53 protein-coding genes and 2 tRNA genes (1 of these 55 only partly in view) are annotated in these 56,640 nt (G+C 59.4%); 12 read left to right on the top strand and 43 right to left on the bottom strand.

The features are described 5' to 3' along the window. Positions 1 to 36 precede the first annotated feature (36 nt). Positions 37 to 372, top strand: a complete 336-nt coding sequence (locus tag BLU28_RS10350) for a pentapeptide repeat-containing protein (protein WP_077985771.1) — start codon at positions 37 to 39, stop codon at positions 370 to 372. A gap of 1 nt (position 373) precedes the next feature. Here BLU28_RS10350 and BLU28_RS10345 read toward each other — a convergent pair whose 3' ends face one another. From BLU28_RS10345 to BLU28_RS10330, 4 genes are all read right to left on the bottom strand, one after another. Further along, complete coding sequence (locus BLU28_RS10345; protein ID WP_175477690.1) at positions 374 to 1,351, bottom strand: esterase-like activity of phytase family protein; 978 nt, start codon at positions 1,349 to 1,351, stop codon at positions 374 to 376. A gap of 37 nt (positions 1,352 to 1,388) precedes the next feature. Then, a complete protein-coding gene (gene cobT / locus BLU28_RS10340) occupies positions 1,389 to 3,293 on the bottom strand; it encodes a cobaltochelatase subunit CobT (protein WP_022563024.1) in 1,905 nt (634 codons plus the stop codon). Between the two features lie 107 nt (positions 3,294 to 3,400). Next, positions 3,401 to 4,390, bottom strand: a complete 990-nt coding sequence (gene cobS, locus BLU28_RS10335) for a cobaltochelatase subunit CobS (protein ID WP_004445672.1) — start codon at positions 4,388 to 4,390, stop codon at positions 3,401 to 3,403. A 68-nt stretch (positions 4,391 to 4,458) separates the two neighbouring features. Continuing rightward, positions 4,459 to 5,094: a J domain-containing protein gene (locus BLU28_RS10330; RefSeq protein WP_004445673.1), complete on the bottom strand. Its 636-nt coding sequence runs from the start codon at positions 5,092 to 5,094 to the stop codon at positions 4,459 to 4,461. Positions 5,095 to 5,209: 115 nt separating this feature from the next. Here BLU28_RS10330 and BLU28_RS10325 point away from each other — a divergent pair, with 115 nt between their 5' ends. Beyond that, positions 5,210 to 5,491 (top strand): BolA family protein, encoded by a 282-nt coding sequence (locus BLU28_RS10325; RefSeq protein WP_006697148.1) that lies wholly within the window; start codon positions 5,210 to 5,212, stop codon positions 5,489 to 5,491. Between the two features lie 228 nt (positions 5,492 to 5,719). Here the strand turns inward: BLU28_RS10325 and aroB are convergent, their stop codons facing one another. Next, positions 5,720 to 6,853, bottom strand: coding sequence for a 3-dehydroquinate synthase (aroB, locus tag BLU28_RS10315; RefSeq protein WP_004445676.1), 1,134 nt, complete (start codon positions 6,851 to 6,853; stop codon positions 5,720 to 5,722). A gap of 5 nt (positions 6,854 to 6,858) precedes the next feature. Next, a complete protein-coding gene (locus BLU28_RS10310) occupies positions 6,859 to 7,440 on the bottom strand; it encodes a shikimate kinase (RefSeq protein WP_004445677.1) in 582 nt (193 codons plus the stop codon). A 188-nt stretch (positions 7,441 to 7,628) separates the two neighbouring features. On the opposite strand from BLU28_RS10310, the gene BLU28_RS10300 reads away from it, so the two are divergent. The 5 genes from BLU28_RS10300 to BLU28_RS10280 all read left to right on the top strand — a co-directional run bounded on the left by BLU28_RS10300 (position 7,629) and on the right by BLU28_RS10280 (position 11,533). Continuing rightward, complete coding sequence (locus BLU28_RS10300) at positions 7,629 to 7,802, top strand: hypothetical protein (RefSeq protein ID WP_034497628.1); 174 nt, start codon at positions 7,629 to 7,631, stop codon at positions 7,800 to 7,802. Beyond that, positions 7,799 to 8,785, top strand: coding sequence for a site-specific tyrosine recombinase XerD (gene xerD, locus BLU28_RS10295; protein WP_077985774.1), 987 nt, complete (start codon positions 7,799 to 7,801; stop codon positions 8,783 to 8,785). The genes BLU28_RS10300 and xerD overlap by 4 nt, the downstream gene beginning before the upstream one ends. Positions 8,786 to 8,847: 62 nt before the next feature. After that, the gene (locus BLU28_RS10290) at positions 8,848 to 9,801 is read left to right on the top strand and encodes an acetyl-CoA carboxylase carboxyltransferase subunit alpha (protein ID WP_004445681.1); all 954 of its coding nucleotides are present in this window, start codon (positions 8,848 to 8,850) and stop codon (positions 9,799 to 9,801) included. Between the two features lie 191 nt (positions 9,802 to 9,992). Continuing rightward, the gene (locus BLU28_RS10285; protein WP_006697153.1) at positions 9,993 to 11,288 is read left to right on the top strand and encodes a L,D-transpeptidase family protein; all 1,296 of its coding nucleotides are present in this window, start codon (positions 9,993 to 9,995) and stop codon (positions 11,286 to 11,288) included. Beyond that, a complete protein-coding gene (locus BLU28_RS10280; RefSeq protein WP_044459152.1) occupies positions 11,285 to 11,533 on the top strand; it encodes a sulfurtransferase TusA family protein in 249 nt (82 codons plus the stop codon). Before BLU28_RS10285 ends, BLU28_RS10280 begins: the two co-directional genes overlap by 4 nt. A 227-nt stretch (positions 11,534 to 11,760) precedes the next feature. On the opposite strand, the gene BLU28_RS10275 is transcribed toward BLU28_RS10280, so the two are convergent. Both BLU28_RS10275 and BLU28_RS10270 read right to left on the bottom strand, forming a co-directional pair. Further along, a complete protein-coding gene (locus tag BLU28_RS10275) occupies positions 11,761 to 12,879 on the bottom strand; it encodes a CobW family GTP-binding protein (protein ID WP_077985775.1) in 1,119 nt (372 codons plus the stop codon). A gap of 192 nt (positions 12,880 to 13,071) precedes the next feature. After that, on the bottom strand, positions 13,072 to 14,190 hold the full coding sequence (locus tag BLU28_RS10270) for a D-alanyl-D-alanine carboxypeptidase family protein (protein WP_175477680.1): 1,119 nt from the start codon (positions 14,188 to 14,190) through the stop codon (positions 13,072 to 13,074). A gap of 164 nt (positions 14,191 to 14,354) precedes the next feature. Here BLU28_RS10270 and BLU28_RS10265 point away from each other — a divergent pair, with 164 nt between their 5' ends. Together BLU28_RS10265 and BLU28_RS10255 are read left to right on the top strand one after the other, a co-directional pair. Continuing rightward, positions 14,355 to 15,518 carry a M20 aminoacylase family protein gene (locus BLU28_RS10265; protein ID WP_077985777.1) on the top strand — a complete coding sequence of 388 codons (1,164 nt, stop codon included), beginning with the start codon at positions 14,355 to 14,357 and terminating at the stop codon, positions 15,516 to 15,518. A gap of 679 nt (positions 15,519 to 16,197) precedes the next feature. Then, positions 16,198 to 16,497 (top strand): hypothetical protein, encoded by a 300-nt coding sequence (locus BLU28_RS10255; RefSeq protein ID WP_004445697.1) that lies wholly within the window; start codon positions 16,198 to 16,200, stop codon positions 16,495 to 16,497. 118 nt (positions 16,498 to 16,615) lie between these two features. Here BLU28_RS10255 and pbpC read toward each other — a convergent pair whose 3' ends face one another. From pbpC to BLU28_RS10225, 6 genes are all read right to left on the bottom strand, one after another. Further along, entirely contained in the window at positions 16,616 to 18,694 is a 2,079-nt protein-coding gene (gene pbpC, locus BLU28_RS10250; RefSeq protein WP_077985778.1) for a penicillin-binding protein 1C, read from the bottom strand. Next, the gene (locus BLU28_RS10245) at positions 18,691 to 24,147 is read right to left on the bottom strand and encodes an alpha-2-macroglobulin family protein (protein ID WP_077985779.1); all 5,457 of its coding nucleotides are present in this window, start codon (positions 24,145 to 24,147) and stop codon (positions 18,691 to 18,693) included. The genes pbpC and BLU28_RS10245 overlap by 4 nt, the downstream gene beginning before the upstream one ends. Positions 24,148 to 24,266: 119 nt before the next feature. After that, complete coding sequence (locus BLU28_RS10240) at positions 24,267 to 24,455, bottom strand: Trm112 family protein (protein WP_004445702.1); 189 nt, start codon at positions 24,453 to 24,455, stop codon at positions 24,267 to 24,269. Between the two features lie 10 nt (positions 24,456 to 24,465). Further along, complete coding sequence (locus tag BLU28_RS10235) at positions 24,466 to 25,137, bottom strand: LON peptidase substrate-binding domain-containing protein (protein ID WP_022563035.1); 672 nt, start codon at positions 25,135 to 25,137, stop codon at positions 24,466 to 24,468. Between the two features lie 67 nt (positions 25,138 to 25,204). Beyond that, on the bottom strand, positions 25,205 to 26,173 hold the full coding sequence (trxA, locus tag BLU28_RS10230) for a thioredoxin (protein WP_022563036.1): 969 nt from the start codon (positions 26,171 to 26,173) through the stop codon (positions 25,205 to 25,207). A gap of 53 nt (positions 26,174 to 26,226) precedes the next feature. Further along, entirely contained in the window at positions 26,227 to 26,736 is a 510-nt protein-coding gene (locus BLU28_RS10225) for a prolyl-tRNA synthetase associated domain-containing protein (protein WP_004445709.1), read from the bottom strand. Between the two features lie 254 nt (positions 26,737 to 26,990). Here BLU28_RS10225 and BLU28_RS10220 point away from each other — a divergent pair. Further along, positions 26,991 to 27,065: transfer RNA gene (locus tag BLU28_RS10220), tRNA-Gly, on the top strand. On the opposite strand, the gene BLU28_RS10215 is transcribed toward BLU28_RS10220, so the two are convergent. The 25 genes from BLU28_RS10215 to ruvC form a co-directional block, all read right to left on the bottom strand. Further along, entirely contained in the window at positions 27,044 to 27,550 is a 507-nt protein-coding gene (locus BLU28_RS10215; protein ID WP_139190398.1) for a hypothetical protein, read from the bottom strand. The two genes, BLU28_RS10220 and BLU28_RS10215, sit on opposite strands and share 22 nt — an antisense overlap. A gap of 49 nt (positions 27,551 to 27,599) precedes the next feature. Continuing rightward, positions 27,600 to 27,676: transfer RNA gene (locus BLU28_RS10210), tRNA-Met, on the bottom strand. Between the two features lie 135 nt (positions 27,677 to 27,811). After that, a complete protein-coding gene (gene mnmA / locus BLU28_RS10205) occupies positions 27,812 to 29,008 on the bottom strand; it encodes a tRNA 2-thiouridine(34) synthase MnmA (RefSeq protein ID WP_004445712.1) in 1,197 nt (398 codons plus the stop codon). A 205-nt stretch (positions 29,009 to 29,213) separates the two neighbouring features. Continuing rightward, positions 29,214 to 30,404 (bottom strand): OpgC family protein, encoded by a 1,191-nt coding sequence (locus BLU28_RS10200; protein WP_022563038.1) that lies wholly within the window; start codon positions 30,402 to 30,404, stop codon positions 29,214 to 29,216. 448 nt (positions 30,405 to 30,852) lie between these two features. Next, positions 30,853 to 31,926 carry a Tim44 domain-containing protein gene (locus BLU28_RS10195; RefSeq protein ID WP_092651294.1) on the bottom strand — a complete coding sequence of 358 codons (1,074 nt, stop codon included), beginning with the start codon at positions 31,924 to 31,926 and terminating at the stop codon, positions 30,853 to 30,855. A gap of 221 nt (positions 31,927 to 32,147) precedes the next feature. Continuing rightward, positions 32,148 to 33,743, bottom strand: a complete 1,596-nt coding sequence (gene serA, locus BLU28_RS10190; protein WP_003506257.1) for a phosphoglycerate dehydrogenase — start codon at positions 33,741 to 33,743, stop codon at positions 32,148 to 32,150. A gap of 83 nt (positions 33,744 to 33,826) precedes the next feature. Further along, complete coding sequence (locus tag BLU28_RS10185; protein ID WP_077985781.1) at positions 33,827 to 35,005, bottom strand: phosphoserine transaminase; 1,179 nt, start codon at positions 35,003 to 35,005, stop codon at positions 33,827 to 33,829. Positions 35,006 to 35,217: 212 nt separating this feature from the next. Next, complete coding sequence (locus BLU28_RS10180) at positions 35,218 to 36,057, bottom strand: outer membrane protein (protein WP_004445720.1); 840 nt, start codon at positions 36,055 to 36,057, stop codon at positions 35,218 to 35,220. Between the two features lie 186 nt (positions 36,058 to 36,243). Further along, the gene (gene glmM, locus BLU28_RS10175) at positions 36,244 to 37,596 is read right to left on the bottom strand and encodes a phosphoglucosamine mutase (RefSeq protein ID WP_004445721.1); all 1,353 of its coding nucleotides are present in this window, start codon (positions 37,594 to 37,596) and stop codon (positions 36,244 to 36,246) included. Positions 37,597 to 37,786: 190 nt separating this feature from the next. Continuing rightward, the gene (ftsH, locus tag BLU28_RS10170; protein ID WP_004445722.1) at positions 37,787 to 39,751 is read right to left on the bottom strand and encodes an ATP-dependent zinc metalloprotease FtsH; all 1,965 of its coding nucleotides are present in this window, start codon (positions 39,749 to 39,751) and stop codon (positions 37,787 to 37,789) included. A gap of 154 nt (positions 39,752 to 39,905) precedes the next feature. After that, positions 39,906 to 41,231: a tRNA lysidine(34) synthetase TilS gene (gene tilS, locus BLU28_RS10165; protein ID WP_077985782.1), complete on the bottom strand. Its 1,326-nt coding sequence runs from the start codon at positions 41,229 to 41,231 to the stop codon at positions 39,906 to 39,908. A gap of 31 nt (positions 41,232 to 41,262) precedes the next feature. Continuing rightward, the gene (gene ybgF / locus BLU28_RS10160) at positions 41,263 to 42,270 is read right to left on the bottom strand and encodes a tol-pal system protein YbgF (protein ID WP_004445726.1); all 1,008 of its coding nucleotides are present in this window, start codon (positions 42,268 to 42,270) and stop codon (positions 41,263 to 41,265) included. Positions 42,271 to 42,428: 158 nt separating this feature from the next. Beyond that, a complete protein-coding gene (gene pal, locus BLU28_RS10155; RefSeq protein WP_004445728.1) occupies positions 42,429 to 42,962 on the bottom strand; it encodes a peptidoglycan-associated lipoprotein Pal in 534 nt (177 codons plus the stop codon). Between the two features lie 209 nt (positions 42,963 to 43,171). Continuing rightward, positions 43,172 to 44,479 (bottom strand): Tol-Pal system beta propeller repeat protein TolB, encoded by a 1,308-nt coding sequence (tolB, locus tag BLU28_RS10150; RefSeq protein ID WP_004445729.1) that lies wholly within the window; start codon positions 44,477 to 44,479, stop codon positions 43,172 to 43,174. 20 nt (positions 44,480 to 44,499) lie between these two features. Beyond that, positions 44,500 to 45,669 carry a hypothetical protein gene (locus tag BLU28_RS10145; RefSeq protein ID WP_072493288.1) on the bottom strand — a complete coding sequence of 390 codons (1,170 nt, stop codon included), beginning with the start codon at positions 45,667 to 45,669 and terminating at the stop codon, positions 44,500 to 44,502. A 9-nt stretch (positions 45,670 to 45,678) separates the two neighbouring features. Next, on the bottom strand, positions 45,679 to 46,140 hold the full coding sequence (tolR, locus tag BLU28_RS10140) for a protein TolR (RefSeq protein ID WP_004445732.1): 462 nt from the start codon (positions 46,138 to 46,140) through the stop codon (positions 45,679 to 45,681). Between the two features lie 57 nt (positions 46,141 to 46,197). Continuing rightward, positions 46,198 to 46,917 (bottom strand): protein TolQ, encoded by a 720-nt coding sequence (tolQ, locus tag BLU28_RS10135; RefSeq protein WP_003523238.1) that lies wholly within the window; start codon positions 46,915 to 46,917, stop codon positions 46,198 to 46,200. 261 nt (positions 46,918 to 47,178) lie between these two features. Continuing rightward, complete coding sequence (gene ybgC, locus BLU28_RS10130) at positions 47,179 to 47,619, bottom strand: tol-pal system-associated acyl-CoA thioesterase (protein ID WP_004445735.1); 441 nt, start codon at positions 47,617 to 47,619, stop codon at positions 47,179 to 47,181. Continuing rightward, the gene (locus BLU28_RS10125; RefSeq protein ID WP_077985783.1) at positions 47,616 to 48,152 is read right to left on the bottom strand and encodes an NUDIX hydrolase; all 537 of its coding nucleotides are present in this window, start codon (positions 48,150 to 48,152) and stop codon (positions 47,616 to 47,618) included. Before BLU28_RS10125 ends, ybgC begins: the two co-directional genes overlap by 4 nt. Then, the gene (locus BLU28_RS10120) at positions 48,149 to 48,673 is read right to left on the bottom strand and encodes an NUDIX hydrolase (RefSeq protein ID WP_077985784.1); all 525 of its coding nucleotides are present in this window, start codon (positions 48,671 to 48,673) and stop codon (positions 48,149 to 48,151) included. The genes BLU28_RS10125 and BLU28_RS10120 overlap by 4 nt, the downstream gene beginning before the upstream one ends. After that, complete coding sequence (locus BLU28_RS10115; protein ID WP_077985785.1) at positions 48,670 to 49,251, bottom strand: DinB family protein; 582 nt, start codon at positions 49,249 to 49,251, stop codon at positions 48,670 to 48,672. Before BLU28_RS10115 ends, BLU28_RS10120 begins: the two co-directional genes overlap by 4 nt. A 33-nt stretch (positions 49,252 to 49,284) precedes the next feature. After that, the gene (locus BLU28_RS10110; protein ID WP_077985921.1) at positions 49,285 to 49,503 is read right to left on the bottom strand and encodes a hypervirulence associated TUDOR domain-containing protein; all 219 of its coding nucleotides are present in this window, start codon (positions 49,501 to 49,503) and stop codon (positions 49,285 to 49,287) included. A 52-nt stretch (positions 49,504 to 49,555) separates the two neighbouring features. After that, on the bottom strand, positions 49,556 to 50,596 hold the full coding sequence (ruvB, locus tag BLU28_RS10105; protein WP_004445743.1) for a Holliday junction branch migration DNA helicase RuvB: 1,041 nt from the start codon (positions 50,594 to 50,596) through the stop codon (positions 49,556 to 49,558). A 122-nt stretch (positions 50,597 to 50,718) separates the two neighbouring features. Then, entirely contained in the window at positions 50,719 to 51,336 is a 618-nt protein-coding gene (gene ruvA / locus BLU28_RS10100; RefSeq protein ID WP_004445745.1) for a Holliday junction branch migration protein RuvA, read from the bottom strand. A 29-nt stretch (positions 51,337 to 51,365) separates the two neighbouring features. Then, a complete protein-coding gene (gene ruvC, locus BLU28_RS10095) occupies positions 51,366 to 51,878 on the bottom strand; it encodes a crossover junction endodeoxyribonuclease RuvC (protein ID WP_004445748.1) in 513 nt (170 codons plus the stop codon). Positions 51,879 to 52,101: 223 nt separating this feature from the next. Between ruvC and BLU28_RS10090 the strand changes: the two genes are divergently transcribed. After that, positions 52,102 to 53,103 (top strand): LLM class flavin-dependent oxidoreductase, encoded by a 1,002-nt coding sequence (locus BLU28_RS10090; RefSeq protein WP_077985786.1) that lies wholly within the window; start codon positions 52,102 to 52,104, stop codon positions 53,101 to 53,103. A 55-nt stretch (positions 53,104 to 53,158) separates the two neighbouring features. On the opposite strand, the gene BLU28_RS10085 is transcribed toward BLU28_RS10090, so the two are convergent. Next, positions 53,159 to 53,905 carry a YebC/PmpR family DNA-binding transcriptional regulator gene (locus tag BLU28_RS10085; RefSeq protein ID WP_004445751.1) on the bottom strand — a complete coding sequence of 249 codons (747 nt, stop codon included), beginning with the start codon at positions 53,903 to 53,905 and terminating at the stop codon, positions 53,159 to 53,161. Positions 53,906 to 54,103: 198 nt separating this feature from the next. On the opposite strand from BLU28_RS10085, the gene BLU28_RS10080 reads away from it, so the two are divergent. Further along, entirely contained in the window at positions 54,104 to 54,607 is a 504-nt protein-coding gene (locus tag BLU28_RS10080; RefSeq protein ID WP_004445753.1) for a pyridoxamine 5'-phosphate oxidase family protein, read from the top strand. A 37-nt stretch (positions 54,608 to 54,644) separates the two neighbouring features. Here the strand turns inward: BLU28_RS10080 and BLU28_RS10075 are convergent, their stop codons facing one another. From BLU28_RS10075 to BLU28_RS10065, 3 genes are all read right to left on the bottom strand, one after another. Further along, positions 54,645 to 55,487, bottom strand: a complete 843-nt coding sequence (locus tag BLU28_RS10075) for an MBL fold metallo-hydrolase (protein ID WP_034497294.1) — start codon at positions 55,485 to 55,487, stop codon at positions 54,645 to 54,647. 112 nt (positions 55,488 to 55,599) lie between these two features. After that, positions 55,600 to 56,424: a TIGR00282 family metallophosphoesterase gene (locus tag BLU28_RS10070; protein ID WP_004445757.1), complete on the bottom strand. Its 825-nt coding sequence runs from the start codon at positions 56,422 to 56,424 to the stop codon at positions 55,600 to 55,602. Positions 56,425 to 56,496: 72 nt separating this feature from the next. Further along, positions 56,497 to 56,640: the 3' end of a 5-formyltetrahydrofolate cyclo-ligase gene (locus tag BLU28_RS10065; RefSeq protein ID WP_022563048.1), read on the bottom strand. The gene runs 474 nt beyond the window's last position; the window shows 144 of its 618 coding nt (coding positions 475–618); its start codon lies off the right edge, out of view; its stop codon occupies positions 56,497 to 56,499.

Below are 56,640 nucleotides of genomic sequence, written 5' to 3'. Positions count from 1 at the left end.
TATAACTTGTATTGCTTACTTCGGAGGCTTGCATATATGCGGATTCACAACGTTACTGATATTTTAGAGGCCGTCAGCGCCGCACTTTCAGGTTCCACTTTCAGCAATATCAATCTTTCGGGCGCAGTATTCAACGATACGAATCTCTCGGGTGCGAAATTCAACATGATCAATTTCTCCGGCGTGTCGTTTAATGACAGCAATATGTCCGGCTTGTCGATCAATGACGCCAATCTATCTGGCCTGCACCTGCGCAATGCGAATCTTGCAAGCGCCGAGATAACCGGCTGCCGAATGACAGGCATGAAGATCGACGGCATTCCGGTCGAGGATCTCCTGGCTGCCTACAAGGCAACCAAAGAGCAGGCCTGAGTCACTCGACCAGCTTGAACTCCAGCATCAGGTTGCGCTGGAGGAACGAATGATTATCGTCGGACACAATGATGAGGCGGGTGGAGCCATCCGGCCCCTTCGCCACATCCATGCCCTCCATATTGTCGATCTGGTAAGCCATGCCTGCCTCGAGCAGGATTTCGCCGTCCACGACGGCACCCGGCCGGATATCGGCGCCACGGAGGCGGCGGATGCGCATGCCCACGCCTTCAGCGAAATTGAAGCGGCGCTCAAGAAGTAGCAGGTCGCCATTGGGCAGGAACGCACCGTCCGTCACGTCGAATGACGGATGATGGGTAACGGCGAATGTGCCCTTGCGCGGACCTTCCAATATGGCGGCGAGAAGATTGCCGTCCGTATCGATACTTTTTTCAGCCACCACGACGAGAGCGCCCGCGAGCGGCGAATCGGCTGGCGAGACCGCGAGCGCCTCCATGCCGCCATTGTGGCGCAGCTCATTATTGGGAATGAGATGCGGCAGACGGCCAAGTGGCTTCGAGGTGGCAAAGCCCGGATCGGGATAGATATCGATCCTGTGGCGTTGCTCGTAACTGACGAAAACCCTGCCGCCGCGCAGCGCCAGCCCTTCCGCATCCATCTCCATCTTGCGCGGCGGTTCGCGACCGTTCATGTCCAGCATCGGGGTAATACGGACTTCAGCAAGACCAGACAGCGCCCCGACAGCGTCACGTGTGACCCTACCGGTCAGCCAGTGGCCGGTATCCAGCACCGCAACGAAGTCTTCTCCGTTGGGGCGGAACCGAATGGAGGAGATAGCGCCGAATAACTTTTCCGGCGCACTCATCACCATGCCGCCAATGAATTCCAGCTTGCCGAAACGTTTTTCGCTGGTGCCGACCTCGAAACCGGAGAGCTGACGGACGCTGACCGGCACATCGATGGCGGAAGCGCCAATGGAAACCGGACAAAGCGATACGGCCGCCAGAATGGCGGCCATCAAGAGCGTTTTGCGGGTGGAGGACGCCCCGCCCTGCTTATCCCGCACGACGGACCCTGCGGGACGAACCGGCAGCGCCGCTCGTATCTTCAAAGAGCGCCGCGAGCTGTTCGGTCATCGCGCCAGCCAGCTCGTCCGCATCCACAATGGTGACCGCGCGGCGGTAATAACGTGTCACGTCATGACCGATACCGATTGCCAGCAGCTCCACCGGCGAACGCGTTTCGATCTGCTCGATAACGGCGCGCAGGTGCCGCTCCAGATAGTTGCCCGGATTGACCGACAGGGTTGAATCGTCCACCGGCGCACCATCAGAGATCATCATCATGATCTTGCGCTGCTCGGGGCGGCCGATCAGGCGATTATGCGCCCACATCAGCGCCTCGCCGTCGATGTTTTCCTTGAGCAAGCCTTCGCGCATCATCAGGCCGAGATTGCGCCGTGCGCGCCGCCACGGCGCATCCGCCGACTTGTAGATGATATGGCGCAGATCGTTAAGGCGGCCCGGCGAAGCCGGCTTGCCGCTGGCGAGCCATTGCTCACGCGATTGCCCGCCCTTCCATGCCTTGGTGGTGAAGCCCAGAATTTCCACCTTTACACCGGAGCGCTCCAGGGTACGCGCCAGAATATCGGCGCAGGTGGCGGCAACCGTGATCGGACGGCCGCGCATCGAACCGGAATTGTCGATGACCAGCGAAACCACGGTATCGCGGAATTTGGTGTCGCGTTCCTTCTTGAAGGAGAGCGGCTGCATGGGATCGATGATGAGCCTGACGAGGCGGGCCGGATCGAGATAACCCTCTTCTAGATCGAAATCCCAGGAACGGTTCTGCTGCGCCATCAGGCGGCGCTGCAGACGGTTCGCCAAGCGCCCCACAGCGCCCTGCAGATGAGCAAGCTGCTTGTCGAGGAAGGCGCGCAGACGGTCAAGCTCGGCCTCGTCGCACAGTTCCTCGGCGTGGATTTCCTCGTCGAATTCCTGCGTGAAGATGCGGTAATCGACTTTCTCGTTGAAATCATCGAAAGGGCTGTTGGGACGGCGGGTCTCGCCAGGCGTTTCGGAATCCTCGTCGAGATCGTCGGACATTTCCTCGTCCGACATCTCGGCGCCGTCCATCTCGCCTTCTTCCATTTCCTCCTGCGAGGCCTCGTTCTCATCGGCGGGCGTCGCGTCGGAGCCGGCCTCTTCCTCGACCTGCTCTTCTTCGGTCTCGTTGGTGCGCGGCTGGTCCTCGTTGGATTCCGCTTCCTGGCTTTCCGGCTCGTTATCCTCGTCGCCAAAATCCTCCGCCATCTGCATGGAGGTCAGCATCTTGCGCACAAGACGCGAAAACGCCTTCTGGTCGCCGATCACCTTGGAAAGATCGTTCAGGTCGCCGGCAGCCTTGTCCTCTATGAAGTCGCGCCAGAGGTCGAGAACCTTGCCGGCACTTTCCGGCGGCTTTTCGCCTGTCAGCTTCTCGCGCACCAACAGCGAAACGGCTTCGGCAAGAGGAGCATCATCCTGTTTTGTAATACCGGCAAAATTCGCCTTGGCGTATTTTTCCGTGTTCATGGCATGGATATTGGAAGCCATGCCCGGCATCCGCAGCGCACCGATCGATTCAACGCGCGCCTGCTCTACCGCATCGAAGATCAACCGCGCTTCAGCGCCCTGCGGCGACATCACCGCATGGGTATCCGCATCGTGGCAGGCGAGACGCAGCGCCATGGAATCGCCGAGGCCGCGGGTTATCGCGATTTCCTGCGCGGTGGGTTTCTTGGAAATTTCCGGCAGGCGCATGCGCTCGCCGGCAAGACCCGGCCGTTCATTGGCGAAAACGACTTCGACTTCGGCATCGCCAGCGACGGATCGCACGCATCCGGCAATCGCCTGACGCAACGGTTCCGTATCGACCGCCGTACCCGGTTTCGCTCTGGAATTGTCGCCGCGCGCTGCCATTGTCTTTCCTGTCGATTGTCGACGCCTGCGGCCCACGCATCTCTGGATGCGCGATCCGCCGGCGTCCTCAAGTCATGGATGATCTTTTCCGGGCAAGCCGGGAACGATCAGGCGCTGAGAACGATGTTCGCAGCGCTTTCCTTCAGCTCGACGCCAAAGGCCCGCTGATACTGTTCGGCCACCAGCGTGCGCTCCAGCTCGTCACACTTGTTGAGGAAGGTCACGCGGAAGGCAAAGGCGAGATCGCCGAAGATTTCCGCATTTTCCGCCCAGGTGATGACGGTACGCGGGCTCATGACGGTGGAGAGATCGCCATTGATGAAAGCCGAACGGGTAAGATCCGCCACGCGCACCATCTTGGAGACGGTTTCGCGTCCCTTCGGATTGTCGAAGCTCTTCACCTTGGCGGCGATGATGTTCACTTCCTGCTCATGCGGCAGATAATTCAGCGTGGTGACGATGGACCAGCGGTCCATCTGCGCCTGGTTGATCTGCTGCGTGCCGTGGTAAAGGCCGGTCGTATCACCAAGGCCGATGGTGTTGGCGGTCGCGAAAATGCGGAAGGCCGGATGAGGACGGATAACGCGGCTCTGGTCGAGCAGGGTCAGGCGGCCAGACGATTCCAGCACGCGCTGGATCACGAACATCACATCCGGGCGACCGGCATCATATTCATCGAAGACAAGCGCGACATTGTGCTGGTAGGCCCAGGGCAGGATGCCGTCCTTGAATTCGGTAACCTGTTTGCCGTCTTTCAGGACGATGGCGTCCTTGCCGACGAGATCGATACGGCTGACATGGCTGTCGAGGTTGACGCGCACGCAGGGCCAGTTGAGACGGGCAGCCACCTGCTCGATATGGGTGGATTTACCCGTGCCGTGGAAGCCGGAGACCATGACACGTCGGTTGTGAGCAAAACCGGCAAGGATCGCGAGCGTCGTGTCGCGGTCGAAAAGATAGTCGGGATCGAGATCAGGCACATAGGCGTCGCCCTGGGAATAGGCGGGAACCCGCAGATCCGTATCAATGCCGAAAACCTCCCGCACGGACACCGTCGTGTCGGGCAGGTTGGAAATATCAAGGTCGATTTTGCTCATCACGTCTCCAAGGCGGGCGGCAGCCACCCGGCCACATCATCAATCAGGCGGTAAACACAGAAGTTGGCTTAGCAGAAACCTGACTGCTTTAACAATTGATATGCTTGAACAACAGCCCGAAAACGTTCTTCCGAACCACGATCGCCACCATTAGCATCAGGATGGTGCTTTTTGACAAGCTCCTTATAGCGCCTTTTTATGTCTTCCTGCTTTGCACTGGAAGAAAGTCCGAGCGTATCGAAGGCTTTTGCCTCCAGCGTCTTCAATTTTCGGTCCTGCTGCATGCGGGTGCCGCCTGCCTTCGAGCCACCCGCAAAACCGCCGGCAAAGCCGAAAGGATCACGGATACGGGCATTGCCGCTCGCCGTGCCGGAGCGCAGCGTGGAATGCAGCGGGCTGTCGCGGGCGGTCTTGTTGACGCCAACCGTCCAGGTGGGGCGATGCCCGGTGATCGCTTCCTTCTGGTAACGGGCGATCTCGCTGTCGGACAGGCCGGAAAAATAATTATAGCCTTTATTATATTCCTTCACGTGCTCAAAACAGAACAGGAAGAATTGCCCCTCAGCATTGCGGCCGACGGGTGCCCGGTGAATGCCCGGCTTGTCGCATCCGTCCCACTGGCAGGTTGGGGCCTGAACCTCAGGTTCCCGCTCCCTTTTCCGGCGCGTGCGGATGCGGTCGAAATATTTCGAATCCAGTTTCATGATGCCCTGATTATGGGGTGCGAAAAGCCGCACAACAAGAATTGACAAAGCGGAATGTTACAGGCTTTTAGGGAGCCCCCTTCAAAGACCGGCAAACAGAATTGGAGCCCTTCGAATGTCTCTGCGAGAGCGCATAGAAACCAAGCTTCGGGAAAGCTTTTCACCGGAGCGCCTGAGGGTCGTCGATGAAAGCCAGATGCATGCGGGCCACCAGCCGGATATCACAGGTACGGGCGAAACGCATATGCGTGTTCAGATAGTGTCGGAGAGCTTTTCCGGCAAGTCCCGCATCGAACGGCACCGGGCAATCAACGCGATTTTGAAGCCCGAACTCGATGCCGGGCTGCATGCTCTGGCGATAGAGGCAGCGGCACCGGGGGAAGCGGTGCGGTTTTAAGTAAAGGTTGTCATCAGAACCGAGAGCAAGCCCCCTTACCCGGCCCTTCGGGCTACCTTCTCACCGGCGGAGAGAAGAAACCGGGCGGCAACGCCCTTGCTCAACGCGCCAGCAACTTTTCCCCGTAGAGCATTGCCAAAACAGCTTGTTCTTTTCCCCGCCGGGGAGAAGTGCCGGAGCGGAGCGAGGCGATAAGGGGGCGCCCTCACCGTACCTCTCAGCGCCAGTTCACCCCGGATGCTTCTCCGACAGGAAGGACTGCACCTCGGATGCCGCAACGTCATCCGCCACGAAGGACTGGCCAATGCCGTGGGTGAGGATGAAGGTGAGCTTGCCGCCCTTGACTTTCTTGTCCTGCGCAATTGCCGTCATCAGCGTTTCGACGGGCGGCAATTCTCCAGGAATATCTTTCATCGTGGTCGGCAGGCCGACTGCCTTCAGGTGCGCTTCGACGCGCGCGGCATCGTCAGGACTTGCGAGGTTCAGGCGGGCAGAGAACTGGTGCGCCAGCACCATGCCGATGGCGACACCTTCACCATGCACCAGCCGCTTGCTGTCGTAATTGGTCGCCGCCTCCAGTGCGTGACCGAAGGTGTGGCCGAGATTCAGAAGGGCGCGTACGCCGTTTTCCTTTTCGTCGGCCACCACCACGTCTGCCTTGGCCTGGCAGCTGGTCGCAATCGCCTGGATGCGGGCAGGGCCGCCGGTGCGGATGTCGTCCCAGTTCTTTTCCAGCCAGAAGAAAAAATCCGGCTTGTCGATCAGGCCGTATTTCACCACTTCGGCGTAGCCGGCGCGGAATTCGCGCGGACTGAGCGTATCGAGCACCGCCGTATCCGCCAGCACCAGATCAGGCTGGTGGAAGACGCCAATGAGGTTCTTGCCGTGGCGGGTGTTGATGCCGGTCTTGCCGCCGACGGAGGAATCGACCTGCGCCAGAAGCGAGGTCGGTATCTGCACGAAACGTACGCCGCGGCGGACAATACCGGCTGCAAAACCGGCGAGATCGCCGATCACGCCGCCGCCAAGCGCGATTACCGCATCATTGCGCTCCACCCTTGCGGCTAGAACCGCATCGCAGACAGTGACGAGATGCTCGAAGCTCTTGGTCTTTTCACCGGCCGGCAGGGTCAGGGAAACAGCCTCGATGCCGTCCGTCTGCAGTCCGTCCATCAAGCCTTCAAGGTAGAGCGGCGCGACATGCTCATCAGTAATGATCGCCGCGCGCCGGCCCCTCAGCCGCGCCGAGATTTCGCCGCCAGCCCGGCCGATGAGGCCCGGCCCGATCAGAATGTCATAGGCGCGCTCACCGAGCGGCACATGGACGAGACGTTCATCGGCGTGGATTTCAGAAGGCGTCATGGGAATCAGTCTTTCTGTTCGATGCCGGCAATGGCGGCCAGCACTTCGGTCACGATGATTTCCTTGCGGACATCACGGGATTCGATGGTGAGATCTGCTTCCGAATAGATCGGATAGCGCTTCTCCATCAGGGCCGCCAGCGTGGCCCTGGGGTTTTCGGTCTTGAGAAGCGGGCGGTGATCACGCTTGTTCACCCTCTCCCACAACACCTCCAGATCCGCCTTCAGCCACAGCGAAATCCCACCACGGCTGATGTGCCGGCGCGTATTGTCGTTTATGAAGGCGCCGCCGCCAGTTGAGATGACCTTGGGCCCGCCGCGCAGCAGCCGCTTGATGACCCGCGTTTCCAGCGCCCGGAATTCTTCTTCACCATAGGTGGCAAAAAGTTCTGATATCGTCATGCGCGAAACCCGTTCGATTTCGACATCCGTATCGATGAAGGGAACCCTGAGCTGCTGGGCAACCATGCGGCCTATCGCCGACTTTCCGGCGCCCATCAGTCCGACAAAGACGATATTGCGCCGTCCGAGTTTTGCCCGCGCTTGCTCCCCGAGTGTGGCCGGGACGGATAAATTCGTTTCGCTCATAAATTTGAAAGCCCGTTTGGCATGGATATCTGCAAATGTTTACGAAGCGTCAAGCCAAATTGCTGACTGAATTGCGGTGAATCACAATGATCGCCGCATGCGGCGGTGACAGTGGCAGGCTTTTTCAGCTTGCCGCCGGTTTCGCCGCACCGCATATACGTTTCGATCGCCACCTTCACGGAGCCGCCATGCCCACCCTCTTCCGCTTCACGATGATACTGGCGACCATCGCGGGGCTGGTCTATGGCGGCATGGTGCTGCTCGTCATGGTCGTTCAGCCCCGCGACCGCGAAGTAACGGTGCGCATTCCCTCGGAAAGGCTGAACCCACCGGGGGCAGAACCGGCAAGGCGCACCCCATGAGCGGTCAACCGGCGGGGGGGCGCGACAGCGCGCGGCTGGAGAGTTTTCTGGAGATGATGAGCGCCGAGCGGGGTGCAGCCGCCAACACGCTCGCATCTTACGAGCGTGATCTGACGGATCTGCGCGAATTCCTTGGGAGCCGCGGCCAGTCTCTGACAGAAGCCGCCACATCGGACCTTTCCGCCTATCTGACCCATCTTTCCGCGCAAGGCTTCGCTGCGACCTCGCAGGCGAGACGCCTCTCATCCATGCGGCAGTTTTATCGCTTTCTTTATTCGGAAGGCCTGCGCAGTGACGACCCGACCGGCATCATCGATGCGCCCAAGAAGGGCGTTGCCCTGCCGAAAACGATGAGCGTCGCCGATGTAAACCGTCTCCTTGGGCTCGCGGCGCAGGAAGCGGCAACCGAGGGTCCCGGCCAGCTCGCGCGCATCCGCATGCATCTGCTGCTCGAGCTTCTTTATGCCACCGGCATGCGTGTCAGCGAACTCGTCTCGCTTCCCGTCAAAGTGCTGCGTCAGGAAGGACGTTTCCTGATGATCCGCGGCAAGGGTAACAAGGACCGGATGGTTCTTCTTTCCCGAACGGCGATCGAGGCCATGGAAAAATATGAAGCCGCCCGAAAGGCGCTTGCCTCAGAAAAAGGCAAGGCAGCGAAAAAGGCCGAAGCGACGGATAGCCCGTGGCTCTTCCCATCCAACAGCAAGGAAGGCTATCTGCCCCGTCAGGTCTTCGCCCGCGACCTCAAGGACATCGCCATTCGGGCCGGGCTGCACCCCTCGGCAGTGTCACCGCATGTGCTGCGCCACGCCTTCGCCAGCCACCTCTTGCAGAACGGTGCGGATTTGCGCGCGGTGCAGGAACTGCTCGGCCACTCCGACATTTCCACGACACAAATCTATACACATGTGCTGGAAGAACGCTTGCAAGAGCTGGTACAAACACATCACCCCCTTGCCAAACAGGGCAAAAACCTTGATTAGAGCGACCGGAACCGCCGGATAATCCGGTCAAACCTTGCGCAAAACGATCGGAAACGGATCTCATGCACAATTATCTCGACTTCGAAAAACCTATCTCGGACCTTGAGGGCAAGATCATCGAGCTGAAGAAGCTTGCCGATGAAGACGAGAGCATAGACACCTCGGAGGAGATCAACCGCCTGGAATCGCGCGTCAACGATGCGATGCAGGACATCTATTCCAAGCTGAACGCCTGGCAGAAAACGCAGGTCGCGCGTCATCCGCAGCGTCCGCATTTCGTTGATTACGCCAAGGCGCTGTTTACGGATTTCACGCCGCTTGCCGGCGACCGCAAGTTCTCCGAAGACGCCGCCATACAGGCCGGCCTTGCCCGTTTCAATGGTCAGCCAGTCGCCATCATCGGCCAGGAAAAGGGCAATGACACCAAGAGCCGCCTGAAGCACAATTTCGGCAGCCCGCGCCCGGAAGGTTACCGCAAGGCTATCCGCGTGCTGGAATTGGCCGACCGCTTCTCGCTGCCTGTCGTCACGCTTATCGATACCGCGGGCGCCTACCCCGGCGTCGGTGCGGAAGAGCGCGGTCAGGCTGAGGCCATCGCCCGCTCGACGGAAATGTGCCTGAACGTGAAGGTGCCGATCGTCTCCGTCGTCATCGGCGAAGGCGGCTCGGGCGGAGCCATCGCGATTGCCACCGGCAACCGCGTCTACATGCTGGAACATGCAATCTACTCTGTAATCTCGCCGGAAGGTGCGGCCTCCATTCTCTGGCGCGATTCGACCCGCGCCAAGGAAGCCGCGACCAACATGAAGATCACTTCGGAAGATCTGAAGTCGCTCGGCGTCATCGATGGTATCATTCCCGAGCCGATCGGTGGCGCGCATCGCGCGCCGGAAACCGTGATCAGCGCGACAGGCGACGTTATCGCCAAGGCGCTGGCCGATCTTTCCCAGCGCTCGGGCACGCAGCTTAGGGCCGAACGCCGCCAGAAGTTCCTGGATATCGGCCGTAATCTCTGAGGCGGCCTTAATTTCCGCCGCTATCGCCCCAACTCGGCCATAGTCCGGTCACATCAAAAGATGGATCGGCGGCCGCGGGGGCGGATCCGATTTGAGTTAAGAAGATGTAAACGGTTAATACCGTATTTAAATTGCACACGGAACGGTATAGAACTGCCGCCACTTCGTGCCGTCGTCTTTCGGATCAGATCATGCGTTTGACACATTTTGCACTTCTTGCCTGTACCGCGCTCGTTCTCGCCGGTTGTAACGATACACTCGAAACCGTCGAACGTGATGTGTCGCACATCAAGAACAAGGTTGATTACCCGCTGTCTCCGTCCATTCTGGCCGAGATCGACAAGAAGGGCATGGACCGCACGTCGCCGATCATGATCCGTATCTTCAAGGAAGAAGGTGCGCTGGAAATCTGGAAGGCCAAGCGCGATAACCGTTTCGACAAGATTGCCGAATATCAAATCTGCGCATGGTCGGGAAAACTCGGCCCCAAGGTCAAGGAAGGCGACCGGCAGGCGCCGGAAGGTTTCTACAACCTGACGCCAGCCCATCTCAATCCGAATTCGAAATATTACCTCGCCATCAATACCGGCTTCCCGAACCGCTACGATGCTGCCAATGGCCGCAACGGCACCAACCTGATGATCCATGGCGCCTGCTCATCATCAGGCTGTTACTCGATGACGGATGCGCAGATTCTTGAAATCTACGGTTTTGCCCGCGATGCCTTCAAGGGCGGCCAGAAGACAGTTCAGCTGCAGGCATTTCCTTTCCGCATGACGGCGGAAAACATGGCACGTCATCGCAAGAGCGAGCACCTCGAATTCTGGAAGATGCTGAAGGTCGGCTACGACAATTTCGAAGTCACCAAACGTCCGCCGGAAGTGAATGTCTGCGAGAAGAAATATGTCTTCAACCAGCAGGCGGAAGGTGGCAGCTTCAACGCGTCGGCCCAGTGCCCGCCCATGAGCACGCCGCCCGCACTCGTCAGCGCGCTTTCGAGCTATGAGAAGACTTACGATCTCGCCTATGAAAAGGCGATGAAGAAATATGAAGGCATGGCCTGGTACGACCCGAGCGAAGCCGAGCGCAAGGCGCTGGTGGCCGAAAAGCGCAAGGGCCGCGAACCCGCCTATGCCCCGACGGGCTCGGCGCTGAAGGCCGGCAAGCTGATGAAGGAAACGGAATATGCCGCGCTGATGGAGAAGAAGGCGCAGCAGGTGACATCGTCTTCGCCAGCGACCACCGCAACCGCCTCGGCGCTGCGTGGCCCTCGCCCTTCGGCTAACCAGCCGGCCACGGCGCCGCAATCGAACCCGGCACCAGCTGCCCCGACAATGGTTGCCTCGGCTACGCCTGCAGCAGGCCAGACTGGCGCTGCTGCCCAGAGCGTTCCGGTGCCAGCCATGAACCCGCTTGCCTATTCCGCAGCCCCGGCGCCGGAAGCACCGGAGAAGAAGCCATTCTGGAAGTTCTGGGCTAAGGAATGACCGCAACAAGCGATATCGTCTATGATTTGAGGGGGCTTAAATGCCCCCTTCCGGTTTTGAGAAGCCGCAAGAAACTCGCAACGCTGAAGACGGGGGATGTTCTCACCGTCGAGACGACCGATCCTTTGGCGGTGATCGATATTGCACATATGTGCAATGAGGATGGGCATCGTCTGGTGGAGACGACGGCGCTGGATAAGGGCCATCGGTTTCGGATTGTGAAGGGTGGGAAAACCGACGTTTGACGGTGTCGCCGGTGGTTCACCCCCCTCTGTCCTGCCGGACATCTCCCCCTCAAGGGGGGAGATCAGTCGCTGTGGCCGCTCGTTCCCTCGCCAGTATGCTCGCTGCGACCGTCGATGCGGAAATGAGTATTCGGAGCAGGCCCCTTGTCGATCTCCCCCCTTGAGGGGGAGATGTCCGGCAGGACAGAGGGGGGTAAGCCACACCCCGGCCGCCATTCCATACTACTTCAAAACTTCAACCCAGAAACCGCCAAAGGATTATCCGTCAGCGCCTGCCCGTCCGGGCGGTCAATACCCGGCGCGCTGGTGAAGGCAGCGAAGAGGTCCTTTACGAAAGCCTCCGGCAAATCCTTCGTAATCAGCACCATGCGCGTGCGCTGATCAGCGGGGTCCGGCCAGGCGGAAAGACGCTCCGGCGCGTGAAAAATCGTCTGCACGCCATGGAGCACCAACGGCCTGTCCGGATTGTCCGTGAGCTTCACGATGGCCTTCATGCGCAGAAGCTTTTCACCATGCGCCGAGCGCAGCAAATCCACAAACATGTCGATGGCCATTGGGCTTATCGGCTCGTCGTGTATGATCGAAAAGGAACGAATGGATGCATCGTGGCGGTTCACGTCGTGGTCATGGTGGTGGTGGTGATCATGTGCATGATCATGGTGGTGGTGATCGTGCAGCGCCTCTTCGCCTAACCAACGGCTGACATCGGCAGTTTTATTGCCGGCATCGTAAAGGCCGTTATTGAGAAGCCCCGCAGCACTCCAGTCGGTTTTGTCACCGTCCTCGATAATCGCGCGCGGATTGAGCGCCTCTAGGCGGGCAGTCAATGCCGCAATCGTGGCGTCATCGGCGAGCGCTCGTTTCGTCACGACAATACGATCGGCCACAGCCACCTGTTTCACAGCTTCCTGATGATTGTCGAGTGTGGAGAGGCCGTTCACGGCATCCACCACAGTGACCATGCCAACCAGCACGAAATTCTGCGCAATGACCGGGTTACCCATGACCGACTGCATGACGGGAGCGGGATCGGCAAGGCCGGTCGTTTCGATGACCACGCGCTTCACCGGCTTCAGCTTGCCGGTCTGGATACCGTCCATCAGTTCCGCCAGCGTGTCCACCAGTTCGCCGCGCACGGTGCAGCAAAGGCACCCTTCCGCCAGTTCTATAATGCCCTCGCCCGCGCTTTCGACCAGCATGTGATCGATGCTGACATCGCCGAATTCATTGATGATGATCGCTGCGTCGCTCATGTCAGGATCCTTGAGGAGCCGATTGAGCAGAGTCGATTTTCCGGCGCCGAGAAATCCGGTGATAATGGAAACCGGGATACGATCGCGAGACATGTCTGGCCTGTATGTTGATTGCCGCTTTGGGGAAGTCAGTTCAGGACGTAAAACCCGCAACGGCATGAAGCTAAAACAAATCGCCCGAGGCTGGAAGCCGCGAGCGCCACTGTAATATCATAACATGATCGATCTGCGAATAGCCAAATGGCAGGCGGCCGGGAGACCTCTCCCGGCACCTTCGCCTGTCCGTCAGAATGTGGGGCGCGGGATCGGGATCGGCACATTCGCCAATTGGCCCTTTGCGGCCGCGCCCTTGGGCGCATTAACCGCGACCGTCTCGCTGCCCGGTATAAGACCGGCAAAGGAATATTCCGGCGGGCGGGTCATTTCCTGCACATAGGGCGAATGGATGACCATGCGGCCGGCATCGTCGCGTCCCTCACTGCGGATTTTCGCCGCCTTCGGGTTGCATATTTCGGCGCTGATATCGTTGACCTCTGCGGTATCGCCATAAGGGGCAAGCGAGGCGAGCGAGACACCCTGACCGGAAGGAGACGTCAGGCCCATCTGCAGAAGATCGGCCGACTGGTCGGTTCGACCCGCGAGACTATCGGCACCCAGCACCACAGTGATGATCGAGCGGCCATTGCGCACGGCCGATGCCACCTGGTTGAACCCGGAAGCGCAGATAAAGCCGGTCTTCATGCCATCCGCGCCATCGAAGCGGCCAACCAGCATATTGAAATTGGCGTAATTCTTTTTGCCGGTGGTGACGCCCTCAAGCGAGAAATAATGCGCATATTCGGGAAATTCCCGCTTGATGATCAGCGCCAGCAGCGCGAGGTCGCGGGCCGTCGTGTACTGGCCCTTCCCCGGCAGACCATTGGGGTTCACGTAATGCGTGGAATTCATGCCGAGGCGCTGCGCCTGCGCATTCATCTGCGCCACGAAATTATCCGTGTTGCCGCCGATGGTCTCCGCAATCGCGACTGCAATATCGTTGGCGGACTTGATCAGCAGCAGCTTCAGCGCGCTGTCCATCGTCAGTTTCTGGCCGGGCTTGAAATACATCTTGGAGGCGGGCTGGTCGGCGGCCTTCTTGCTCATCACCACTTCGGTCTGCGGGCTGATCTTGCCAGCCTTCATCTGCGAAAAGGCGATATAGGCGGTCATCAGCTTGGTCAGCGAGGCCGGATACCATTTGCGGAAGGCTTCCTGGTGCGAGATCACCTTGCCGGTTTTGACATCGACCACCATTTTCGGATTGGCATTGGCCACCGGGGCCGCGGCGACGACACCGGAGGTAATGATGGCAATGGCTGCGGAAAGCCGGCGGGCGGCGTTTGGCGATTTGAAAGTCTGTGGCAAGGCTAGTCCTCGAATTCCCGTCTTCAGTCGGGGAATGGCAATATTCACCATATATGTCCTAGCAATGGCAAAGTACATTGATTACGTCAATTATGCGGCGCACTATCCACCACGGAGGATGGAGTTTTACGACACGCCGCACCGATGAACCCAGGAATGAACGAATGCCGATTTTGAACAGAGCCGCCGAACTCCAGCAGGAAGTCAGCGAATGGCGGCATCACCTGCATGAAAATCCAGAGATTTTGTATGATGTCGACAACACCGCGGCCTTCGTCGCGGAGAAGCTGAAATCTTTCGGCGTTGACGAAATCGTGACCGGTCTCGGCCGCACCGGCGTCGTCGGCATCATCAGGGGCAATCTTCCAGGCAATCGCACCATCGGCTTCCGCGCGGATATGGACGCGCTGCCCATAGTCGAGGAAACCGGCAAAGCCTGGGCATCGAAAACGCCCGGCGCCATGCACGCCTGCGGCCATGACGGCCACACCGCGATGCTTCTCGGCGCGGCGAAATACCTCACCGAGACCCGCAATTTCGCGGGCTCGATCGCTGTCATTTTCCAGCCAGCGGAAGAAGGCGGCGCCGGCGCGCTCGCCATGGTCGAAGACGGCCTGATGGAGCGTTTCGGCATCGACGAAGTTTACGGAATGCACAATATGCCGGGCATTCCGCTTGGCGCCTTCGCCATCCGCAAGGGCGGCATAATGGCCGCACCGGACAAGTTCTCAATCACGGTCAAGGGCCGAGGCGGCCATGCGGCCCAGCCGCATCGCACGATCGACCCCATCACCATCGGCGCGCAGATCGTTGGCAACCTGCAGATGATCGCCTCACGCAATGCCGATCCGATCCGCTCCGTTGTCGTCTCGGTCACGCGATTTCATGCGGGTTCCAGTCACAACATCATTCCCAACGAGGCGCTGATCGCCGGCACCGTGCGCAGCCTTGATGAGACGGTGCGCGATCTCGCCCAGGAACGCATCAAGCAGATGGCGGAAGGCATTGCGCTTGCCAATGGCGCAGAAGCCGAAGTCGTCTATGAGCGCTATTGCCCGGTGACCTTTAACCACGCCGCTGAAACCGACCACGCTATCCGTGTGGCCCGCGATGTGGTTGGCGAACCGAATGTAGACCCCGATGTCGATCCCTCCATGGCAGGAGAGGATTTCTCCTTCATGCTGAAGGAAAGGCCCGGCTGCTTCATCTTTATTGGCAATGGCGATTCGGCCGGGCTCCACAATCCTGGTTATGACTTCAACGACGAAGCCATCGCCTACGGCATCTCCTATTGGGTAAAACTTGCAGAACAGCGCCTGACGAGCTGATGTCAGGCCAACGCGAAGAAAGCGGAGGACGAGATCAACCGCGATGAAGAACGCGGTTGATCCGCCGGCTGGGTCAGGTTAAAGAGCAATTCAGTGTCCACGTAGCTCAGCAGGATAGAGCACAGGATTCCTAAGACAAATTGGGGGTTGCGCCCGGAAACGACGCAATCGATCTGCTCAAAGTCGGGGAAAGCTTCGCTGGTCTTCCAGCATGCCAATCCCGAGCCAAGCTCCGGAGAAATCCGGTGAAGGTGTAGAGACTGGATGGGCAGCACCTAAAGGCCTCACGGCCCATGGTGAAGGGACAGTCCAGACCACGAACGCCCTTCCCGACAAGGCAGGGCGGCGGCGAAAGCCGAAGCGGTATGAATCCTGGGGTCGGAGGTTCGAATCCTCTCGTGGACACCATTTCCTGAAAATTTTTTAAAATCAATGACATAATCGGCTAGCGACCAGCAGACAGCTGGTCCGGGCGCGAGAAGTGGAGCGTATTCTTTGCCAGCCTGGCCGCTCGCAATTGGCAAATATCAGATCGACCGACATAAAAGCGTTTCCCCCTAGAACACAGAAAGTTCAAAGCTTCGTAAGGGAACGTTGAAAGCCCGCAATCGCTTCCTATTTCCTATCAGTGACGACGAGGCGCCTGTCGAAGTGGGTCGCGCGAGACGAGGGAGATTTGATGATCGACGAATATGGTCCATATGTGCAGATGTCCACGCTTGGAGAACAGATGGCTGCCTGCTACCAGACGGATGCAAATCTCGCGCTGGAACCGCATCTGGCACATTACATGGACGAGGTGGAGGTGAATATAGCCGCCGACAGCTTCAACCATGTTGGCTTCCTGAACAGGATCAGCAGCCGGTTGCAGGTGACGCTGGCGGCAACGACCAATCAAAGACGCCGGGAGTTTCTGCAAGCGGTTGTGGCTTCGCTTCAGGAGCGGATCGACCGCCATTCGTTCGATGTGGCTCAATAGGATTGGACCGGTCATCTCCCCGCGGTTGACCGGCTTGCCGCACTTGGTTGACGAGACGGTCACAAGGCCTGTCTTACAGGAGCCCTCGGCGGCCGTTGTTGACTTGGACGCGCCGTCGTCATTCGACGAAAATCCGGACACTCGACGCACGGCCATCGGCGTCAATCACCGTGAGTGTGGAAAACCCCTGCCCTTCCGGGCGCCATTCACTGTTGCGACGGTGGGATGCATCCGGCAGAGGCAAACCGTTGGCGAGCCAGCGGAAGGGTGCACGCCCGCCCTGAAGCTTCAGCACCAGTGGCGAGATGCCCGACTGGCCGGAAAGCTCTACCCGCGCGCCCTCGGGCGGATAAACGATGCGCGGGGCGCTTTCACGTCTTGAAGCCGAAAGCAGGCCGTTTGCGGTCGTCGTGAAACGCCGCTGGTTTGCCGGAAGGTCGGCCACGCTCACGCGCGCGACGCCGGAGGGTGCTGCCGGCATTGGCGTGATGGCCACGCCCGATTTTTCAAAGGCCTCGAAGAGGATGGGAGCCGCCGTCGCATAACCGGCAATACCCGGCACGGCGCCGTTATCGGCGCGGCCGACCCAGACGCCGACCACGTGCCGCCCGTCATACCCTATCGACCAGGCGTCGCGGTAACCGTAGCTGGTGCCGGTCTTGTAGGCGATGCCGCGCTGTTTCATGCCGAGTGGCGGCAGTATGCCGGACAGGATGTCCGAAACGTTCCAGATTGCGGCATCGGAAAACAACCGGTCGCCTTCCAGTCGTTCCGGGGCGGAGCGGACGCCATCACCAAGGCGTACCGGACCATCGCCACCTGTCAGCCCGGCATAAAGCTGGACAAGATCGACAAGCGAAATACCGGCGCCTCCGAGAGCAATGGCGAGCCCGGGTGCTTCGTTGGCGGGCAACGCGAGTGTGACGCCAGACCGCCGGAACCGCACCATCAGCGCCGATGGGCTCACCGCGTCGAGCAATTTCACGGCGGGCACGTTGAGCGACAGTTGCAGCGCCTGCCTGATGCTGACATCGCCCTGATAATGCATGTCGAAATTGCGCGGCCGGTAACCGGAAAAATCAGCCGGGCGATCCTCGATGATGGTCTCCTGACCGATCAGGCCATCCTCAAAGGCGAGGCCATAAATGAATGGCTTGAGGGTCGATCCGGGCGAGCGCACCGCGCGGCTCATCTCCACGAAACCCCTCCTCGCGGTATCGAGATAATCCGCCGAGCCGACCTCCGCCAGAATATCCCCGCTCTCTGCATCGGCCATGACGATGGCGACGGATACCTTATCGCCGATTTTTCCTGCTGCATGGCGCGCCACGCCTTCCAGTTCCCGCTGGATCGACAGCTTCAGCGTCGAGCGTATTTCCGCAGCATTGGGGAATTTCGCACGCGCGGCAGCAGCCATGTGCGGTGCTAACGCCGGCAGGTCGCGCCGGCTGGTCGGAACGCCCGCAAGCGTCGCCCGTTCCGCTTCGCCCTCACCCACGACACGTTCGACGGCAAGCCTCTGCAAGACCCGTTCCCTTGCCTGTCTCGCCGCCTCGGGATACCTGTCCGGGCGACGCCTTTCTGGCAATTGCGGCAGGGCGACCAGAAGGGCAGCCTCGGCCGTGTCGAGCCTTCCCGGCTCCTTGCCGAACCAGGCGAGGCTGGCCGCGCGTATGCCTTCGAGATTGCCGCCATAGGGCGCGATATTCAGATAAAGATCGAGGATATCCGCCTTGCTGAGCCGCCGTTCGATTTGAATAGCCCGCAGGGCCTGAAGAAGCTTTGCCGAGAAGGAGCGGTCGGCGCGCGGCTCGACCAGCCGCGCCACCTGCATGGAAAGCGTCGAGGCGCCGGATACGATCCGGCCGTTGCTCACCAGTTGCCACGCGGAACGCAGCAAGGCCCAGGGATCGATACCGTGATGGTCGTAAAAGCGTTGGTCCTCATAGGCGACCAGCATCCGCAGGAACTGCGGATCGACCTCGGCCGCCGTGGTGTCGAGCCGCCAGCGGCCATCCGGTGTTGCGAAGGCACGCAGCAACTTGCCGTCGCGGTCCAACACCTCGAAGGATCGCTGCCGCGCTGCCTCGAGCGGCGGCGGGTAGGCCTTGTCCAGCGCATCGAGACCGAAGGCCGCACCGCCGATAAGCAATGCGGCCACAACGAAGCCGACGATGACAGCCTTTTTCCGTCTCATGGGGTCGCCGAACGCACCTCCATGCGGCCGGTTGCGGTGCGGGCGGCAAATTGCGGCCGGTACATATCCTCAACAGACGCCGCCGGATGATCATAAGTACCGGGAGTGACCGCGCGGACGACATAGGCCAGCGCAATTTCCGAACTGTCCCCTGCCGAGCGATCGAAGGCCGCCACAAAACGGTCGTAGCGGAATTCGGTATGCGCCGCCTCCGTTTCCGGCAACCAGTCGAAATTCGACAGTTCGGCCGAATTGACGAGGCTCGGATTGTCGATCTCGAAACCGGAAGGCAGTAGATCCGTCACCAGAATGCGCGACTGCCAGTTATTTTGCGGCACCACGTTCAGAACCACGACATAACGTTCGTTCTGTGTGACGTCGCTCGGGTTCACCTCTTCACCGTCCATGGAGTAATAGGTGCGGGTGATGGTGAAGCCTTCGCCGCCGGCAGCGAGCGGCTGAGCCGGCGGGGCCACCGTAGTGACGACGGCCGTGACCGGATCAGCCGAGGCATTGGCGATCTTCAGCGGTGCGGCCAGCAACTCGTCGCCGCTCATCCGCTTCCCGAAACCGCCGGTCTGCAGATCACCGTTCACATCGAGACGGATATCCTTGTCCTCGCCTTTCACGGCCCGGGCGGCCAGCAGCATCCATGCCTGCTCCTGTGTGCTGGTATAGGGCTTCTTTTCCCATTCCCTTGCCACGGCACCGGCAAGCTGCGGCACGACGGCCGGAACCGGACGGCTTTCCGCCGCCAGCGCCAGCGCCGCCGCACCGTCGCGAAGGGCGGAGCCGTAATCGGCGCGGGCGAAGCTGACATTGGTGGCGCGGCTGGCCATGTCGAGCGAAGCACCGAACACGGTCTTCGAACGGGTTTGGTCGCCGTAAAGCGAAAGGGCTGCGGCAACCTGCGCCTTGGCAAGCGGCGTCGGGAAATCGGCAAGCGCAGTATCGGCGTAATAACGCAGATCGTTGATCGCCGCCTTGCGGTTGCGCGCCAGCACATAAAGCGAATAGGCGATCTCGTTGCCGCGATCCTTGACATTGCTGTCATAGGACAGGCCGTTCTGCAGGTTGTTCAACGCCTGCACCATGGCCGCTTCGGGGACATCGTACTTCTGCTCGCGCGCGCGGGTCAGGAAGTCGGTAATATAGGCATCGAGCCACAGATCGCCGTAACCCGGCGACCAGAGGCCGAAGCTGCCGGAACTCGACTGGAAGGACAGCACGCGGTAGACCGCTTCCTGAACCCTCTTACGGGTGTCGGGATCTTCAGCCATGCCGCTGTCCTTTGTCAGTTCCGAGACGTAAAGCAGCGGCAGCGCGCGGCTCGTCGTCTGTTCGGCGCAGCCGTAAGGATATTTGTCCAGCATCATCACCAGCGCCGGGATATCGAAAGCGGGCGAGCGCGTGACATTAACGGCGACGGACGAGCCGAGGAGCATGCTGTCGGCCAGAAGATCACCATTGATCGTCAGGCTGCTGTTCGGCGCAATCTTGATTTCGCGCCGCGTCGTGACTGGAAGAACGGCCGGGCGCACCGGAACGTTCAGAACCTGCTCAAGCGAGACACCTGCCGCATTGGAGACCTTTATGGTGATCGCGCCATTGCCGGGCTGCTCGCCCGTCAGCGGAACGGTCAAAGACGACTTGCCGCCCTTTTGCAGCGCAAGTGTCTGCGACACTTCACCCTGATCGACCGTCAGAGCCGTATTGCTGGTCACATCCAGCCGGTAGTCGCCGGCGTCGCCATCCGTATTGGCGATATCGAGCCGCAATTGCGAGATATCGCCGGGGGCGAGGAATTTCGGCGCGCTGGCGGTTACCACGACGGGATCGCGAATGATGGCATCGGAAACCGCATGTCCCACGCCGGTCTTCGTCCAGGCAACCGCCATGATGCGGGCCGTCCCGTTGAACTGCGGAATATCGAAGCTCACAGTCGCCTTGCCGTTAGCGTCGAGTTCAACCGGACCGGCAAAGAAGGCCACAAGCTTTTCCGTGGGTGGGCTGCCCTGAAGGGCCGCCCCGCCGCCATCACCGCCGGTGCGCAGCCGGCCCGTGGCGCCAAGCGAGCCGTCAATCAGGCGGCCATAGAGGTCGCGGATTTCCAGTCCCAGCCGGCGCTGGCCGAAATACCATTCATCCGGCTTCGGCGGCTCATAGCGGGTGAGGTTCAAGATGCCGACATCGACCGCCGCAACGATGGCGTAGGCCTTTTCGCCCACACCAGCCCCCGCAACCGTGATCGGAATTTCGAGCGGCTGGCGCGGCAGCGTCTTCTGCGGCGCGCCGAGTTTGACGGCAAGCTTGCGCTCGGCCGGATCGACGGCAAGCCACTTGATGCCGATGGCGCGCATGGGCATACGGCTTTCCTGCGCGTCGCCGGGGCGGAACAGCGTCGCCGTCACATAAGCGCCAGCGCCCCATTCCTCGGTGACCGGAATGTCGATCTCGCCGCCCTCTTCGCCGATCTCGGCATTCTGTACCGCAATCAGCTTTTCCGAACCGGACGTTATCATCAATTCACCGGCGAAACGTGAGGAGACCTTGAGTTTGGCCGTATCGCCGATCTTGTAGCTCTGTTTGTCCAGCGCGATTTCCAGCGCATCCGGCGTTTCCGTCGAGCTTGCCTCCACATAGAAACCGGCATCGAATTCGACACTGGAAACCGGTGCGCCATTACCCGCACCCTCCACTTCCAGCCGGTAGCGGCCCCAGGTGACCGGCACGGAAATTTCGCCGCCATTGGCGTCGACCGAAAGCGTGCCGGTTTCCTGCTGCTTGGTATATTCCACGGGCTCATAACGCCAGGAATTACCCTGACGATACCATTGATAGTTACGCTCTACCTTGATGAGCTTCCAGGTCAGGCCATTGATCGCCTGTTTGGCACCATCGGCACTGACACCGATGATATGGAAACGTCCAACGGAGTTCTGGGCGAGATCGCCGGAAAACTGCGGCTTGATGCCAATGACGGATGCTTCCGCCTTGATGGGCAGCGCCAGCGAGCGTTCCACGGCGCGGCCGCCGGCTTCGCGCATGCGCACGGTGATGTTGGCGGAGAGAAGCTGCGTTGTGGATGGCAGATCGGTGAGATCAACGTTGAAGCTCGCTTTGCCCTCTTCATCCAGGACCGGCAGATCGGCAAGCGTCGTGCGGTTTTCCTCTTCGCTTTCCTCATCGGCCAGGCCGAAGAAATAACCTTCGAAATCGGCGCTGGTGCGCGTCGGCTTGATCGCGACCTCCCCTTCCAGCGTCAGGCCGGCAGCGGGCGCGCCATAAAGATAACGGCCATCAACGTCGATTGCCGTTTCTGCGCCCGGATCGATCTGTTTTGCCTTGCTCGAGAGGTCAAACTCGGTGCGGTCAGGCACAAAATCATCGACAAGGAAGCTCTTTTCGCTGATCGCAGCCGTCTTCGGGTCGGTATGGATGCGCAATGTCCAGGTGCCGCGCATGGCATTTGCCTGCAACGGCAGATCCACCGCATGACCGCCAAGCGCCTTGCCGTCGCTGACAAAGCGCCGGTCTTCCACGCCGTCAGGGCGTGAGAAAATGAAAGTGAGCGGCAGGTCCTCGATTGCCTTGCCGTCAACGTCACGGGCCAGGGCTGCGGCATGCACGGTCTCGCCGGCACGATAGATGCCACGTTCGGTCCAGCTGAACACGTCGATAGCACCGGGTGCTGCACGTCCCGTCACGCCGCGATCCGAAAGATCGAAGCCTGCACGGGTCATATCGAGGAACACGTAATCCTTATCGCCGTTGCGCGCCGTCAGGATGGCAGGCGCCTGAGCCGCCGTGCCGCGCATCAGGCCGGCAGAGAACACCGCGCGGCCGTCCGCATCGGTTGTCGCGGTGCCCAGCACCTCGTTGTTCTTGGCCAGGAGCTGCAGATCCACGTCCGCAAGCGGTTTGGCGCTGCCGAGTGCACGGACAAATACATTCAAACCGTCCGTTCCGGCATAGGTGGTGATGCCGGTATCCGACACGAGGAACCATTGGGTGGCGCGCGAATCCCAGGTTTCCGGCGCCGTGCCCGGCGGCACGGCAGTCAGCACATAGATGCCCGGCTTGCGCTCCGGCAAGGCCTCATCCACTGGAAAACTCGTGACCACATCCTTGTTGAGATCGGGCTGGATATCAATCGAGCCCTGCCAGACAAGCTCGCCGATTTCGTTTTCGATACGGTCGGCATTGTAACCGTCCATCTGCGTCAGAAACTGCGAATTTGCCAGCAGCGCGGTGATATTGCGGTCACCGACGCGATAAAGCTTCAGGTCGGCCTTGTCGGCATTCACAGAGACAATCGGAATGCCACGGCGCGCACTGCCCGGCAGCACGAAATTCTCGCCGGTGAAGCGCACGCTGGCCGTGCGGTCACGCACGTAAATATCGAGATTGACCTGTTTTTCCAGCGGCTCTTCCACGGAAGACGGCAGGCCGGCGCGCAGTGCGATCTTGTAGCGCTGGCCATGGGTCAGGCCTTCGACGCAAATTTCGCTGCCCTTCGCCTCGATGGCCTTGGGGGCTGCCCCATCCAGCGTGATGAAGGAAGAATAATCGACGCCATTCTTCACCAGCGGTTCGGAAAACTGCACGCAGGCGCGCGGGCTTACGCTGTCCGTATCCACCGTATTGTTGATGACGCGAAAACCCTGGCGCGTGCGCAGGTCGGCATAGGCCGCCTTTGTCTGTGCATCATCGGTGAGCGCAAGGCTTTCCTTATAGGCATTGAGGGCTGCGCGATAATTCTGGGTTCTTTCAAATGCCTTCGCCAGCCGGTTCAGGGCTTCTGTGCGGGCGCTGACTGTTCGGCTCAGCTGATAGGCATTGATGGCGGCAGACGCCGCTTGCCCTGCGATCGAATAATTATCGGTGACCTGCGCCGCCTTTTCGGAAAGCTCCGCCCAGAGCGCGCCGTCGTCTGGCGTGATCGCAAGGGCCTGCTTATAGGTCGTAACCGCATCGGGAATATTGCCCCCGGCCGCCTGCTGCCGCGCCGTCTGTACGAGGGCTTCCACGCCTTGCCCGCCCTCACCGTCATTCGCCGCAAGGCCGGATTTCATTCGGCGCGCTTCCTGCTGCAGGCTGTCAGTGACGAAGGACAGGCGCTGCGGCGCGCCGATATCGGCTTCCGTCGCCACTTCGACAATCTTGCCGGCAACCGCACCGGGGAAGGCGTTCAGCTGATTGAAATCAGATTTGAGGAAGCACCATTTCACCTTTGGATTGTAGGTAAAGGCCTTGCAGGATGTGTCTCCGGCGCAAATCTCGCCACATTGCTCCAACGAGACGTTTTGCTCCGTCCTGAGATCGAAGCCGAAATAATCGCCATTTTGGGTGGTCACGACCTTGCGGGAGGGTTCCGCCGCCATGGCTGGCGCGAAAATCATGGCGGCTGAGACCGCAACCAGCGAAATCCGGACGAGCGCGCGCAACGACATCAGTTCTCTCCCCGCAACAGACATGTCGGGCGGGACTCTGGTCAAATCCACGCATGGTTGTCAACGCATCTTCGTCAATTCGCGCCATGACAATCTGTGGAGAGTAAAAGAAGCTGCGATTAGTCCTCTATTTTACGCGCTTCCGAGATGAGCATGATCGGCACACCGTCACGAATTGGATAAGCAAGCCGCGCATTTTCGGAGATGAGTTCATTGCGGGCACGGTCATAGGAAAGGCGGCCCTTCGTCAAAGGGCAGACAAGCAATTCGAGAAGCTTCGGATCGACGTTGTTCATCCTGTCGTCCATGGCGGCGATCCTACTGCAGCACGTTGCCGCCCTCACCCGATCCCTGGGCAAGAACGATCTCGGTGATGGCGATCAATGTTTCGGCCCGCGTCTTGAGATCGGGCGCTTCCAGCAGCGCCTGTTTTTCGGCGGGTCCAAAGGGAGACATCATGGAAAGCGAATTGACCAGAACACGGTTGCCGGCCCTTTCCACACTCTCCCAATCCGCTTCCAGCTGGTTGGCATCCAGAAACGAGCGGAACACCCGCAGCAGGTTTTCACGGTCCACGGCCTCCTCATCGTATTCGCCGGAGAGATCGGCGATGAAGGGCGCGTGACGGAAACTGCGATAGGGCTTGCCGGCCTCCACCTCCTCCAGCAGACGGAAACGGCACACACCGGTGAGCGAGATGATGTAACGGCCATCGCCGGTTTCGGAAAAGGAGGTGATGCGGCCAAGGCACCCAACCGCACTCAACGGCCCGCCCTCTAGGCCCGATTCAATGACATGAAGGGCTGGCTGCACCATGCCGATGAGACGGTGACCCGCCAACGCCGTGTCGATCATGGCAAGATATCTTGGCTCGAAGATATTGAGTGGAAGATGGCCTTCCGGCAACAGAAGAGCACCGGGAAGGGGAAAAACCGGCACGGTTTCCGGCAGGTCGTCGCTCTTCACATATCTTGCATTTCCGACATGCATGGGAATCAAGCCCCCTGTTCACTGCTGCCGGCCGGCGGATCAACCGCCTGGCCGGGATATGCCCGCATTAAGAAAACAGTATCGACGAAAGCTTCCGGCGGCCCGCGACGGTCGCCGGATCCTTAAAGCCCCAGGCCTCGAAAAATTCGAGAAGCTGGCGGCGCGCGCCGTCGTCGTCGAAGGTCCGATCCTTACGCATGACGTAGAGCAGATGATCCGCCGCCTCGTCGCGCCGGCCCTGCGCATTCAGCACCTTCGCAAGCTTAACCCGTGCCTCGTGTCGATCCGGGTCGGCTGCCAGTTCGCTTTCCAGCGCCACGGGATCGCCGATCTTGCGGGCTTCCTCATATTGGGCGATCTTTTTCGAAACGAGCTGAATGCCCGCATCCTCATTGAGTTCCGCCGGCAGTGACGACAGCAATTCACTGGCCCGCTCATATTGTCCGGCGGCGATCATGCATTCGGCAATGCCGGCAATCGCTGCGGGGTTTTCCGGATCCGCCTGCATGACGGCGCCAAAGAGCTGTGCTGCGCCGTTGAAATCGCCATCGGCCAGAAGCTGTTTCGCTTCGGTCAGAACGGCCTCGATCTCCGCCTTGGGATCGCCTGCATCAGGGCCGGCAATCTTTTCGATGAATTGCTTGATCTGGCTTTCCGGCACCGCGCCCATGAAGCCATCGACCGGCCGGCCATCCGCAAAAGCGACGATTGCCGGAATAGACTGGATGCCGAGCTGTCCGGGAATGGACGGGTGGTCGTCAATGTTCAGCTTCACGAGCTTCACGCGGCCATTCGCTTCGTTGACGACTTTCTCGAGCACGGGCGTCAGCTGTTTGCACGGGCCGCACCAGGGCGCCCAGAAATCCACGAGAACTGGCTGACGACGTGACTCTTCGAGAACGTCCTTGGAGAAACCAGCCGTCGTTGTGTCCTTGATGTGTCCGGAGGACGCACCATTCAGCTCGCCACTATAGTGCGCGCTTGCGGACATCTGCCCGCCGTAGGAACCGCCGTAAGGATTATTCGTGTCGCTCATGCCGGTCTCCCGTAACCTCTGTCATATGTCTTGATTGAAGCAAAGATCGTATCTCACTCGCTGACTTTCAAGACAAGCGGCGTATGTCCGGTCGCCTCGAGAAAGCGAATGAGATCCGCGGATGCGATTGTCGTCGTCTGATCGTTGGAGAGCGGGTGGCCATTGACAAGTTCGTTTTCCAGCAGCGCGCTATCCAACACAAAAGTGACCTGCCGGTCCGTGTCGTTGATTGCGCCGAACACCGTGACCGAACCCGGCACCACACCCAGATATTCGAGCATTTTTTCCGGCCGGCCGAAGGACACGCGGCTTGCAGCACCGATGATCTTATGGACGCTTTTCAGATCCACCACCGCGTTTTCTTCCACGGTCAGAACGAAGTACTGGTCCTTCTTGTCCTTTACAAAGAGGTTCTTTGTGTGGCCCCCAGGGATCAGGTCGCGCAATGACTGCGATTCCGCGACGGTAAAGACAGGCTCGTGCTGTTTCGTGGTGTGCGAAATTCCGAGCCCATCGAGAAATTCGAACAGCTCCGCTGCCGTCTTGCGAGAATTCTCCGCCATATGCTGCCACCTGCCTCTGCCGATTCCATTGTCGTTGCGTCATGATTAAGGGGGCAGCCGCCTATTGGCAACGCGGGAAAAATCGGCTGCAGGAAAAATTATCAATCTTTTCCGCCGCTTGTCGCATTTCTCAAAGAAATTTTCGCGTTTTTGTCATTTCCCTGTTGCATTCCAAAATCGATTGAGCGATATAGCGCCCGTCGCCGCTTCGGCGGCCCACGGTTCAGCATACTACCCCGGACCGGTGGATTTGAGCGGGTGTAGCTCAGGGGTAGAGCACAACCTTGCCAAGGTTGGGGTCGAGGGTTCAAATCCCTTCGCCCGCTCCAGTTTCCCAAGTTATGATCTTCCGGATGTTTATTTTTTTCGCAGCGGCGGTTTTCGTTGCGGCGTCACCGGCTTCATATTGTCTGTGTACGAGCGGTACAAAAATCGTCCCCCGTGCGGAACCTATATCGAGGATGGCCGTTTGAACGCCGAGGCTCCTAACCTCAGTTCCCTCTGATTGCCCGCTGTCAGCGGGCATTTTTTTACCCTCTTTAAAGTCGCCACCCGCGCCCGCCCCTTTGAAACTACGGGTGAGAGCCCCGTCATACGCGGCTGAATGGCAGAACAACCCTGTCAGCAACAACAATATGACGCCTTGATCTTGCCATATTTCATTCAGTGTGCTTTTGTGCAGCCGCCCTTGTGGGAGGGGGTAGAGGTTGAGGCCCGCTGGCTGCATTTTAGCAGTAGCGGGTTTCCCTTTTTTTGGGCGAGATTCGCCAGCAAAGGCGCCTGATCCATTGCTATTTTCCGTTGAGACAAGCAACGAACTCCCGCGCTGCACGGTGAGGTATGGTTATTTCGTATGAAGAAAGTGGTAGCGGGAGAGGGACTTGAACCCCCGACACGCGGATTATGATTCCGCTGCTCTAACCACCTGAGCTACCCCGCCACAGGGGAAACGTGACAGTCATGTGACCGGCTGTTCCATCAGGATGAGCGGCTTATAAGGTGCCGCTCCCCAAAGTGTCAAGCGCAAGATGCGCAAAAAATTCGCTTTCCGCATCGCTGCAAAAAGCGAGTGGTTTCAGGCGGCAACCGGCTTTTCCAGAAGCGCCTTGAGCGACGCCTCGGCCTCCGCCGAGCGCTCGGACCGTTCAATGAAACCGCCGCCGTACACGCGGGCATCCGCGCCCGGCGCGGAATAAAGCACGCAGGCCTGACCGGGCGCGACACCCGCCTCTCCGGTCATCAGGTCCACATAGATACCATTCTCATCCGCATGCAGCACTGCCTCCGTCGGAGGACGGGTGGAACGCACCTTGGCGAAGCAGGCGAAGCCCTGCCCGGCGTCAACGGCCAGGTCGCCATCACCCAGCCAGTTCATGTCACGCAGATAGACGCGGCGGGTTTCCAGCGCCTCACGCGGGCCAACGATGACCCGGCGGCCACGCGCATCGAGATGCACGACGTAAAGCGGCTCGCCCGTCGCAACACCGATACCGCGGCGCTGGCCGATCGTATAATGCACGATGCCATCGTGGCGGCCGAGCACACGCCCGTCGAGATGCACGATATCACCCGCCAGAGCCGCATTCGGCTTCAGCTTGTTGATGATATCGGTATATTTGCCCTGCGGCACGAAACAGATATCCTGGCTGTCGGCCTTTTTGGCAACGACAAGCCCCATTTCTTCCGCTAAAGCCCGCGTTTCGGCCTTGGAGAGGCCACCGAGCGGGAAGCGCAGATAATCGATCTGTTCCTGCGTGGTTGCGAACAGGAACCAGCTCTGGTCGCGGTCGCTATCGATCGGCCGATAGAGCGCGCGGCGGCCCGCCTGACCGGGAACGGGGTTGGGCCGCGAACGGATGTAGTGGCCCGTGGCCAGCGCATCGGCACCCAGTTCCTGCGCGGTCGCTAGAAGATCGGCGAATTTTACCGTCTGGTTGCAGGCAACACAGGGAATGGGCGTCTCACCCATCGCATAAGCTTCCGCAAAGGGGTTGATGACGGTTTCACGGAAACGCGCTTCATAATCCAGCACGTAATGGGGGATACCCAGCGTTTCGCAGACCCGGCGCGCATCGTCGATATCCTGGCCGGCGCAACAGGAGCCGGCGCGGTGCACGGCGGCGCCATGGTCATACAGCTGGAGGGTGATGCCGAGGACATCATAGCCCTCGCGCTTGAGGATACCAGCCACAACAGAAGAATCGACGCCACCGGACATGGCGACAACGATCCGGGTATCTTCCGGCCTCTTGTCAAAATCGAGCGTATTCACGTTTTTTCCCATCGTCAGTCATAACGGGGGTAAAGGCCCCGCCGCCTGTCGGTCATCCGCCGCGAGAAACCCTGCCCACCAAACGGGCCGTCCTGTCTCGCATACTGCGGATTTAAGGGCTGCATATAGAAAGGAATGGCTTCACACGCAAGTACGGGGCGGAAAACCGCCCCGTAAAGCCGTCTGATCCCCTCTGTGGAGGACTTCAGGCGCCAGCTGTCTTCTGGCCGCTGCTGCCGAACCACTTGTCGCGCTCCCGCCACAGGGCGGGCATGGCCAGCAATCCGATGGCCGTGAAGGCGATCAGCGTCTTGTTCAGCTGCGACAGTTCCGCCGTGCGGCCATCGAGATAATAAACGCCGTAGACGATCGCCACGTGCCAGACATAGACCTGCAGCGAGTGGCGGCCGAGCAATTGCAGGAACTTCAGCGAAAGCACCCAGATAACGCCTTCGGCGATGGAGCGCACGAGCGGGCGGTGGTGATGCGGTCCAGCAATCACGAGCCAGGTGAGGCCAACGCCGACGGCGAGGAAGTTGATGAGATAGACCGGGCCGAAATCGGCGCGGATTTCCATCGTCGAAAACTTGCCCATCATGAATTCCGGCATCAGACCCCACGCGGTAGCGATGCGGAGCGGCATGAAGAACAGGCAGATGACAAGCGCGGCCTTCGGCAGCCAGGTGTGCTCCGGGGAGAAAATCTTCTTCCACGGAATGCGGTTCTGCGCCGTCATAGCACCCATCACCAGCGCCGAGTAGAACACCAGCTGCCAGCCGAGCAGGTTGAAGCTAACGCGAATACCCTGTTCGTCCGCGCCCTTCACAAGTTCATTGAGAGGCGTCGTCACAATCTGCTGCAGGCCAAGCTGTCCCGCCATCCAGACCAGCAGCGAACCGGCCATGACATAGGCCCATTTGCCATCGAGGCAGAGCTTCACCAGGACAGGTGCGAAAATCATGTAGACAATATATTGCGGCAGAATGTCCATGAAGGTCGGCTGGAAGAGAAATGTCGCAATTGCCGCCAGACGCAGCGGATCGTCGAAAGACGTCATGCCGAGCCAATTGTACCAGATATAGGGCGCATGCGGGATAATCATACGGAAGAACAAAACGGCGATGACGAGACCCATCGCATAACGATAGAGTTCCAGCGCGCGGTTCCAGATCATCTGTTTACCGGCGTCATAGCCATATTTCATCATCTTGCGCGCATATACCATGCCGATCAGCAGGCCGGACAGGAATACGAAGCCCTGCGCGTCCTCGACAAAGGCGAACTGACGATGGTTGATTTCCACCAGCCAGAAGCCGCCGGCAAACACCAGATGGTTGATCAGCATGAAGACGAGGAAGTAACCACGCATCCCGTCGATCAGGTCAAAGCGTTTCATTTCGATAGCTCTCCGTTCTCGCGGGCCGTGCATTGCCCGGCCACCCAGCCCGGCCTGCGAGATGCCGGGAATTGGATTGTCAACGCGCTTTTGCGGCTGAGGTTCCGCTCCCAAAGCGGTTTAGAACCGGCACGAAAAGTCACATTGACGTGTACGCCCTGTGGTTAGGACGCGGGGACTGAATGCCGGATGAATGAAAAAAGGCAATTCCGTGAAGCGGATGAGCCATGCACCAAGGACATACCGAGGCAAACAAGCCTCAAGGCCTTGCATGGCAGGGGAAAGCCGAATCCGCCGCGCGTGGTTGGCGGATATATCACCCGTAAGATCTCCCAATCTTTTTTGGCGGCATCCCGCCATGCTTTTTAGGAAGCTTATCGAACGAAACGGATAAGGCCCGGCGGTGAAGCGACCGCCGGGCCTTATCCGTTTAAGAGGCTCTGATTCGTCAGGCGGCGGCCTGGATGGCGGCGACCTGCCAGTTGTCGTTGCCGGGGCGGCGGACAAAGGTCCACATTTCCACCGATTCGGACGGATGTTGCTCGTCACCTTCGATCACCTTGCCGGAGGTACGGTCGCGCATCACGTCGATGGCAGAGTAGCGCATCGCGACTGTCGCGTAGTCCTGCCCTTCTTCGTGCCATGCTTCGGCGACATCGCCCTGCAGTAGCGTCACCTCGCGCACGTCGTTTTTCACACCGCTGGTTGCGTTATCGCTGAGTTCTTCAGCGAGATAAGACATGGCTTCGGGCGTCGTCAGTTTGCGCAATGTGCCATAATCCTCGGCGGCATAGGCAGCCTGCACGTCTTCCAGCATTTTCTGGAACGTCTCGAGGTCGCCCTGCGTGATGCCGATTTCATCGCCTTCCGAGATGGCGTTGGCGTGGGGCGTGGGCTTTGTCGTTGCGGCAGCAGCAGCCACTCCGCCCGCAGCGCCGGCCATCGCGCCGATCTTCGGAATCTTGAACGAGGATGCGGCCGGACCCGCCTGCGAACCGCCATTATAGGAGGAGCCGGAATGATCCGTGCGGTGCGAGCCGTTGGCCGATCCATAAGCGGGCTGGCCCTGACGGCGCGACGCGAAGAAGCGCATGGCGAGCATGACCAGAAGGCCGATCAGCGCAACCTGCAGCAACATGCCGAAGAAACCGGCCATGCCGCCGAAACCACCACCCAGAAGCATGCCGAACAGACCACCCATCAGCAGGCCGCCCATCAGACCACCCATCATGCCGCCGAAGAGGCCACGATTTTGCTGCGGCGCCTGTGCGCCAGGACGTGCCGGCTGAGCAGCGCCAGGAGCTGCCTGGTTGGTGTTGGGCGTCATGCTGCGGTTAATCGGCGCGGTCTGGCCGGGCGCAGTGCTGGTCGAAGGCGGAGCGGAGTAGGTCCGCGTGCCACGGCTGCCGAAACCGCCGCTGGCGCGACGCGCTTCTGCCATATCAACCGCCACAAAAGACACCGCGATACCAAGCGCGGCGACTGCGAACAAACCCTTGAAGCGCCGAAAGGCAGCAAACATCGTTATCTCCTGTTGGCCGCCCGCCCATGAGCGGCATCTCAACAGGCGATATAGCAACTCATGATCATCATTTTTAGACCGCTTAGCTTAAATTTTTTGTGATATGCAACCAAGGCGTGAGGCGCGTGAAATCTGCCGCAATTCGAAAGCTGGAAAAACAAAAACCGGCACAGGGTTTCCCCTGCACCGGTTCCTATTGTCCCCTTGGGAGGAACGATAGATCAGTCGACGTTGAACGTCAGCGGCTTGACCTGGCGGATGGCCGGGTTGGCGCGCAGCTTGTCCAGCACCTCTTCGGAAACCGGACCGTCGACATAAAGCAGGGCGATGGCGTCGCCGCCTTCCTTTTCACGTCCAAGCTGGAAGTTGGCGATGTTGACGCCAGCCTCGCCGAGCGTGGTGCCCATGAAGCCGATCATGCCGGGAACGTCGGTATTGGTGATGTAGATCATGTGCGATCCGACATCGGCATCCATGTTGATGTTCTTGATCTGGATGAAACGTGGCTTGCCATCCGAGAACACCGTGCCGGCAACCGAGCGGATCTGGTTTTCCGTCTTCACCGTCAGCTTGATGTAACCGTCGTAAACGCCGGTCTTGTCGCGCTTGACCTCGGAAAGGATGATGCCCTTCTCCTTGATCATGACGGGGGCCGAAACCATGTTCACATCGGCAACCTGGCTGCGGATGAGGCCGGCCAGCAATGCACTGGTCAACGCCTTCGTGTTCATGTTGGCGGTTGCACCGTCATAAAGGATTTCGATTTCCTTGGTGGCGCTTTCCTGTACCTGGCCGACGAAAGATCCGAGAACATCCGCGAGACGGATGAAGGGCTTCAGACGCGGCGCTTCCTCAGCCGTGATCGACGGCATGTTGATGGCGTTGGACACGGCACCCTTGACGAGGTAATCCGACATCTGCTCGGCAACCTGCAGGGCAACGTTTTCCTGTGCTTCCGTGGTCGAAGCGCCAAGATGCGGCGTGCAGACGACGTTCGGAAGGCCGAAAAGCGGGCTCTCGGTGGCGGGCTCGACTTCGAACACGTCAAAACCGGCACCGGCGACATGGCCGGACTTGATGGCTTCCGCAAGGGCAGCTTCATCCACAAGACCACCACGGGCGCAGTTGACGATACGTACGCCCTTCTTGGTCTTGGCAAGGTTCTCGGCGTTCAGGATGCCGCGCGTCTTGTCGGTCATCGGCACATGCAGGGTGATGAAATCGGCCTGGGCTAGCAACTCGTCCAGCTCAACCTTGGTGACGCCCATTTCCTGCGCGCGCTCTGGCGAGAGGAAGGGGTCGTAGGCGAGAACGTGCATCTTGAGGCCAAGTGCACGCGAGCAGACGATCGAACCGATGTTACCCGCACCGATGACGCCGAGCGTCTTGCCGGTGATCTCGACTCCCATGAACTTCGACTTTTCCCACTTGCCGGCCTGCGTGGAGCTGTCGGCTGCCGGAAGCTGGCGGGCGACGGCAAACATCAGCGCAATCGCGTGTTCTGCCGTCGTGATGGAGTTGCCGAATGGCGTGTTCATGACGATGATACCGCGGCGCGAGGCGGCCGGGATGTCAACATTGTCGACGCCGATGCCGGCGCGGCCGATGACCTTGAGGTTGGTCGCGGCTTCGATCAGCTTTTCGGTTGCCTTGGTGGCAGAGCGGATGGCCAAGCCATCGTAATTGCCGATGATTTCAGCAAGCTTGTCCTTGTCCTTGCCGAGCTTCGGCTGGAAATCGACTTCGACGCCACGATCACGGAAAATCTGGACGGCGGTTTCCGACAGTTCGTCGGATACGAGTACGCGAGGTGCCATGGTTCACGGGCTCCTTGAAAAACGGTGCAGTTTTGAAAGCGGGAACTATGCGGCCCTGCATCAGCGCAGGGCCGGTATCAAAATCAGGCGGCAGCCTTGGAAAGTGCTGCCTTCTGCGTCTGGTAAGCCCAGGTGAGCCAAGGCATGACGGCTTCCATATCAGCCGTCTCGATGGTGGCGCCGGCCCAGATGCGCAGACCGGACGGGGCGTCGCGGTAAGCGCCAATATCGAGGGCGACATTTTCCTTTTCGAGCAGAGCGACGACGCCCTTGGCAAAATCGGCCTGTGCTGCGGCATCCAGCGCCTGGACCTCGGGATCGACGATCTTGAGGCAAACAGACGTATTGGAGCGAGTTTCCGGCTTCACGGCCAGGTTGGCGATCCAGTCGTTCTTCTCGATGAAGTCGTAAATAACCTTGGCATTGGCATCGGCGCGGCCGATCAGCGCCTTCAGGCCACCGAGATTCTTTGCCCAGAGCAGCGCGTCGATATAATCTTCAACGCAGAGCATGGACGGCGTGTTGATGGTTTCACCGCTGAAGATGCCTTCGATCAGCTTGCCGCCGGAAACCATGCGGAAGATTTTCGGCAGCGGCCATGCCGGTGCGTAGCTCAAGAGACGCTCAACGGCGCGCGGCGACAGGATGATGACGCCATGGCCGCCCTCGCCGCCGAGAACCTTCTGCCAGGAGAAGGTGACGACGTCGAGTTTCGTAAAGTCCATATCCTGCGCGAAAGCCGCCGAGGTGGCGTCGCAGATGGTCAGGCCCTTGCGGTCGGCGGGAATGAAATCGGCGTTGGGAACACGAACGCCAGAGGTCGTACCGTTCCAGGTGAAGACCACGTCGCGGTCGAAATCGACTTCGGCAAGGTTCGGCAGCAGGCCGTAATCGGCCTCGAACTTGCGAACGTCCTTCAGCTTCAGCTGCTTGACGACGTCGGTGACCCAGCCGGCGCCGAAGCTTTCCCAGGCGAGCATATCGACGCCACGTTCGCCGAGCAGCGACCAGAGCGCCATTTCAACGGCGCCGGTGTCGGATGCGGGAACGATACCGATGCGATAATCGGCGGGAACATCAAGAACTTCACGGGTGAGATCGATGGCCTGCTTCAGCTTGGCTTTGCCAACCTTGGCGCGATGCGAGCGACCGAGCGGCGCATCGGAGAGAGCATCTAGCGACCAACCGGGGCGCTTCGAGCAGGGACCAGAGGAAAAATGCGTATTGCCCGGACGGACGTCCGGCTTCACGATATCTGTCATTTGACTACCCTTCCAGATAGGCGCTCCACGTTAGGGTGGAGTGTCCTGACGCCGTTGCTATTCCTGTCGCCGATCCCAGTCAAGCGGAATATGTCGCTGCGCAGAAGAATCTTGGTCCATATGCGTCATGTCCCTTGCCACATGCCGATAAAACAAAACCGCCCGCACCCGGAGGATGCGGACGGCCCGAAACTATCAGCGGGACGTGACGTCTATTTGTAGACGGCAGGCTGCAGCGGAATATCGGCAGGCGGCATGTACTGAGCGGTATCGCAGCCATTGAAGACATAACGGCCACCAACGCGTACCTCATGCGAATAAAGACCCTTGTCACGACCGGGGCCGCCGCCATTCTCATAAGCGAACATGTCGCCCTTGTTGATGTGACGGAAACGGTAACCGATATCGGCCTTCAGATTACAGGTAACATCAATGGATGCGCCAGCCATAAGGGCGTAAGCGAAACGCCACTTGCCCCTGCCGCCGTGTTCGGTGGTCGGGTCGCAGCCAAGACCATTGACACTGCAGGATGTGTTGCGCAGCTTGTCCCACTTGACGTAGGAGCCGCCGATACCACCGCCGACATACGGCGTCACGCGTCCGTAAGTCCCGAGATCGACGTAGGCATTTGCCATCAGAGTATAGGCGCGAACCGAGCTAAGATCCTCCGAGACGCAGCGGCCGGGAACGGAACCGCAGAAACCGCTCGTGGAGCCACGAAAATCCGACTTGCCCATATAGTCGAAGGTCACGTCACTGCGGAAATAGTTGTTGAACTGATAACCGACACCGGCGCCAATGACATAGCTATCGTCGATCTTCGCGGTATCGAAATCAGCGAGATAGCCACCAGGGCCACCCTGATAATAATTGGCACCACGCAGCTTATTGAAAGAATAACCGACGTCGCCTCGCAGATACCAGCCGCTTGCCTGGGTGATCTCCACTTCGGGAGCATAGGTCGGCGCAGGCTCAGCTTGATAAAGATCGGCGGCAATGGCGCTGGTGCCGGTCAGCAGGACGGCCAGAAATCCGGCCAGGGCGTTTTTCATGACTTCCACTCCAGAAGAGGCACGTGCGTTTGCGGCAGCAGATGCCAGTGAACTGTTCAGTCATGGAGATTGACGTAAAATGGTTAAGTCCCGATTAACCACGCTCATTCACTATATTTATTAGTAAATACTCAAAGAAAAAGCCGGCGGAAGGCCGGCTTTTTGCTGATTTATTGTTGCTATGCCTCACGCGGCAGAGCGGGCATTCGCGATGATGCCGACAAGATCATTGACGATACGCTCCACCTTCGCGCTATCGTCGCCTTCCGCCATCACGCGGATCAGCGGTTCGGTGCCGGAAGGGCGGATGACGAGGCGGCCATTATCGGCAAGCGCACTTTCTGCATCCGCAATTGCCTGCTGCACGACCGGGTTTTCCAGCGGTTTGCCACCGGAGATACGGACATTCTTCAAAAGCTGCGGCACGGGCTCGAACTTGCGGCAAACCTCGCTCACCGTGCGGCCGGAGCGCTTGACCTTGGCGAGAACCTGCAATGCCGCAACGAGCCCATCCCCCGTGGTGCCGTAATCCGACAGCACGATATGCCCGGACTGCTCGCCGCCAACATTGAAATTGTGGTTGCGCATGTGTTCGACCACATAGCGGTCGCCCACCTTGGTGCGGGCAAGGGTGAGGCCCTTGTCGCCAAGAAAGCGCTCAAGGCCGAGATTGGACATAACAGTTGCGACGATGCCACCGCCGCGGAGCGTGTTGTCTTCGGCCCAGCTGTCGGCGATGACGGCCATCAGCTGGTCGCCATCCACGATCTCACCGCGTTCATCAACGATGATGACGCGGTCCGCATCACCATCCAGCGCAATGCCAATATCGGCCCGCACCTCGTGAACCTTTTTCTGAAGGGCTTCCGGGTGCGTGGAACCGCATTCGAGGTTAATGTTGATGCCGTTCGGCTCGTTGCCGATGGTGACGACCTCCGCGCCGAGTTCCCAGAGAGCTGCGGGCGCCACCTTATAAGCCGCGCCATTGGCGCAGTCGATGGCGATTCGCAGGCCGCTCAATGTCACGTCGCGCGGCAGGGTGCGCTTCACAAACTCGATATAACGATAGATGTCGCCATCGACGCGCTTCGCTCGGCCGATTTCGGCAGGTTTCGCCAGTTGGGCGTAGATATCCTTGTCGAGGAGGTCTTCGATCTCCAGCTCCAGCTCATCGGAAAGCTTGTAACCGTCAGGCCCGAAAAGCTTGATGCCGTTGTCGGAGAAGGGATTGTGCGAGGCCGAAATCATCACGCCGATATCGGCGCGCAGCGAGCGGGTCAGCATGGCGACGGCCGGCGTCGGGATCGGGCCGAGCAGGAAGACATCGAGACCGGCGGCGGTGAAGCCGGCAACCAGGGCGTTTTCCAGCATATAGCCGGAAAGGCGCGTATCCTTGCCGATGACGACACGATGGCGATGATGGCCACGGCGGAAAATCGTCCCGACGGCAATGCCAACCCGCATCGCCAGATCAGGCGTCATGGGGAAGACGTTCGATTGTCCGCGGATACCATCGGTTCCGAAATAACGGCGTGCCATTTGAACTCCAAATCTTTTCCAGCATTCCGGCATAAGCTGAAAACAGCCGGAAGCGTTTTTGGCTAGATGCCACAAACCACGATAAACAGCACGTAAATTACCGCAAAAATGGCTTATATCTTGTTACCAAAATGAAAAGGCCACCCGGAAACCCGGATGGCCTTTTACAATTTCTAACAGACGCGGTCGATCAATGCGGCTGCGGCTCCATGCCGCCTTCGGCTTCACCGTCGCCCTTTGCTTCGCCGTCACCCTTCACTTCACTGGGACCATCCTTCTTGGTGCCGGCCTTCGGCACTGCGGAACCACGGCTGCCCGGAGAATCGTCGCCCAGATCGCGGGCGGGCTTCTCACCCTTCAGCAGGGCCTTGATCTCGTCACCCGTCAGGGTTTCGTATTCGAGCAGACCCTCGGCAATCGCAACGAAACCGTCGTGATTTTCCGTCAGAATGCGGCGAGCCTCGGCATAAGCCTCATCGATCAGGCGGCGAACTTCCGTGTCGATCGTCTGGGCTGTGGCTTCGGAGACGTTCTTCGACTGCGAAACGGAGTGGCCGAGGAACACTTCCTGCTGGTTTTCACCATAGGAGACCTGGCCGAGCGCATCGGAAAAGCCCCATTGCGTGACCATGGCGCGGGCAAGCTTGGTTGCCTGCTCGATATCCGAAGACGCGCCCGAGGTAATGTTTTCCTTACCGAAGGTCAGTTCTTCGGCAACGCGGCCACCCATCATGATCACGAGGCGCGACACCATCCACTTGTAGCTCATGGAATAGCGGTCGCCTTCCGGCAGCTGCATCACCATGCCAAGTGCGCGGCCGCGCGGGATGATCGTTGCCTTGTGCAACGGATCGGCCACGGCAACCTTCAGAGCGGTGATGGCATGACCGGCTTCGTGATAGGCGGTCAGCTTCTTTTCGGCCTCGGTCATGGCGGAGGAGCGGCGTTCCGCACCCATCATGATCTTGTCCTTGGCGTCTTCGAACTCCTGCATGGTCACCACGCGTTTGTTGCGGCGGGCGGCCATGAGGGCGGCTTCGTTGACGAGGTTCATCAGATCCGCACCCGAGAAACCGGGGGTACCGCGAGCCAGAACCTTGAGATCGACATTCGGCGCGAGCGGCACGTTGCGGATATGCACCTTGAGGATGCGTTCGCGGCCAACGATATCAGGGTTCGGCACAACGACCTGACGGTCGAAACGGCCGGGACGCAGAAGTGCGGGATCGAGAACGTCAGGTCGGTTGGTAGCGGCGATGAGAATGATGCCCTCATTCGCCTCGAAACCGTCCATCTCGACCAGCAGCTGGTTCAGCGTCTGTTCGCGCTCGTCGTTACCGCCGCCGAGGCCGGCGCCACGATGACGGCCGACGGCGTCGATTTCGTCGATGAAGATGATGCAAGGCGCATTCTTCTTTGCCTGCTCGAACATGTCACGCACACGGCTGGCACCGACGCCAACGAACATTTCCACGAAATCCGAACCGGAAATCGTGAAGAACGGCACATTGGCTTCACCTGCGACGGAACGCGCAAGAAGCGTCTTACCGGTGCCCGGAGGACCAACAAGCAGAACGCCGCGCGGAATCTTGCCGCCGAGGCGCTGGAACTTCTGCGGGTCACGCAGGAATTCCACGATTTCCTCAAGATCCTGCTTGGCTTCATCCACGCCGGCAACGTCGTCAAACGTCACGCGGCCATGGGCTTCCGTCAGGAGCTTGGCCTTGGACTTGCCGAAGCCCATCGCACCGCGCGAACCACCCTGCATCTGCCGCATGAAGAACAGCCAGACGCCAAGAATGAGAAACATCGGCAGAAGCGTGCCGAGATAGCTCAGGAAGCCCGAGGAGCCATCGCTTTCCGGGCGCGCCACGATGGTCACGTTCTTGCTCTGCAAGCGCTCCATCAGGCTGTCGTCGATGACGGGGGAATAGGTCTGAAAGGCCGTGCCGTTTTCGGTATAGGTTCCGAGAACCCGGTTACCGGTGACGGTCACGTCGCGAACTCGCCCGGAATCCACGTCGCGGAGAAACTGGGAATACGGAATTTCCCGTGAACCCGTTTGCGTCGGCGACGTCTGGAACATGCTGAACAGCGCGATCAGCAAGAGGGCGATCACGGCCCACAAGGCGAAATTTCTGAAATTTGGGTTCATCGAACTCCCCGAACTCACACGGGCACAACTACTGCCCGCTATTACGTGCCCTTAACATAAGGACGACATCTGCCCTTGCCAAGGCAAAGCGCATTATCTGATGCGTTTTGGTGTAAAAACTGTTCCAAGGCAATTCACGAAAATGAGGCCCGATTTAAACCGGGGGCTGTGGATATGCCGGCCGTCCGAACAAAACAGCGATCGTATTTGCCAACTCAAGGTCGAAGCGCGGCAGAAAAAGATCGAAGGGCGCCAGCCTTGGCGTCACATCGACCGTCAACTCCCCGGCCGTTTGCCCCGCCTCCGCTGCGGCGATTTGCGGAAGGCCCGATAGCGCCAATCTGGTCACTCCCGGCGGCACCGATGGAAAACCCGCTCCAGTACCAGCCTCCTCCGCGCTGACCCGGACAGGGAAAGGCGACCGGTTTTCCACGATGAAGCGATCATCCCACAGGCCCTTCTGATATGCCTCGAGACGAAGCTCCGGCAGATTTCGTTGCTCGCGGAAGATATATAGCCCATCCCGTCGGCGATCGAGCAGGACACGACCGACTGTCATACGTCCGTAATTGCCGGTTTTGAGGAAGCAAAGAACGCGCTCCATGCTGCCCGCGGCCGGCAGATAGGGCCGCCCGCCGAGACTTGCTATCAGCACTGCCAGCCCGTGCCGGAAATCCGCCCGATCAGGCGACACGCCGTCCGGCTGCAATTTCGCGAGCGCACCAGAAAAGACCTCGGCGTGTGCGCGCAGGAAAACTGCCGTTTTTTCAGAGGATATACGCCTTTTTTCCGCCTCTCCCCCATCGGCCGGAAGCGGAACATCAGGCAAGGCCTGCCGCATGCGAACACGCTCATATCGTGGATTTTCATTGCTTGGATCGTCGAGCCAGCGCCGCGAACGGGACGACACGTAATCGCGGATCGCCTGCCTTTCACACCTCAGGAATGGCCGCTTGATCCAATGGCGCCGAGCGTATAAAACCGCGTCCGCCATGCCGGAAAGGCCGAGATTGTCCTCGCCGCTGTTGCGGGCAGCGCGCATCGCGACGGTTTCCCGCTGATCGCCGGCCGTGTGACCCGTCACCACGAGATCGGCATCGAACGCGACGGCTGCTTCCGCGATAAGCCGGTAGCGGGCAAGACGGGACGCTTCCGAAATGCCGGAGACCGGCTTTAAACCTTCCCACCGGCGTGTGACGTGCGGAATGCCCAGCTCGGCGCAAAGTGTCGCAACCTTGCGGGCCTCATCGGCGGATTCCACTCGCAGAGCGTGATCAACTGTAACGGCAGAAAGCCGAAGCAGATCGCGCCCCTTCTCGGACATCACCTCATGCAATGCCAGCAACAGGCCGGTGGAATCGCTGCCGCCGGAGATTGCGACGAGAATATGCGCAGGTTCGCGGAATTTTTCGACAAAGGACCGTGCGGCCGCAAGCGGCGCAATTGGCTGTTCATTCGGAATGCGGACATCAACCGGCATGGACAGACCGCACTTCAACGGGAAAGAGGGATCAGCAGCTCAGCCGCTTCTGTTCACTGGCGACTTTGTTCAGCACGGTCTTCGAGGCATTGGGGTAACGCTTCGGCACCTCGCGCAGCGTGGCGCAGGCCGTTTCGGTATTATCGAGAGCGGCAAGGGACATGCCAAGCTTCATCAGCATTTCCGGAGCCTTCGGAGACTTGCCATAGGCCTGGTGGCCGTTAAGAAAGGTCTTCGCGGCTTCGTTGAACTTGCCCTGGGAATATTGCGCTTCACCCAGCCAGAAGCTCGCATCCGCGGCTTTCGTGCCCTTGGGGTAACCCTGCAGATATTGCTGGAACCCCTGCTCCGCCAGCTTGTAATCACCGGAAAGGACATGACCGTAAGCGGCCTGGTAGATATCGCCTTCGCTGGTCAGCGCCGCTGTATTGACGGGATCGGTCTTGCGCGTGCTGCTGCCTGTTGTCACGCCGGGAAGGCTGCCGGAAGAATTGTTGGCGCCTGAATTGAGCGTGCCGCCAATAGGCATCCCCTTGGAATCAAGTTCGATCGAACCGAGCGTGGTCTCACCCGGCGCGCCTGTCGGAGCACTGGAGGGAGCAGACGGTGAAACGGAAGCGCCACCCTCGGGTGGCGTTTCGATGATCGTTGCAACGTCGTCGGTCGGGGGCGTCGCCGGACTGACCGGACTTGCCTCCGCCTTCTTTTTCGGCGTTGCTGCAGGACTTCCGCCCTTTCCGCTTTCCAGTTCCTGGAAGCGGAACTCATTGTCTTCCTGCGCCTTGCGGATCGTTTCCTGCATCTGCAAAAGCTGGAAGCTCATTTCCTCGATACGGCCGTTGAGTTGCCGGATCTGTTCTTCAAGCTGCTGAACCCGATAGGCTTCATTGGCCTGAACCCGGACGACCGGGGGCTGCTGCTGAGAATTGATCGTGCCGAAGCTACCCCCCGCACCGAACAGCGGACCCGAAACGGCTGTGCCGCTCAAGCCGGTGCAGGCTGCAAGCCCCAGCATTCCCGCCACGACAAGTTTCTTCATCTCATTCGTCCTGCCTTAACTGATTTGCACCGGAATAGTGCAAGCCGGATTTTTTCCATATCGACCGAAAAAGCAACTTAACTTCGGCCAAACTATGAAAAAAACAAAAGGCGGCCCGAAGACCGCCCTTTATTTACGTTCACAAAAACGTCAGGCGATTACATGCCTGCGCCGCCGAGAACCGTGACCGCGCGACGGTTCTGCGACCAGCAGGAAATGTCGTCGCAAACCGCGACCGGGCGTTCCTTGCCGTAGGAGATCGTCTTCATGCGGCTTGCCGGAACACCCTGAGAGGCCAGGAAGTCGCGGGTTGCTGCCGCACGGCGGGCGCCGAGTGCCAGGTTGTATTCACGCGTGCCGCGCTCGTCGGCATGGCCTTCGACCGTGATGGCGTAGTTCGGGTAACGGGCAAGCCACTGTGCCTGGCGCTGCAGGGTCTGCTGGGCGTCGGCGCGGATCGAGGTGGAGTCCGTGTCGAAGAAGATGCGGTCGCCGACATTGACCGTGAAGTCCTGCTGGGAGCCCGGCGTTGCAGAGCCTGCGCCACCAAGGCCGAGTTCACCGGCGCTGTTCGGCATGTTCTTCTTGTTCGCGCAGCCAGCGAGAGCAAGCGCGAGCGTCATGGCGATGACAGCCGGGTTACGGGCCAGTTTCTGCATGGGGCTGAGTGCCGAAATATGTGTACGGCTCATCGCCGGTCTCTCCTTAGGATTTCAATAACGTTGCCAGACACTAACTGATCGCGGTTAATAGCCGGCAAACGCTTATGGTTAACAGAAAGGAAATGTCCCAGTTTTTTGCTCCCTCACAACACTTTGCGGCAAGAAAGAGGCACATTTCCCTGTGGTATGCTTAAAACATCACGGCACCGGTTTAAGCCGGCGCCGTGATGGCAGTCATATCAGTCCAGAAGCGGCGACCAGGCCGGGTCTGAAGCGAAGGTCGGTGTCTTGATGAGCTGTTCATTGTAGCCCGTCAGGTCGATCGAATAGAGCTGCGGACCGCCGGCACCCGCGTTCTGGCGGAAGAACATCAGTACGCGACCATTCGGTGCCCAGGTTGGCCCTTCATTGTGGAAGCCGCTGGTCAGGATGCGTTCGCCCGAACCATCCGTCTTCATCACACCGATCGAGAACTTGCCGCCAGACTGCTTGGTGAAGGCAATCAGATCGCCGCGCGGGGACCAGACCGGCGTGGAATACGAACCATCGCCGAAGGAGATGCGCTGCTGGCCGGAACCATCGGCATTCATGACGTAAATCTGCTGGCGGCCGCCACGGTCACTTTCAAAGGCAACACGCTGACCGTCAGGCGAATAGGACGGGGCCGTATCGATCGCCGACGTGTTGGTCAGGCGTGTCGTGGTACGAGAGCGCAGATCCATGGTGTAGATATTGGCGTTGCCATCCTGCTGAAGGCTCATGATGACCTTCTGCCCGTCAGGCGAAAAGCGCGGCGAGAACGTCATGCCTGGGAAGTTGCCGACGACTTCACGCTGTCCGGTTTCCAGCTGCAGCAGATAAACGCGTGGCTGCTGGCCCTCGAAGGACATGTAGGTCACTTCCTGACGGCTCGGCGAAAAACGCGGTGTCAGGACGATGTCGTTCGAGTTGGTCAGGTTGCGGACGTTGAAACCGTCCTGGTCCATGATCGACAGCTGCCGCTTGCGGGCGGTCTTTGGTCCGCTTTCGGAGACGAAAACGACACGGGTGTCGAAATAACCCTTTTCACCGGTGACGCGCTCGTAGATGGCATCCGCGATGATGTGAGCGACACGGCGCCAGTTTTCAGGCTGGGTGAAGAACTGCTGGCCCGTCATCTGCTGATTGGCGAAGGTATCCCACAGGCGGAATTCGGCGCGCAGGCGGCCGTCGCTTTCGCGCGTCACGCGACCGGTAACGAGCGCCTGCGCGTTGATGACCTTCCAGTCTTCGAAACGCGGCTGCTGATCCGGATTGCTGATCTTTTCGATGAAGGCGTTCTTGTTGACCGGCGCAAAGAGACCGGACCGCTGCAAGTCGGCGGCGATGACCGCGGAGACCTGCGCGCCGATGCCGTCGCTCGACATGAAGTCGGTGATGGCAATCGGCAGCGGCTCGACATTACCCTTGTTGATATTGATTTCCACCCGTGCAAAAGCCGGTGCGGAGAAAACCGACATGAGGGCCGCGACAGCGAGCACCAGCCGGATCGGCGAAAATATCTTCATGTTGCCAGGCCTTTCAGCATTCATAGCAATTCACTGGGATCGAAGTTCACGACGACTTCGTTCCATGCATCGTATTTGTCGGCAGGAAGGTTCGTGAACGGAGCAGAACGCATGATGGCGCGATAAGCTCCGCCGGAAAGGGCACGGCGCGTCCCTTCGGAACCGCCCGTCGCCTCGATCTCGGGCCGACCGATGATGGAGCCATCACGGTCGAGCTTCATGGTCACCCGGACGCGAACGTCCGAGGCATCCGCCATGCCGGGAATGATCTGCCAGTTCTTCTGGATCGCGCCGCGTAGCGCATCCATTTCCGTCTGGCTGAGCGTCGAGCCGCCCGTTGATTTCTTGCCGCCAAGGGCTGCCGTCTGCGTCGAGCGCTTTGCGCCGCCGCCGGAAGGCGCCTGCTTGTTCAACAGCGCGGCAATATCGTCGGCGTTGAAATCGCTTTCCTTCGAGGAAGCGGACTTCGCAGTCTCCTGCTTCTTCTCGCCGGGCTTCTTATCGGATGGCTTGTCCGTCGACTTTGCCTGATCCGGCTTTTTCTCAGCTGGCTTTTCGGCTGGCTTCTGTTCCGCTGGCTTTGTCTCGGCCTGTTTCGGCTCTTCCGGCTTCGGCGGCTCGGGCCTCGAATTCGGACGGGGAACGTTCTGCGGCACCGGTATTTCTGCCGGCTCCTGCGTGGCAGGCGGCGGTTCTTCCGCCTTGGTTTCCTGCGGCGGCGGCTCGGTCTTGGGCTGCGGTGCGACTTCAGGCTTGGTCTGCGGCAAGGCGGCCATTTCCTGCGGCTTGGGAGCCGAGGTTTCCTCCTTGACGATTTCCTTCACCTCATTCGCTTTGGTATCAACGACGGGCTGCGGCTTCTCCTGCTTTGGCGGTGCGGCCGCGGCGATATTGTCGTTTGGCTTGGCGGTCGGCGTCGGCGGCGCCTCGATATCCGCGGTGTTATTGCCAATATTCTGCGCGTTCTCGATGATATCGGGACGGGTTGTTGGAACAGGCGCGGATTTTTCCGCCTTGGGCGCATTTTTATCGCCCTGCTGTATCTGGGTCAGTTCCTCGATGGGCACCAGCTCCACCGGCAGTGCCTCAGCCTGAGACACGTCGAGGGGTTCCGGCGAGCCCAGGGAGACAAGGGCGAAAGCCAGAAGCGACGCATGCACGATCGCGGATGTGGTAAGGCTGCCCTTCATCGCTTTACGTCAATTGTCCTGTTTCTGCTGAGTCACAAGGCCGATATTTTTGAAACCGGCCGCCTGGATACGCGCCATCACATCCGCAACGACGCCATAGGCGGCAACGGAATCCGCGCGCACGAAAATGCGTTCGTTATAGCCGGTCGTGGCGATTGCCTGCAGCTTGTCCGCCACTTCAGCCGCTTGGATTTCCGTTTCCTGCAAATGGATCTGGCCATTGGCATTGACGGAAATGGTGATCGGTTGCGTGTCCGAATTCAACGCATTGGCGGAGGTCTGCGGCAGGTCGATCGGCACGCCGACAGTCATCATAGGCGCCGCCACCATGAAGATGATGAGCAGCACGAGCATGACGTCGACCAGCGGCGTCACGTTGATTTCGCTGATCGCGCCGCCTCTGCGCCGTCCGCCGCGTCCACCCCGGCGTCCGCCGGAACCGCCGCCGCTGCCACCTGCTGACATACCCATATCATCTACTCCGTTTTGCCTTGCGGCAAATCACTCGACGGCATTGCAGTCGGCCGCTTACTGGGCGGCCTGCCGTGTCTGAAGTTTTTCATCGATCTGTCGCGACAGGATTGCCGAAAATTCGTCGGCGAAACCTTCCATTCGGGCGGAAAGCTTGTGTGCGTCAGCCGTGAACTTGTTGTAGGCGATAACCGCGGGAATAGCCGCGACAAGGCCGATCGCGGTTGCAAGAAGCGCTTCCGCGATACCGGGAGCCACGACCGCGAGGTTGGTGGACTTCGAACCGGCAATCGCCTGGAACGAGGTCATGATACCGACAACCGTGCCGAAGAGACCGATAAAGGGGCCGGCCGAACCGATGGTGGCGAGCGAGCCGAGGCGCGCCTCGTATTGTTCGCTTTCCCGCGCCATGGTCACGTCCATTGCCCGGTCGATACGCATCTGCAGGCCGATGGGCGAACGTGCGCCACGCTCGAAGGATTTTTTCCACTCGCGCATGGCCGAAACGAAAATTGCGGCCAGACCGCCATTCTGGCGCTCCGCCAGCGTGCGATAGAGCTCTTCAAGAGACTGGCCCGACCAGAACACCTGTTCGAACTGGTCGAACTGGCGCCTCGCCTTGCCGAAGCTCACATATTTGTCGAAGACGATTGCCCACGTCCAGACCGAGGCGGCGATAAGCCCGATCATCACGAGCTTAACGATGAGGCCCGCCTGCATAAACAGCGCCCAGAGACTTACATCATGCGTCGCCGCTGCCAAACCTGCCTGTTCCATAAATATCCAATCCCCGAATCCAAACGCCCGGTACGGGACCGGGCGATTCAAACGCGTGTTAACGCTCGAAGTCCTGCGGCAACAGCCGCCAACCCCTTAGCCATACCCCGATACTTGCCAGTAAGCCTTACTTGCCAATAAATTTGGTGAAAGGAAGGCGTGCGCTGCACAAATGCCAGTTGCTAAAGTAAGACACCATTATGGTTAAAGGAGTGTTACAACCCGGCCACGCCCGGCGGATTTACTGATCCGGCCCATCAATTACTTCAGAAATTTTTCCGCCACCGTCTCGGGAAGACGCCTTGGCCGGCCATTGGCATTGATGACGGCTATGATGACCTTGGCGGCGACGAGCAGCGTTTCACCGCGCCTGATTTCCTGATTGAGCACCATTTTCGCGCCCCCGGCCTTCTCGGTGATGGTGGTCACCGTCAGCACGTCATCCATCCGGGCGGGGCTTTTAAAATCGATCTCCATGCGATGCACGACGAAGACCAGACCTTCTTCATCAGCGGTCAGAAGCGCACTTTGTTCACAGCCGAGGCAACGCAGGTAATCGGTACGGCCGCGCTCAAGAAAATGCAGGTACCGCGCGTGATAAACCAGGCCGGAAAAATCGGTGTCCTCGTAATAGACGCGTTGCATCAGGCGGTGACCGTGTTCGATCAGTTCACCCGACAGCGAAACCAAAAGCTCGCTCATAATGTCTCCTTGGGATTTTCAGTAGCGTCAGAGCGGCCCTCGCGGACAATCAGATGCTCGTGCCGCAGGGGCAAGGCCTCGATGCGCTCTGCGATGAAGCGCGGGCGCAGATCGTTCCTGATCAGCGCGGAAGTTCGTGAAGGCAGCCAGCGGAATTCGACCTCAACGCCATCCATCACCCTGTGGACGATGTGGTTTTCATGGAATGGCAGGGCATGGCCCAGCGAAACGAGATAATAAAATCCCAACTCATGGGCCGAATAACCGTCATAGGCGAAAAAGTTTTCGGCCGACCATAAAAGGCGCTCCACCGAACACGTCCGATCAAGTTCCTCACCGATCTCGCGAACAATGGTCTGCTCGGAGCTTTCTCCGATTTCAGCCCGACCGCCAGGCAAGGCCCAGTAGTCATCCCCTGTACCACGCTGCACCAGAAGATGACCACTCTGAAAAATGAGGGCTGCCACGCGCATGCTGAAAAGCTGCGGTCTGCGATCCAACCGGATCATGTGACGTTGGGGCGGAGAGGTCATTTATCGTCCAGATCGCCGTCGTGCCAGACAAGGTGTCTCGTGGTCCTGGGCAGGTTCTCTATTTCGTCGGCGATGAAATAGGGGGGAATATCAAGCTCCGTCAATGCCTGCCGGGTTGCCGCGACCCAGCGAAACTCAAGCTCGTTATCGCCATCCTGAACACGGTGAATAATGTCGGTGGGATGAAAGGCAAGCGTTTGCGGCAGGTCCATCAGGTAATAAAAGCCGAGTTCGTGCCAGTCCTTGCCTTCGTAATGGAAGAAATTTTCGACCGCCCACAGAAGCCGCCCGATCTTGGCTTCCACACCGAGCTCCTCGACCATTTCGCGCGCCAGCGTTTCTTCTGAGCGCTCACCCATTTCGGCACGCCCGCCTGGAAAGGTCCAGAATTTTTCATGTGTGGCCCGGTGCACCAGGACGTGGCCATCGCGGAAGGCCAGCCCCGCGACCCGCATCTGGAAAATGCGCTTCGGCTTGAACTTGATGCGGATGCGGGTGTCCTGCTTGGTATCGTGTGTCATTGGGCGGGCCTGCGGGCTGGAAACATCAAATCGGTTTCCGTCCACCCTAATGCATCCATCTCGTCTTTTCTCGCCTTTGCATCATCTCCCACAATGAATTCATCCAGTTGCGGCGGCTTGACCGGGGTCGCGGACAGCATCGCATGCGCCTGCCCGCGATGATGCGTCTGGTGCTGGAAGAGATGCGACAGAACGTCGTCGCAGCGATCCTGCTGGATACGCCTGCCGCGGTGGATACTGACAGTAGCGGCGAGGCGATCTTCATCGAGCCCGTCGACAAGGGCAATCAACACCTCGTCAAGCTCTGTCTGGGCGCCTTGCAACGCCGGCATGTTGGCAAAGGGTTCCTCTACGGCAAAGGCGGCCAGTCCCAGTGTGCCGCCCTGCAACGCATCGATATAAAAGCGGTCGACAGTGTAGATATGATTGAGCGTCGCACGCAGCGTCGGGAAGAAACTGATGCGGCGGGCAACAAACTCCTCCTGCGAAAGCTGGAGACAGGCTTGATGCAGCCGGTAATTGGCGAGCCGGTTGTTGCGCGCAAGTTTGCGGAAAACCCGCAGCGGATCATAAGGCATCGGCATCCCTCCCGTAACACCTAACGGCGTCGTTCAATCGGTGCGTTCGAGCTCTGATCTGCTTTTCAGAACCTTGCCGCCATCTTCCTGTCCGATGAGATAAGCGGGTTCGTCTTTGCTGGCCTTACGCTTTATCGTGGAACCGGAAATCGTTCTTTCGACATCTTCGGTGAAGACTTCAAGGATTTTCCCTTCACCTGTACCCGTGCCCCAGTTCCAGCGGACCTTCGTACCCTTGCGATATCCAGACATGACCATCTCCGTGCCAAAGACGATCAAAGCCGGCAAGGCGGGTTTGTTCCCCTCAATCGTCCTCAAGCGTGAGCCGGAACTGTGCTGCCTCGAGATCCTTCGGCGGCTGCATGCCCAGATGTTTCCAGGCCGTGGCGGTCAGGATACGCCCGCGCGGCGTGCGCTGGATGAAACCCTGCTGGATCATATAGGGCTCGATGATATCCTCGATCGCGTCGCGCGGCTCCGACAGTCCAGCGGCAATGGTCTCGATGCCGACCGGGCCTCCGCCAAAATTGACGGCGATCATGGTCAGATACCGCATGTCCAGCTGGTCAAGACCCATATTATCCACCAGCAGCCGCGTCAAAGCCTCGTCGGCGATATCCCGGGTAACGGCTTCCGCCCGCGCCACCTCGGCAAAGTCGCGCACCCGGCGCAGAAGCCGTCCGGCTATGCGGGGCGTGCCACGCGCCCGCCTCGCCACTTCACGGGCACCCTCATCCGTCATGTTGAGACCCATCAGCCGCGCACCGCGACGGACGATAAGTTCCAGTTCATCAACCGTGTAAAAGGACAAACGCACGGGAATGCCGAAACGGTCGCGCAGCGGTGTCGTCAAGAGGCCGAGGCGGGTGGTGGCGGCGACAAGCGTGAATTTGGAAAGATCGATCTTCACCGAACGCGCCGCCGGGCCTTCCCCGATGATCAGATCGAGCTGGAAATCCTCCATCGCCGGATAGAGGATTTCTTCTACGGCCGGGTTGAGGCGATGAATTTCATCGATGAAGAGAACATCGCGCTCTTCAAGATTGGTCAGGAGCGCGGCGAGATCGCCCGCCTTGGCGATCACCGGCCCTGAGGTGGACTTGAAGTTCACTCCAAGCTCCTTGGCCATGATCTGCGCCAGGGTGGTCTTGCCGAGGCCGGGCGGACCGACGAACAGCACGTGATCCAACGCCTCGCCACGATTCTTGGCGGCCTCGATGAAGACCTTGAGATTGGCGCGCGCCTCCGCCTGCCCGGTAAAGTCGTCCAGCGACTGCGGACGCAGGGTGGTGTCGATGTCCTCACCGCGCTTTTCAGGGGTGATCAGTCTGTCCGCATCGCTCATTCAGGGCATTCCATTATTTCTAGAATTCATGAGGTCGTCTTCGCCGCTATAACATGGCTGTCGCGCCAGGGCCCGTCACGAAATTCAACACCGCATCCGGACGCTTGTGTAACGGGCTCACCTTACCGTGAAAGCTCCTTCAGCCCCAGCCGGATCAGCTTGGCGCTATCCGCGCCCTCACCGCCATTTTTCAGCGCCGCGGCGACCGCATTGGCGGCCTGGTCACGCGAATAGCCGAGATTGGTGAGTGCAGATACGGCGTCCGCCACCGGCGCGGAGGCTACACCCTCCCCGAGTTCCTGCTTCAGTCCGATAGCCCCGGACGCCTCGCCCGCGAAAGCCGGGGCCTTGTTGCGCAATTCGGTCACGAGCCGCACGGCCACTTTGGGCCCAACCCCCGGCGCACGCGATATTGACGCCTTGTCCTGGAGCGCTATGGCATTGGCAAGCTCGGTGGGCGACAGGGTGGAAAGCACCGCAAGAGCGACTTTCGATCCGACGCCCTGCACGCTCTGCAAAAGGTTGAACCATTCCCGCTCCAGCGCCGAAAGAAAGCCGAAAAGCTTGAGCTGGTCCTCTCGTACATAGGTTTCGATGAAGAGGATCACGGCCTCTCCGACGGAGCCTATTTTCGACAGCGTGCGCGCCGAACAATAGGCGACGTAACAGACGCCATGCACATCCACCAACACGTAATCCGTGCCGATTTCCTCGATGCTGCCCTTCAGTTTTCCGATCATGATCGCGCCCGCTGCAATGAGACTTAAAATTAACCGGCCGCCAGCAGCCGACGCATCCTGTCACCGCCGCGATTATGGGCGTGGCAGATTGCGATCGCGAGGGCGTCCGCCGCATCGTTACCCTTGAACTCGGCCTTCGGCATCAGGATTTTCAGCATCATGTGAATTTGCTGCTTTTCACCATGCCCCACGCCGATGACAGCTTTTTTCACGGCGTTCGGCGCATATTCGAACACCGGCAAACCGGCACGCGCCGGAACAAGCATGGCAATGCCGCGCGCCTGTCCGAGTTTCAGCGTGGCCACCGCGTCCTTGTTGACGAAAGTCTGCTCCACAGCCGCCTCATCGGGCTGATGGCTGTGCACGATTTCCGCCAGGCCGTCATGAAGCTGGCAAAGCCGGGAGGCGAGATCCATGTCGCCATCTGAAGTCACCGTGCCGGAAGCGACGAAACGCAGGCTGTTTCCCAATGTGTCGATCACGCCCCAGCCGGTGCGCCGTAGTCCGGGGTCAATGCCGATGATCCGAATCGTCTTTTGCATGAGGTACCTTATCTTTCCGGCCGCGAGACTGCCAGCGATAAGTGAACAAAACGACAACATTCCCGGATACAGACGTCAAGTCAGGACCAAAGTTGTGCCAGTACCGACCTTTGGCAAAGGCCAATTTTTTTGATCCATCCTTCAATTCTACGCGACTTGTCTGGTAAATCCGTAGACGCGCCTTACATCCGCTGCAAAGACCCAGATTACGCAGGAGCGTCGGATGATCCCCTTTTCCCTTCTCGATCTTTCGCCCATCGGCGAGGGCGAGAGCGTCAGCGCGGCGCTCGAAAACTCCCGCCGGATGGCGATCAAGGCTGAAGAACAAGGTTATAACCGGATATGGCTGGCCGAACATCACGGCATGCCCGGCATCGCAAGCGCCGCGACGTCGCTCGTTATCGCCCATGTGGGAGCGGCCACGAAACATATCCGCGTCGGCTCCGGCGGTATCATGCTTCCCAACCACTCCCCGCTCGTCATTGCCGAACAGTTCGGGACGCTTGCAGCACTTCTGCCCGGCCGGGTCGATCTTGGCCTGGGCCGCGCCCCCGGAACGGATATGCGAACCGCACGGGCGCTGCGCCGTAATCTCGACGCCGGTGCGGAGAATTTCCCGCACGACATCGTCGAATTGCAAAGATATCTCGGCCCGCCCCAGCAGGATCAGGCGATCCTCGCCGTACCCGGCATGAATTCGAACGTGCCTCTCTGGCTGCTCGGTTCCAGCACCTATAGTGCGCATCTGGCCGCAGCCCTTGGCCTGCCCTATTCCTTCGCATCCCATTTTGCCCCTGACATGCTGATGGAAGCGATCCATATCTATCGCGAGCGCTTCCAGCCCTCCGAGGTGCTGGACAAGCCCTATGTGATGGTGGGCGTGATGGGTGTAGGCGCCGATACCGACGAGGAGGCGCAGCATCTCTTTACCTCGTCACAGCAGCAATTCGTCAATCTGCGGCGCAATGTGCGCACGCAGTTCCCGAAGCCCGTGCACAGCATGGAAGGCTACTGGAACGAGATGGAGCGCTTCTCCGTGGTGCACACGTTGCGTTTTGCCGCCGTTGGCGCGCCTGAAACGATCCAGCGTCATCTCGACGGTTTTCTGGCTGAAACACAGGCGGATGAGCTGATTGTCTCGATGCCGATCCACGACATCGAAAAGCGGCTGCGGTCGGTCGAGATTTTCGCCGACGTGCGGACATCCATCAAAAAGGCCGCCTAAACAAAAAGCCCCGGCGCGGATCGCTGCCGGGGCTTTTTTTAGGAACGTGAAAACGTCAGGCGGAAAGCTTGGCGAGAATTTCTTCCGACACTTCGAAGTTCGAATAGACGTTCTGCACGTCGTCATCGTCTTCGAGGTTGTCGATGAGTTTCATCAGCGACTGTGCCTTTTCTTCATCTACCGGTACCGTGTTCTGCGGCTTCCAGATGGCCTTGACGCTTTCGGCTTCGCCCAGCACGCCTTCCAGCGCCTTGGATACCTCGTTCATCGCTTCGAAACCGCAGATGATGATGTGGCCGTCTTCGGAAGATTCAACATCGTCCGCACCGGCCTCGATGGCCGCTTCCATCACCTTGTCTGCATCGCCGACTTCCGCCTTGTAGGAAATCTCGCCGACACGGTCGAAGGAGAAGGAGACCGATCCGGTTTCACCCAGCGCACCACCAGCCTTGGTGAAGATGGATCGTACATTGGAGGCAGTGCGGTTACGGTTGTCTGTAAGCGCCTCGACGATGACGGCGACGCCGCCAGGGCCGTAGCCTTCGTAGCGGACCTCATCATAGTTCTCGCCTTCGGCACCCGCAGCCTTCTTGATGGCGCGCTCGATATTGTCTTTCGGCATGGACTGGGCCTTGGCGTTCTGGATGGCCAGACGCAGGCGCGGGTTCATGTTCGGGTCGGGCATGCCCGTCTTGGCCGCAACGGTGATTTCGCGCGCAAGCTTGGAAAACATTTTGGACCGCACGGAGTCCTGCTTGCCCTTGCGGTGCATGATGTTCTTGAACTGTGAATGACCAGCCATGGAAAACCTGATTTATCGTAATTTGGAGATTGCGGGCCTTATAAGTGCGATAGGCTCATCGTTCAAGCCCGCAGGCGCTTTCTCTTGCCGCAACAACAGAAGGAACTGATTTATCCGCTCTTCGTTCTGATCATGAACGCGACGGAGAAGGCCATCTTTTCCACTCCGCCGCAGCCCCAAACCGGAAGGAGAAGACATATGGTCAGCCTGACTGAAGCAAGAGAAGCCCCGGCCCGCCAGCTCTGGGACGAGATTAATTCCGTCCATGCCGGCATGCTCGGCCTTGAGGGCCTGCACAGTCACATGCAGCCTATGGCGCCCCACGCTGACCCCAAGACCAACACGATCTGGTTTTTTTCCAAAAAAGACACGGATCTGGTAAAATCGCTCAAATCCGGATCCCGTGCGCATTTCTGCCTTGTGGGCAAGGATCATGATTATCACGCCTGCCTTTCGGGCGTACTCGAAGCGCGCGATGACAAATCAAAGATCGACGAATACTGGAATTCAGTCACCGCCGCCTGGTACGAGCACGGCAAGAGCGATCCGCAACTAACGATGCTGGCGTTGCATGTCGATGATGCCGATATCTGGGCTTCGACGGACAGTACGCTGAAATTCGGCTGGGAAATCGCCAAGGCAAACATGTCGGATGACAAGACGCCCGACGTCGGCGTTCGCCAGCACCTCACCTTCGCCTGAGAATCCGCTCCCCGAGCCTTTCCCCGCCCGTCGCCATTTACATGCCTTTCGGCACCAGTATCTGCGGCTGGCGGGGAAGGTTTCTCATCGAGACCCGGATGACCGGATCGCTTGCATAGGCGATAGCGAAATTTTCGCCAAACATGGTCAGAAACTGCTCCAGCGGCGGGCCGGTGCGATGCATCGGCAGGATCAGCGCAGAGCGCAGGCGCTTGACTACCCTGCTCATGCTGTCGGCCCCCATGGTCAGACCACCATCGACAGGCACCATCAACACATCCAGGCGGCCGATCTCGGCATAATGCGTGTCCGTCAACTCATGATGCAGATGGCCGAGATGGCCAATACACAGCCCGGCAACCTCGAAGATGAAGATGGAATTGCCGTTTTCCTGAAAAGACTCATAATCTCCCCAGCGGTTGCGGATGTCGGTTGAGACATTGCGGATGTAAACGTCGCCCACGAGCACCTTGTGCTCGGCTTTTTCTCCCGGCGTATCGCTCCAGCCATGCAGCACATATTGAATGGCCGGGTCCGGATTGAGGGTGAAATGTGTTGAATGCGCCCGGTTCATGGTCACCACCGTCGGCATGACGGGAGGGCGATAGACGCCGTTATAATCCGTGGCAATCGTTACCCCGCCGGGACTTTCGATCAGGTAGGTGGAGTGGCCGATGAAGCTGATTTTCACCTCTTCCTTCGCCGTGGCCTGAGCCAGCTGAACATTGCGCGCATCGAAGCGCGCGAACATCACGCCCGGAATGGCGCTGGCGATCGCCTGGCACTGGCTGACGGGAGGACGGCTCGCCGACTGGGAGAAGGCCGCTCCCGAACAGGCGATCAGTCCTGTTATTGCAAGCATTAGCACGCGCAGCATCATGCCACTCCCCTGAACTTGCGAAGCTGAGAGGATGGGACAGGTTTTGCCGAGCGTCCAGTTACATCAGCAACTGAAGGCTGGCACTCTCGTCATTGTGAACGCTTCGGCGGGATCAAACCCAGAAGGAAGGCAGCGTTTCCGAAAGTCGCGGCCCGATGCGCAGCGGCGCAATTTTTTCCGCAAGCCCAGTCCGGTCGGAAATCTCCACCCCGACACCGCAGATCGTGGCAGGCCCGCTCGCTGCCTCAAAGCGGCCCTTCGGCATCTTGGAGATAAAGCGGTTGATCGGCTCTTCCTTGTCCATTCCGAGGGAACTGTCATAATCGCCGCACATGCCCGCATCCGACATGTAGGCGGTTCCGCCGTTCAATATCTGTGCGTCAGCCGTCGGAACATGGGTGTGGGTGCCGACGACGAAGCTTGCACGGCCATCCACGAAATGTCCGAAGCACTGTTTCTCGCTGGTCGCCTCGGCGTGAAAATCGAAGATGATGGCATCCGCCTGTTCCTTCAGCGGGCAGGCAGCAAGAATGCTTTCCGCCGACTTGAAGGGGTCGTCCAGCTCCGGATGCATGAAGACCCGCCCCATGATGTTGGCGACCAATATGCGTGCGCCGTTGCGGGCATAAAAAATGCCCGAGCCCTTGCCCGGCGTACCCTCGGGATAATTGGCGGGCCGCAGGAACTGGTCATGGCGCTCGCAGAAGGAAACCGCCTCTTTCTGATCCCAGACGTGATTGCCGGTGGTGACAACATCGGCACCGGCATTGATGGTCTCGAGATAGATATCCTCGGTGATACCGAAACCACCAGCAGCATTCTCACCGTTGACGATGACGAAATCCAGCTTCAGATCGGAAATCAGCCCCGGCAATCGCTCCCAGACAGCCGTGCGTCCGGTCTTGCCAACCATGTCTCCGAGAAAAAGAAGCCTCATTCACCCGCCCCGATCTTGCGCATGTTTCGATATTTCGTCCCCTCTAACGGGTAATCAATCTTTTAAAAAGTGCTAAAGCGCCTTTTGCCCACTATCGGAGATCGACAACGGGGCTGAAAACCAGCGCAGACCGCTTTCTGTCAGAATGGCGTGAAGCGAGACATCGTGCGGTTCCGCGGGGATGTCTGCCACTTCCTGACAGTCAAAGGCGACACC

It is taken from the genome of Agrobacterium pusense (assembly GCF_900102105.1).
Classification (GTDB): Bacteria; Pseudomonadota; Alphaproteobacteria; order Rhizobiales; family Rhizobiaceae; genus Agrobacterium; species Agrobacterium pusense.
This window is presented reverse-complemented; position numbering and strand designations above follow the sequence as displayed.

What these genes read in the sequence shown, in the direction of transcription:
- ruvC (WP_004445748.1), bottom strand. Translation starts at nt 51,878, where the DNA reads ATGCAAAAGACGATTCGGATCATCGGCATTGACCCCGGACTACGGCGC.
- BLU28_RS10245 (WP_077985779.1), bottom strand. Translation starts at nt 24,147, where the DNA reads ATGTCGTTGCGCGCGCTCGTCCGGATTTCGCTGGTTGCGGTCTCAGCC.
- BLU28_RS10195 (WP_092651294.1), bottom strand. Translation starts at nt 31,926, where the DNA reads ATGTTTGCTGCCTTTCGGCGCTTCAAGGGTTTGTTCGCAGTCGCCGCG.
- BLU28_RS10325 (WP_006697148.1), top strand. Translation starts at nt 5,210, where the DNA reads ATGTCTCTGCGAGAGCGCATAGAAACCAAGCTTCGGGAAAGCTTTTCA.
- BLU28_RS10120 (WP_077985784.1), bottom strand. Translation starts at nt 48,673, where the DNA reads ATGACACACGATACCAAGCAGGACACCCGCATCCGCATCAAGTTCAAG.
- BLU28_RS10345 (WP_175477690.1), bottom strand. Translation starts at nt 1,351, where the DNA reads ATGGCCGCCATTCTGGCGGCCGTATCGCTTTGTCCGGTTTCCATTGGC.
- BLU28_RS10300 (WP_034497628.1), top strand. Translation starts at nt 7,629, where the DNA reads ATGCCCACCCTCTTCCGCTTCACGATGATACTGGCGACCATCGCGGGG.
- BLU28_RS10285 (WP_006697153.1), top strand. Translation starts at nt 9,993, where the DNA reads ATGCGTTTGACACATTTTGCACTTCTTGCCTGTACCGCGCTCGTTCTC.
- BLU28_RS10200 (WP_022563038.1), bottom strand. Translation starts at nt 30,404, where the DNA reads ATGAAACGCTTTGACCTGATCGACGGGATGCGTGGTTACTTCCTCGTC.
- tolR (WP_004445732.1), bottom strand. Translation starts at nt 46,140, where the DNA reads ATGGGTATGTCAGCAGGTGGCAGCGGCGGCGGTTCCGGCGGACGCCGG.
- ruvB (WP_004445743.1), bottom strand. Translation starts at nt 50,596, where the DNA reads ATGAGCGATGCGGACAGACTGATCACCCCTGAAAAGCGCGGTGAGGAC.
- ybgC (WP_004445735.1), bottom strand. Translation starts at nt 47,619, where the DNA reads ATGAGCGAGCTTTTGGTTTCGCTGTCGGGTGAACTGATCGAACACGGT.
- BLU28_RS10075 (WP_034497294.1), bottom strand. Translation starts at nt 55,487, where the DNA reads ATGATGCTGCGCGTGCTAATGCTTGCAATAACAGGACTGATCGCCTGT.
- BLU28_RS10115 (WP_077985785.1), bottom strand. Translation starts at nt 49,251, where the DNA reads ATGCCTTATGATCCGCTGCGGGTTTTCCGCAAACTTGCGCGCAACAAC.
- BLU28_RS10085 (WP_004445751.1), bottom strand. Translation starts at nt 53,905, where the DNA reads ATGGCTGGTCATTCACAGTTCAAGAACATCATGCACCGCAAGGGCAAG.
- trxA (WP_022563036.1), bottom strand. Translation starts at nt 26,173, where the DNA reads ATGAGCGACACGAATAATCCTTACGGCGGTTCCTACGGCGGGCAGATG.
- serA (WP_003506257.1), bottom strand. Translation starts at nt 33,743, where the DNA reads ATGGCACCTCGCGTACTCGTATCCGACGAACTGTCGGAAACCGCCGTC.
- BLU28_RS10180 (WP_004445720.1), bottom strand. Translation starts at nt 36,057, where the DNA reads ATGAAAAACGCCCTGGCCGGATTTCTGGCCGTCCTGCTGACCGGCACC.
- BLU28_RS10280 (WP_044459152.1), top strand. Translation starts at nt 11,285, where the DNA reads ATGACCGCAACAAGCGATATCGTCTATGATTTGAGGGGGCTTAAATGC.
- BLU28_RS10185 (WP_077985781.1), bottom strand. Translation starts at nt 35,005, where the DNA reads ATGACAGATATCGTGAAGCCGGACGTCCGTCCGGGCAATACGCATTTT.
- BLU28_RS10255 (WP_004445697.1), top strand. Translation starts at nt 16,198, where the DNA reads ATGATCGACGAATATGGTCCATATGTGCAGATGTCCACGCTTGGAGAA.
- aroB (WP_004445676.1), bottom strand. Translation starts at nt 6,853, where the DNA reads ATGACGCCTTCTGAAATCCACGCCGATGAACGTCTCGTCCATGTGCCG.
- tolQ (WP_003523238.1), bottom strand. Translation starts at nt 46,917, where the DNA reads ATGGAACAGGCAGGTTTGGCAGCGGCGACGCATGATGTAAGTCTCTGG.
- BLU28_RS10090 (WP_077985786.1), top strand. Translation starts at nt 52,102, where the DNA reads ATGATCCCCTTTTCCCTTCTCGATCTTTCGCCCATCGGCGAGGGCGAG.
- ftsH (WP_004445722.1), bottom strand. Translation starts at nt 39,751, where the DNA reads ATGAACCCAAATTTCAGAAATTTCGCCTTGTGGGCCGTGATCGCCCTC.
- BLU28_RS10225 (WP_004445709.1), bottom strand. Translation starts at nt 26,736, where the DNA reads ATGGCGGAGAATTCTCGCAAGACGGCAGCGGAGCTGTTCGAATTTCTC.
- pbpC (WP_077985778.1), bottom strand. Translation starts at nt 18,694, where the DNA reads ATGAGACGGAAAAAGGCTGTCATCGTCGGCTTCGTTGTGGCCGCATTG.
- ybgF (WP_004445726.1), bottom strand. Translation starts at nt 42,270, where the DNA reads ATGAAGAAACTTGTCGTGGCGGGAATGCTGGGGCTTGCAGCCTGCACC.
- ruvA (WP_004445745.1), bottom strand. Translation starts at nt 51,336, where the DNA reads ATGATCGGAAAACTGAAGGGCAGCATCGAGGAAATCGGCACGGATTAC.
- BLU28_RS10330 (WP_004445673.1), bottom strand. Translation starts at nt 5,094, where the DNA reads ATGAAACTGGATTCGAAATATTTCGACCGCATCCGCACGCGCCGGAAA.
- glmM (WP_004445721.1), bottom strand. Translation starts at nt 37,596, where the DNA reads ATGGCACGCCGTTATTTCGGAACCGATGGTATCCGCGGACAATCGAAC.
- BLU28_RS10110 (WP_077985921.1), bottom strand. Translation starts at nt 49,503, where the DNA reads ATGTCTGGATATCGCAAGGGTACGAAGGTCCGCTGGAACTGGGGCACG.
- BLU28_RS10070 (WP_004445757.1), bottom strand. Translation starts at nt 56,424, where the DNA reads ATGAGGCTTCTTTTTCTCGGAGACATGGTTGGCAAGACCGGACGCACG.
- xerD (WP_077985774.1), top strand. Translation starts at nt 7,799, where the DNA reads ATGAGCGGTCAACCGGCGGGGGGGCGCGACAGCGCGCGGCTGGAGAGT.
- BLU28_RS10290 (WP_004445681.1), top strand. Translation starts at nt 8,848, where the DNA reads ATGCACAATTATCTCGACTTCGAAAAACCTATCTCGGACCTTGAGGGC.
- cobS (WP_004445672.1), bottom strand. Translation starts at nt 4,390, where the DNA reads ATGAGCAAAATCGACCTTGATATTTCCAACCTGCCCGACACGACGGTG.
- BLU28_RS10145 (WP_072493288.1), bottom strand. Translation starts at nt 45,669, where the DNA reads ATGAAGGGCAGCCTTACCACATCCGCGATCGTGCATGCGTCGCTTCTG.
- tilS (WP_077985782.1), bottom strand. Translation starts at nt 41,231, where the DNA reads ATGCCGGTTGATGTCCGCATTCCGAATGAACAGCCAATTGCGCCGCTT.
- BLU28_RS10240 (WP_004445702.1), bottom strand. Translation starts at nt 24,455, where the DNA reads ATGGACGACAGGATGAACAACGTCGATCCGAAGCTTCTCGAATTGCTT.
- tolB (WP_004445729.1), bottom strand. Translation starts at nt 44,479, where the DNA reads ATGAAGATATTTTCGCCGATCCGGCTGGTGCTCGCTGTCGCGGCCCTC.
- cobT (WP_022563024.1), bottom strand. Translation starts at nt 3,293, where the DNA reads ATGGCAGCGCGCGGCGACAATTCCAGAGCGAAACCGGGTACGGCGGTC.
- BLU28_RS10080 (WP_004445753.1), top strand. Translation starts at nt 54,104, where the DNA reads ATGGTCAGCCTGACTGAAGCAAGAGAAGCCCCGGCCCGCCAGCTCTGG.
- BLU28_RS10350 (WP_077985771.1), top strand. Translation starts at nt 37, where the DNA reads ATGCGGATTCACAACGTTACTGATATTTTAGAGGCCGTCAGCGCCGCA.
- BLU28_RS10275 (WP_077985775.1), bottom strand. Translation starts at nt 12,879, where the DNA reads ATGTCTCGCGATCGTATCCCGGTTTCCATTATCACCGGATTTCTCGGC.
- BLU28_RS10265 (WP_077985777.1), top strand. Translation starts at nt 14,355, where the DNA reads ATGCCGATTTTGAACAGAGCCGCCGAACTCCAGCAGGAAGTCAGCGAA.
- BLU28_RS10125 (WP_077985783.1), bottom strand. Translation starts at nt 48,152, where the DNA reads ATGACCTCTCCGCCCCAACGTCACATGATCCGGTTGGATCGCAGACCG.
- pal (WP_004445728.1), bottom strand. Translation starts at nt 42,962, where the DNA reads ATGAGCCGTACACATATTTCGGCACTCAGCCCCATGCAGAAACTGGCC.
- BLU28_RS10310 (WP_004445677.1), bottom strand. Translation starts at nt 7,440, where the DNA reads ATGAGCGAAACGAATTTATCCGTCCCGGCCACACTCGGGGAGCAAGCG.
- BLU28_RS10235 (WP_022563035.1), bottom strand. Translation starts at nt 25,137, where the DNA reads ATGCATGTCGGAAATGCAAGATATGTGAAGAGCGACGACCTGCCGGAA.